Origin of the sequence: Acidovorax sp. 56 (assembly GCF_002749705.1) — a bacterium.
Classification (GTDB): domain Bacteria; phylum Pseudomonadota; class Gammaproteobacteria; order Burkholderiales; family Burkholderiaceae_C; genus Acidovorax.
The window spans coordinates 857,254-912,371 of sequence record NZ_PEEV01000001.1 but is presented as its reverse complement, the minus strand read 5'-3'; the positions used below and the strand labels follow the sequence as shown (position 1 = coordinate 912,371).

General features: G+C 61.6%; 52 protein-coding genes and 3 pseudogenes (2 of these 55 only partly in view). 26 read left to right on the top strand and 29 right to left on the bottom strand.

The window, feature by feature from the left end; genetic code table 11:
* The 5 genes and pseudogenes from CLU88_RS03925 to CLU88_RS03910 form a co-directional block, all read right to left on the bottom strand.
* Positions 1-1,221: pseudogene (locus tag CLU88_RS03925) on the bottom strand (TolC family protein) (it extends 104 nt beyond the left edge of the window).
* Positions 1,222-1,296: 75 nt separating this feature from the next.
* Complete coding sequence (locus tag CLU88_RS03920) at positions 1,297-1,710, bottom strand: hypothetical protein (RefSeq protein WP_233194854.1); 414 nt, start codon at positions 1,708-1,710, stop codon at positions 1,297-1,299.
* A gap of 211 nt (positions 1,711-1,921) precedes the next feature.
* Complete coding sequence (locus tag CLU88_RS22675; RefSeq protein WP_143225942.1) at positions 1,922-2,263, bottom strand: DUF4148 domain-containing protein; 342 nt, start codon at positions 2,261-2,263, stop codon at positions 1,922-1,924.
* 331 nt (positions 2,264-2,594) lie between these two features.
* On the bottom strand, positions 2,595-4,982 hold the full coding sequence (locus CLU88_RS03915) for a heavy metal translocating P-type ATPase (RefSeq protein WP_199173414.1): 2,388 nt from the start codon (positions 4,980-4,982) through the stop codon (positions 2,595-2,597).
* 38 nt (positions 4,983-5,020) lie between these two features.
* A complete protein-coding gene (locus CLU88_RS03910) occupies positions 5,021-5,260 on the bottom strand; it encodes a DUF2933 domain-containing protein (protein WP_233194853.1) in 240 nt (79 codons plus the stop codon).
* Between the two features lie 1,007 nt (positions 5,261-6,267).
* Between CLU88_RS03910 and CLU88_RS03905 the strand changes: the two genes are divergently transcribed.
* Complete coding sequence (locus tag CLU88_RS03905) at positions 6,268-6,792, top strand: DUF4148 domain-containing protein (RefSeq protein ID WP_099658632.1); 525 nt, start codon at positions 6,268-6,270, stop codon at positions 6,790-6,792.
* A gap of 142 nt (positions 6,793-6,934) precedes the next feature.
* Here the strand turns inward: CLU88_RS03905 and fliE are convergent, their stop codons facing one another.
* The 4 genes from fliE to CLU88_RS03885 all read right to left on the bottom strand — a co-directional run bounded on the left by fliE (position 6,935) and on the right by CLU88_RS03885 (position 10,816).
* Positions 6,935-7,243, bottom strand: a complete 309-nt coding sequence (fliE, locus tag CLU88_RS03900; RefSeq protein ID WP_099655475.1) for a flagellar hook-basal body complex protein FliE — start codon at positions 7,241-7,243, stop codon at positions 6,935-6,937.
* A 228-nt stretch (positions 7,244-7,471) separates the two neighbouring features.
* Positions 7,472-8,734 carry a type II restriction endonuclease gene (locus CLU88_RS03895; protein ID WP_099655474.1) on the bottom strand — a complete coding sequence of 421 codons (1,263 nt, stop codon included), beginning with the start codon at positions 8,732-8,734 and terminating at the stop codon, positions 7,472-7,474.
* Complete coding sequence (locus CLU88_RS03890) at positions 8,727-10,133, bottom strand: heavy metal sensor histidine kinase (RefSeq protein WP_099655473.1); 1,407 nt, start codon at positions 10,131-10,133, stop codon at positions 8,727-8,729. The genes CLU88_RS03895 and CLU88_RS03890 overlap by 8 nt, the downstream gene beginning before the upstream one ends.
* Positions 10,130-10,816: a heavy metal response regulator transcription factor gene (locus CLU88_RS03885; RefSeq protein ID WP_099655472.1), complete on the bottom strand. Its 687-nt coding sequence runs from the start codon at positions 10,814-10,816 to the stop codon at positions 10,130-10,132. Before CLU88_RS03885 ends, CLU88_RS03890 begins: the two co-directional genes overlap by 4 nt.
* 254 nt (positions 10,817-11,070) lie before the next feature.
* Between CLU88_RS03885 and CLU88_RS03880 the strand changes: the two genes are divergently transcribed.
* Genes CLU88_RS03880 through CLU88_RS03860 form a run of 5 tightly spaced genes read left to right on the top strand, consistent with a single transcriptional unit; the run spans position 11,071 to position 15,041 of the window.
* Complete coding sequence (locus CLU88_RS03880) at positions 11,071-11,280, top strand: hypothetical protein (RefSeq protein WP_233194850.1); 210 nt, start codon at positions 11,071-11,073, stop codon at positions 11,278-11,280.
* Positions 11,277-12,710, top strand: a complete 1,434-nt coding sequence (locus CLU88_RS03875; RefSeq protein WP_099655470.1) for a TolC family protein — start codon at positions 11,277-11,279, stop codon at positions 12,708-12,710. Before CLU88_RS03880 ends, CLU88_RS03875 begins: the two co-directional genes overlap by 4 nt.
* Before the next feature lie 17 nt (positions 12,711-12,727).
* A complete protein-coding gene (locus tag CLU88_RS03870) occupies positions 12,728-14,140 on the top strand; it encodes a multicopper oxidase family protein (RefSeq protein ID WP_099655469.1) in 1,413 nt (470 codons plus the stop codon).
* Positions 14,141-14,175: 35 nt separating this feature from the next.
* The gene (locus CLU88_RS03865; protein WP_099655468.1) at positions 14,176-14,661 is read left to right on the top strand and encodes a plastocyanin/azurin family copper-binding protein; all 486 of its coding nucleotides are present in this window, start codon (positions 14,176-14,178) and stop codon (positions 14,659-14,661) included.
* A gap of 38 nt (positions 14,662-14,699) precedes the next feature.
* On the top strand, positions 14,700-15,041 hold the full coding sequence (locus CLU88_RS03860) for a copper-binding protein (protein ID WP_099655467.1): 342 nt from the start codon (positions 14,700-14,702) through the stop codon (positions 15,039-15,041).
* A 264-nt stretch (positions 15,042-15,305) separates the two neighbouring features.
* Here the strand turns inward: CLU88_RS03860 and CLU88_RS03855 are convergent, their stop codons facing one another.
* Both CLU88_RS03855 and CLU88_RS03850 read right to left on the bottom strand, forming a co-directional pair.
* Positions 15,306-16,640, bottom strand: a complete 1,335-nt coding sequence (locus CLU88_RS03855; RefSeq protein WP_099655466.1) for a heavy metal sensor histidine kinase — start codon at positions 16,638-16,640, stop codon at positions 15,306-15,308.
* Positions 16,637-16,783, bottom strand: a pseudogene (locus tag CLU88_RS03850) (winged helix-turn-helix domain-containing protein); the annotation flags it as partial. The pseudogene CLU88_RS03850 and the gene CLU88_RS03855, both read right to left, overlap by 4 nt.
* On the opposite strand from CLU88_RS03850, the pseudogene CLU88_RS03845 reads away from it, so the two are divergent.
* Positions 16,771-17,139 (top strand): annotated as a pseudogene (locus tag CLU88_RS03845) (efflux RND transporter permease subunit); the annotation flags it as partial. The pseudogenes CLU88_RS03850 and CLU88_RS03845 overlap by 13 nt on opposite strands.
* Before the next feature lie 589 nt (positions 17,140-17,728).
* Here CLU88_RS03845 and CLU88_RS03840 read toward each other — a convergent pair.
* Positions 17,729-18,781 (bottom strand): DMT family transporter, encoded by a 1,053-nt coding sequence (locus tag CLU88_RS03840; RefSeq protein WP_099655465.1) that lies wholly within the window; start codon positions 18,779-18,781, stop codon positions 17,729-17,731.
* 55 nt (positions 18,782-18,836) lie between these two features.
* Between CLU88_RS03840 and CLU88_RS03835 the strand changes: the two genes are divergently transcribed.
* On the top strand, positions 18,837-20,270 hold the full coding sequence (locus CLU88_RS03835; RefSeq protein ID WP_158235576.1) for a Shedu immune nuclease family protein: 1,434 nt from the start codon (positions 18,837-18,839) through the stop codon (positions 20,268-20,270).
* 41 nt (positions 20,271-20,311) lie between these two features.
* Here CLU88_RS03835 and CLU88_RS03830 read toward each other — a convergent pair whose 3' ends face one another.
* Positions 20,312-21,508: a tyrosine-type recombinase/integrase gene (locus CLU88_RS03830; RefSeq protein ID WP_099655463.1), complete on the bottom strand. Its 1,197-nt coding sequence runs from the start codon at positions 21,506-21,508 to the stop codon at positions 20,312-20,314.
* A gap of 90 nt (positions 21,509-21,598) precedes the next feature.
* On the opposite strand from CLU88_RS03830, the gene CLU88_RS03825 reads away from it, so the two are divergent.
* From CLU88_RS03825 to CLU88_RS03815, 3 genes are all read left to right on the top strand, one after another.
* Positions 21,599-22,597 (top strand): DNA-binding protein, encoded by a 999-nt coding sequence (locus CLU88_RS03825; protein ID WP_099655462.1) that lies wholly within the window; start codon positions 21,599-21,601, stop codon positions 22,595-22,597.
* Positions 22,598-22,669: 72 nt separating this feature from the next.
* Positions 22,670-24,217, top strand: a complete 1,548-nt coding sequence (locus tag CLU88_RS03820; protein ID WP_143225940.1) for a hypothetical protein — start codon at positions 22,670-22,672, stop codon at positions 24,215-24,217.
* Between the two features lie 66 nt (positions 24,218-24,283).
* Complete coding sequence (locus CLU88_RS03815) at positions 24,284-24,676, top strand: H-NS family nucleoid-associated regulatory protein (protein ID WP_143225939.1); 393 nt, start codon at positions 24,284-24,286, stop codon at positions 24,674-24,676.
* A gap of 169 nt (positions 24,677-24,845) precedes the next feature.
* Here CLU88_RS03815 and CLU88_RS03810 read toward each other — a convergent pair whose 3' ends face one another.
* Positions 24,846-25,922 (bottom strand): tyrosine-type recombinase/integrase, encoded by a 1,077-nt coding sequence (locus tag CLU88_RS03810; protein WP_099655459.1) that lies wholly within the window; start codon positions 25,920-25,922, stop codon positions 24,846-24,848.
* A gap of 123 nt (positions 25,923-26,045) precedes the next feature.
* Here CLU88_RS03810 and CLU88_RS03805 point away from each other — a divergent pair, with 123 nt between their 5' ends.
* The 5 genes from CLU88_RS03805 (at position 26,046) to CLU88_RS03790 (ending at position 29,731) form a co-directional block, all read left to right on the top strand.
* Positions 26,046-27,038: a DNA-binding protein gene (locus CLU88_RS03805; protein WP_099655458.1), complete on the top strand. Its 993-nt coding sequence runs from the start codon at positions 26,046-26,048 to the stop codon at positions 27,036-27,038.
* A gap of 359 nt (positions 27,039-27,397) precedes the next feature.
* Positions 27,398-27,916: a VC1465 family Xer recombination activation factor gene (locus CLU88_RS03800; protein ID WP_099655457.1), complete on the top strand. Its 519-nt coding sequence runs from the start codon at positions 27,398-27,400 to the stop codon at positions 27,914-27,916.
* 307 nt (positions 27,917-28,223) lie between these two features.
* Complete coding sequence (locus CLU88_RS03795; protein WP_099655456.1) at positions 28,224-28,445, top strand: hypothetical protein; 222 nt, start codon at positions 28,224-28,226, stop codon at positions 28,443-28,445.
* Between the two features lie 65 nt (positions 28,446-28,510).
* On the top strand, positions 28,511-28,774 hold the full coding sequence (locus tag CLU88_RS22670; RefSeq protein WP_143225938.1) for a hypothetical protein: 264 nt from the start codon (positions 28,511-28,513) through the stop codon (positions 28,772-28,774).
* Between the two features lie 144 nt (positions 28,775-28,918).
* Entirely contained in the window at positions 28,919-29,731 is an 813-nt protein-coding gene (locus tag CLU88_RS03790; protein ID WP_099655455.1) for an SDR family NAD(P)-dependent oxidoreductase, read from the top strand.
* A 90-nt stretch (positions 29,732-29,821) separates the two neighbouring features.
* Here the strand turns inward: CLU88_RS03790 and CLU88_RS03785 are convergent, their stop codons facing one another.
* Genes CLU88_RS03785 through CLU88_RS03770 form a run of 4 tightly spaced genes read right to left on the bottom strand, consistent with a single transcriptional unit; the run spans position 29,822 to position 33,544 of the window.
* The gene (locus CLU88_RS03785) at positions 29,822-31,228 is read right to left on the bottom strand and encodes an MATE family efflux transporter (protein ID WP_099655454.1); all 1,407 of its coding nucleotides are present in this window, start codon (positions 31,226-31,228) and stop codon (positions 29,822-29,824) included.
* Positions 31,225-31,734, bottom strand: a complete 510-nt coding sequence (locus tag CLU88_RS03780; RefSeq protein ID WP_099655453.1) for a MaoC family dehydratase — start codon at positions 31,732-31,734, stop codon at positions 31,225-31,227. Before CLU88_RS03780 ends, CLU88_RS03785 begins: the two co-directional genes overlap by 4 nt.
* A 42-nt stretch (positions 31,735-31,776) precedes the next feature.
* Positions 31,777-33,054: an MFS transporter gene (locus CLU88_RS03775; RefSeq protein ID WP_233205364.1), complete on the bottom strand. Its 1,278-nt coding sequence runs from the start codon at positions 33,052-33,054 to the stop codon at positions 31,777-31,779.
* Positions 33,044-33,544, bottom strand: a complete 501-nt coding sequence (locus CLU88_RS03770; protein ID WP_099655452.1) for a MarR family winged helix-turn-helix transcriptional regulator — start codon at positions 33,542-33,544, stop codon at positions 33,044-33,046. The genes CLU88_RS03775 and CLU88_RS03770 overlap by 11 nt, the downstream gene beginning before the upstream one ends.
* A gap of 73 nt (positions 33,545-33,617) precedes the next feature.
* Here CLU88_RS03770 and CLU88_RS03765 point away from each other — a divergent pair, with 73 nt between their 5' ends.
* Entirely contained in the window at positions 33,618-34,169 is a 552-nt protein-coding gene (locus CLU88_RS03765) for a PaaI family thioesterase (RefSeq protein ID WP_099655451.1), read from the top strand.
* Complete coding sequence (gloA, locus tag CLU88_RS03760; RefSeq protein WP_099655450.1) at positions 34,166-34,579, top strand: lactoylglutathione lyase; 414 nt, start codon at positions 34,166-34,168, stop codon at positions 34,577-34,579. Before CLU88_RS03765 ends, gloA begins: the two co-directional genes overlap by 4 nt.
* Before the next feature lie 124 nt (positions 34,580-34,703).
* Here the strand turns inward: gloA and CLU88_RS03755 are convergent, their stop codons facing one another.
* On the bottom strand, positions 34,704-35,309 hold the full coding sequence (locus tag CLU88_RS03755; protein ID WP_099655449.1) for an isochorismatase family protein: 606 nt from the start codon (positions 35,307-35,309) through the stop codon (positions 34,704-34,706).
* A gap of 274 nt (positions 35,310-35,583) precedes the next feature.
* Between CLU88_RS03755 and CLU88_RS03750 the strand changes: the two genes are divergently transcribed.
* Positions 35,584-36,171, top strand: a complete 588-nt coding sequence (locus CLU88_RS03750) for a C40 family peptidase (protein WP_099655448.1) — start codon at positions 35,584-35,586, stop codon at positions 36,169-36,171.
* Positions 36,172-36,814: 643 nt separating this feature from the next.
* The gene (locus CLU88_RS03740; RefSeq protein WP_099658630.1) at positions 36,815-37,066 is read left to right on the top strand and encodes a GlsB/YeaQ/YmgE family stress response membrane protein; all 252 of its coding nucleotides are present in this window, start codon (positions 36,815-36,817) and stop codon (positions 37,064-37,066) included.
* 113 nt (positions 37,067-37,179) lie between these two features.
* Here the strand turns inward: CLU88_RS03740 and CLU88_RS03735 are convergent, their stop codons facing one another.
* The 3 genes from CLU88_RS03735 to CLU88_RS03725 all read right to left on the bottom strand — a co-directional run bounded on the left by CLU88_RS03735 (position 37,180) and on the right by CLU88_RS03725 (position 40,549).
* Positions 37,180-38,904 carry a tannase/feruloyl esterase family alpha/beta hydrolase gene (locus CLU88_RS03735; RefSeq protein WP_199173413.1) on the bottom strand — a complete coding sequence of 575 codons (1,725 nt, stop codon included), beginning with the start codon at positions 38,902-38,904 and terminating at the stop codon, positions 37,180-37,182.
* A 46-nt stretch (positions 38,905-38,950) separates the two neighbouring features.
* Entirely contained in the window at positions 38,951-39,973 is a 1,023-nt protein-coding gene (locus CLU88_RS03730) for a tripartite tricarboxylate transporter substrate binding protein (RefSeq protein ID WP_099655446.1), read from the bottom strand.
* 99 nt (positions 39,974-40,072) lie between these two features.
* On the bottom strand, positions 40,073-40,549 hold the full coding sequence (locus tag CLU88_RS03725) for a DUF3237 domain-containing protein (protein WP_099655445.1): 477 nt from the start codon (positions 40,547-40,549) through the stop codon (positions 40,073-40,075).
* 122 nt (positions 40,550-40,671) lie between these two features.
* On the opposite strand from CLU88_RS03725, the gene CLU88_RS03720 reads away from it, so the two are divergent.
* The 3 genes from CLU88_RS03720 (at position 40,672) to CLU88_RS03710 (ending at position 45,408) form a co-directional block, all read left to right on the top strand.
* Positions 40,672-41,508, top strand: a complete 837-nt coding sequence (locus CLU88_RS03720) for a LuxR C-terminal-related transcriptional regulator (RefSeq protein WP_199173412.1) — start codon at positions 40,672-40,674, stop codon at positions 41,506-41,508.
* Between the two features lie 198 nt (positions 41,509-41,706).
* Complete coding sequence (locus CLU88_RS03715; protein ID WP_233205363.1) at positions 41,707-42,429, top strand: hypothetical protein; 723 nt, start codon at positions 41,707-41,709, stop codon at positions 42,427-42,429.
* Positions 42,430-42,486: 57 nt separating this feature from the next.
* Positions 42,487-45,408 (top strand): DEAD/DEAH box helicase, encoded by a 2,922-nt coding sequence (locus CLU88_RS03710; protein WP_099655444.1) that lies wholly within the window; start codon positions 42,487-42,489, stop codon positions 45,406-45,408.
* 134 nt (positions 45,409-45,542) lie between these two features.
* Here the strand turns inward: CLU88_RS03710 and CLU88_RS03705 are convergent, their stop codons facing one another.
* Positions 45,543-47,795 (bottom strand): cation-translocating P-type ATPase, encoded by a 2,253-nt coding sequence (locus CLU88_RS03705; RefSeq protein WP_099655443.1) that lies wholly within the window; start codon positions 47,793-47,795, stop codon positions 45,543-45,545.
* A gap of 324 nt (positions 47,796-48,119) precedes the next feature.
* Between CLU88_RS03705 and CLU88_RS03700 the strand changes: the two genes are divergently transcribed.
* Entirely contained in the window at positions 48,120-49,301 is a 1,182-nt protein-coding gene (locus CLU88_RS03700; protein WP_099655442.1) for an HPP family protein, read from the top strand.
* Between the two features lie 57 nt (positions 49,302-49,358).
* Here the strand turns inward: CLU88_RS03700 and CLU88_RS03695 are convergent, their stop codons facing one another.
* The 3 genes from CLU88_RS03695 to CLU88_RS03685 are packed head-to-tail and all read right to left on the bottom strand — an operon-like array spanning position 49,359 to position 51,832.
* The gene (locus tag CLU88_RS03695; protein WP_099655441.1) at positions 49,359-49,913 is read right to left on the bottom strand and encodes a DUF3592 domain-containing protein; all 555 of its coding nucleotides are present in this window, start codon (positions 49,911-49,913) and stop codon (positions 49,359-49,361) included.
* Complete coding sequence (locus CLU88_RS03690) at positions 49,913-50,560, bottom strand: DUF3592 domain-containing protein (protein ID WP_099655440.1); 648 nt, start codon at positions 50,558-50,560, stop codon at positions 49,913-49,915. The genes CLU88_RS03695 and CLU88_RS03690 overlap by 1 nt, the downstream gene beginning before the upstream one ends.
* A 27-nt stretch (positions 50,561-50,587) precedes the next feature.
* Entirely contained in the window at positions 50,588-51,832 is a 1,245-nt protein-coding gene (locus tag CLU88_RS03685; RefSeq protein WP_099655439.1) for a hypothetical protein, read from the bottom strand.
* Between the two features lie 326 nt (positions 51,833-52,158).
* Between CLU88_RS03685 and CLU88_RS03680 the strand changes: the two genes are divergently transcribed.
* Positions 52,159-52,647 carry an EVE domain-containing protein gene (locus tag CLU88_RS03680; protein ID WP_099655438.1) on the top strand — a complete coding sequence of 163 codons (489 nt, stop codon included), beginning with the start codon at positions 52,159-52,161 and terminating at the stop codon, positions 52,645-52,647.
* Between the two features lie 56 nt (positions 52,648-52,703).
* On the opposite strand, the gene CLU88_RS03675 is transcribed toward CLU88_RS03680, so the two are convergent.
* From CLU88_RS03675 to CLU88_RS03665, 3 genes are all read right to left on the bottom strand, one after another.
* Positions 52,704-53,657 carry a class I SAM-dependent methyltransferase gene (locus CLU88_RS03675; protein WP_099655437.1) on the bottom strand — a complete coding sequence of 318 codons (954 nt, stop codon included), beginning with the start codon at positions 53,655-53,657 and terminating at the stop codon, positions 52,704-52,706.
* 169 nt (positions 53,658-53,826) lie between these two features.
* The gene (locus CLU88_RS03670; protein WP_099655436.1) at positions 53,827-54,447 is read right to left on the bottom strand and encodes an NUDIX domain-containing protein; all 621 of its coding nucleotides are present in this window, start codon (positions 54,445-54,447) and stop codon (positions 53,827-53,829) included.
* Positions 54,444-54,854, bottom strand: a complete 411-nt coding sequence (locus CLU88_RS03665) for a DUF4406 domain-containing protein (RefSeq protein ID WP_099655435.1) — start codon at positions 54,852-54,854, stop codon at positions 54,444-54,446. The genes CLU88_RS03670 and CLU88_RS03665 overlap by 4 nt, the downstream gene beginning before the upstream one ends.
* A 96-nt stretch (positions 54,855-54,950) precedes the next feature.
* Between CLU88_RS03665 and CLU88_RS03660 the strand changes: the two genes are divergently transcribed.
* Positions 54,951-55,118, top strand: partial view of a DeoR/GlpR family DNA-binding transcription regulator gene (locus tag CLU88_RS03660; protein WP_099655434.1) — the beginning only. Its footprint extends 594 nt past the window's final position; 168 of the gene's 762 nt are visible here — the first part of the coding sequence; it begins with the start codon at positions 54,951-54,953; the stop codon falls past the right edge of the window.

The window sequence follows — 55,118 nt, the reverse complement described above, 5'->3', positions numbered from 1 at the left end:
GCACGGCGCTCAAGTCGCCTTTGGCAGACTGGTAATTGGCTAACGCGAGTTCGGCACGCCCCTGTGCCAAGCCCATGCCAGTCGATTGCAGCCGCTCGATCTGACTGTTCAGTGCCGCCAGCTCTGAGGCGCTGTCCTCCAGTTCCTGCAGGTGCCTGCGGGTCACGTCTTCCTGCTCGGCTTCCAGGCGCTGCAGTTCCAGCTGCTTGGCCTTGATCTGGGGTCCCTGACGCCGCTCCTGTTGCCAGGGAAGATCAAAAGTCACCTGGAAGGACACCATGTCGCCCCAGCGGCGGTCACGGCGGCTGTATGCGACTTCCCAGGACCAATCACCCTTGGTTTCTGCCTGGGCTTCGCGCGTCTCCGCCAAGGCCATGCCCTGCATGGCGGGATACTGCGCCAGTTCGGCATGGCGGTGTACCTCCGAACGCAGCTGGTCCAGAGGGCGGCTCAAGGGCCCTGGAGTGCCCTGCAGTACCTCGTCGGAACGGGCGCCAACCCAGCGCCGCAACATCGCCCTGGCCTTGGACCGATCCCGCTGCAGATCGTCCCTGCGGTCCGACAACGCAAGCGCCTCCTGCCTGGCCATCAGGAGGTCTCCCGCCTGGGCCGTCCCCCCGCAATGCGGGCAGGCAGGCTGTCTTGGAGGCGCTGGTTCTCACTCATTAAATCGGCAAGTACCTGGTCGCGCTGTTCAATGGCCTGGGCCATGATCCACGCTTGGCTCAGCTCCTGGCGAATCTGCAGGCGCTGGACCGCCAGGGTGGCGCGTTCACGCTCCACCTTGGCCTGTGCACTGGCAATCTGGGCATCTCGTTTGGCGCGGTTGGGCACCTCCTGCATCAGCGCCAAGCGCTGCATGGTCATGGACTCGCGCGTGAGACTGAAGCGGTCCATGCCGCTGATAGGGAAGTTCTCTACACCAACCGACAGCTTGGGGTCCGGCAGCGTTCCTGCCGACTTCTGGGAACTGCTGGCCGCGTCAATCTGCAGCCGCTGGGCAGTGATGCGGGGACTGTGCTGCTCCGCCAGGTCTAGGGCATCGGTAAAGCTGAGGGCATGTACCTGGCCGCCAGCCAAACCGATGCCAGCCAGCAGGAACCCCAGAGCGCTCCGGCGCAGATGGAAGATATTGCGCGCCTGGCTGTCGTGTGAGATGGGAAGAATGCGCAGCTGCGCAGACAGACGCTCGCCGGGAGCGTCGAAAGAAATGATGGGCATGGTGGTCCTCGAAATTGATGGGCACGAAGTCAGACCTGCGCGCACGCTGCAAGGCAGCGCACGCGCCGTGCACGATCAATTCAGAAAGACCTGATGGGTCAGATAGATGGGGGGGGAGCCCGCTCGACTGTCCAACTCTGCGTAGACAGCCCGTGGGTCAGTATCGCGCTCTGATTCGAGCACAACCGGGAGCACATAGGCAACCCAAATTGCGTGCGCCGCGATCAACTGCAATTCAAGGCCCTGTTGCGAGGGGGACGACAGGCTGTCGCCATTGCAATGGGCTCGGCACAGCTGTGGATCTTGTTCATCCATAGTACCTGCCATCGCGTGGCAATCGGGCATGGAGGGCATGCCAACGGCATTCTCAATGTCAATCCCAGCTTTTTGCATCGATGCCATGTGGGCGGTCGAATCCAGCTTGGGGCAGGCGTACACAGCCAACGCGAACTGCATCAGAAGCAACGCTGTGGCAAGAACACTGGTCATCCAGCGCCCTTGTCGCGATACGGTACTCCTGAAGAAAATCATAATCAGATATTAGGCAGTTGGTGGCGATACTCATTTGACCAAGGTCAAATTAGCGCAACGCTGAGAATCGCTGACCATGCTCACCCCCTTGCTGGCTCATGAGGTGTACGTGTGGTCGAATTAATGTGTCGCTCACAGTTCTTTCCACATGTTGACATGTCAACGCAGTTTAGTACCCTCGATTGCTGTTGATGCGACGCATTGATCCGTCTTCCTGAGCGCGACGCAACTCTTGAAGAACCGCTTCTCGTGTGAGTCCACCTTGGGTAGTTTTTTCAAATTCGGGGGCATAGCCAGCCTCGCTAGATATTTTTGCAAGCGAGCCGCCTGCGCGCGCGGCTTGCAACTCCGACTCAACTTGGGCTCGTGTTTGGGTCACTGGCATCGCGTGGGATGCACCGCCGACTTCAGTTGCTGCAGGGGTAAAACCACTGCTGGCAAATGCTGTTAGAGAGGTCGCAGAAATCATCGATACAAAGGCGACCGACAGCAAAGTGTTAATGCGAGACATAGAAAAAAACTCCTTCATAAGATTGAAAATCGACTCCGGATCTGGAATTTCCGTGTCGTGATGTCAACTGTATGAAGGTCGTATCGACTCAACGGTGACCGCCACGTTACAAGTTGGAAAGCTCTGGTTTTTTGAAAGATTGCGTGATTTGAGAACGGCCGAAACAAAGAGAATTTCAGCGAGCGAAGCTCGCATCCGTCTTGTCTCTGAATGAGACAGATGGACATAAAGGTCTTGAATTTTCCGAAGAAGTCTCGATCAAGTAGTGCCACCTGCAGATTAGGCCCAAAAGCCTCCCGTCAAAGCGGATCGCCGATGCAGAGTTCCACTTTCACCTACGCGGCTGAACTATCAACGGAGTCTGGAGACGCAAAGCGTTGAAAACGACCGAAGCTGAGCTAAGACTCATTGCCAAGGCTGCGATCATTGGCGACAACAGCCAGCCAGTGAAGGGATAGAGCAGCCCTGCGGCAATCGGTATGCCCAGCGCGTTGTAGAGGAAGGCAAACATCAGGTTTTGCTTCATGTTTCCTACCGTAGCCTCCGACAGTTCCCGCGCCGTGGAAATCCCCCGCAGATCGCCCTTGACCAGGGTGACCTGCGCGCTGTTCATGGCCACATCAGTGCCAGTGCCCATCGCGATCCCCACGTCTGCCTTGGCAAGGGCTGGCGCATCGTTAATGCCGTCTCCAGCCATGGCAACGACACGGCCCTCGGCTTGTAGTCGGGACACCAGAGCCAGCTTGTCCGCAGGCTTGACCTCGCCGTGGACCTCATCAATCCCCAGCTTTGCACCTACCGCCTTGGCGGTGGTCATGCCGTCGCCCGTGGCCATGACGATGCGCAGTCCTGCCGCATGCAACGTTGCCAAGGCTTCCGGCGTGCTTGCCTTGATGGCGTCCGAGACCGCCAGCAGGCCTTGAAGCTGGCCGTCGGCCGCCAGGTACATCACACTGGCGCCTGTGGCGCGCAAGGCCTCTGCCTGCGCAAGCAACGGATTCGCAGAAACGCCCACCTGCTCCATGAGGACCGTGTTGCCCAGGGCGAGCTGGCGTCCAGCGACCTGTCCGCGTACACCGATACCCGACCCGGACTCAAAGTCCTCGGGTTTGTCCAGAGGTAGGCCCTTGGCTCGGGCCGCTTGGACAATGGCATCGGCCAGCGGATGCTCGCTGCCTTGGTCCAGACTGGCTGCCAGGCGCAGCACTTCGTCCTCGGACAGGCCAGGCATAGCCACCACACGTTCAAAGGAGGGCTTGCCCTCGGTGAGGGTGCCAGTCTTGTCCACGATCAGCGTGTCCACCTTGCGCAGGTTCTCGATGGCTGCCGCGTCCCTGAACAGCACGCCGCTGGTCGCCCCCCGGCCTGTGGCCACCATGATGGACATGGGCGTTGCCAAGCCCAACGCACAAGGGCACGCGATGATCAGCACCGCAACTGCATTGACCAGGCCGTAGACCCAGCGTGGCTCCGGACCAAACAGGCCCCACGCGAACAGCGTGAGCAACGCGATACCCACCACGGCCATGACAAAGTACCCCGCCACCTGGTCGGCCATGCGCTGCATGGGGGCCCGTGAGCGCTGTGCCTGCGCAACCATCTGAACGATCTGCGACAGCATGGTAGCGGAGCCCACCCGCTCGGACCGGATCACCAGTGCCCCGTTGGTATTGAGTGTGGCACCGATGACGGCATCACCAGGCCCTTTGACGATGGGCACCGGCTCGCCAGTGAGCATGGCTTCGTCCACCGCGCTGCTCCCCTCGACCACCACGCCATCCACCGGCACCTTCTCACCAGGGCGCACGCGCAAGAGATCTCCCACATGGACATGGGACAAGGGAACATCACTCTCCTGACCGTTGGCGTCAATACGCCGCGCGGTCTTGGGGGCCAGGCCCAGCAGCGACTTGATGGCGGCCGAAGTCTGCGAGCGCGCCTTGAGCTCCAGCATCTGACCCAGCAGCGTGAGAGAGATGATGACGGCTGCAGCTTCGAAGTACACCGCCACGCGGCCCATAGCCTGGAATGAGGCTGGAAACACCCCAGGCGCCACGGTGGCGACCACGCTGTAGACGAAAGCGGCCCCCGTGCCCAGGCCGATCAGCGTCCACATGTTGGGACTGCGGTTCACGATGGACTGAGCGCCGCGCACAAAGAAGGGCCAGCCAGCCCACAGCACGATGGGAACCGTCAGCACCAGCTCAATCCAGCTCTGGGTGGCCATTTCGAACCACTGCAGCCTGTGCCCCACCATGGCCAGGACGGTGACCACCACGGTCAGTGGCAACGTCCACCAGAAGCGATGCCGGAAATCCACGAGTTCGGCGTTTTCTCCCTCATCCAGCGTGGGCAACATGGGCTCCAGCGTCATGCCGCATTTGGGGCAGTTTCCTGGATGGTCTTGCTGCACCGCCGGGTGCATTGGGCAGGTGTAGATAGTGCCGGGCTGAGTTGCTGCAGGCTCACGCACAACCTTCTCGGTACCAGGAGGCGTGACAGCGTACCTGCCTGGTTCCTCAGCAAACTTCGTCCGGCACTTGGAGCTACAGAAGTAGTAATGCTGTCCTTCGTGGTCCGCTGTGTGATGCGATTGTTCCGTCACGTCCATACCGCAGACTGGATCTCTAAGTCCCGTCGTAAGCGGCGGTGCCTCCCTGTGGGGCCCCTCATAATGATGGCCATGGTGGGTGTGATCGTGCGGTTCCGCGTTGGACATGAATGGCCTCCCTGCAAATGTTTTGTGTGCCTGCGAGATTACTTTTTGCTCGAATCGCTTTCGTGAGAGCCGTGCCCCCCATGCCCATGGAAGAGGTGCATTAACGGGCAAACCAGCAAGAGCAGATATGGCCAGTAGCCCGCAATGTGCGACCAATGCTCTCTGAGCACGAAGAATGCCCCGATGAGCGCAATCATGATTACGGCGCCTATCAATTTACGACTGCCTCGACTGGCGTTGGCACCTTCTGAATGCCCTGTGGTGTGGTCGTGGTTCATAGCGATCTCCAAGAAGTGACCATCGAGACAATGATGGTCACGGTGAAAACGATAGGGCTTAACACCGTGGCAATGTCAAGCCTGAAAATAGAAATGCTCTAGCTGGCGACACCCGCAAGCGTCCTGGTTTCACGCTGTGCAGTTCATTGCCAAAAAGGGCCTTTTAGAGTTCGTCAAGGAAGACGGGAAACAGACCTACAACAGGAATGAGCGGCCAAGCACGGGGCGTACTTCTGGATCGCACCCGCGAACGCACAAACGTCGTTCCCACCAGCGCAAATAGCTGCTACTGGCCTTCTGTCGTGTCAATTGCCCTCCGAACGCCTGCACAGTCCAGGTGTCGAACGAATGCCTTATTGCCTCAGTCAAGCTCTTCAAGGTGTGCGGGTCGATGGTTGTCCAGAAGGAACGGCGGGGCGCCCAACGTCAGCCGTGGTCAAGCGAGGCGTGAGCATGTGGCCCGCAGCGTCAACCTTGACCATGCCCAGTCTGGGATGGTTCCAGTAGCGCGTCTTGCCTTCTCCAACCTGCTCTTTGACTGGCGGCGCTTGATCGTGCACTTCCACATCTGTGGGCGCCGCGAAAGAGGCTGCGGAAGCCAGGGACAGAGCCGCGGCAAAGACAGAAGCAAATAGATTGTTGGACATGATTTTGGCCCTCGCATAGGTCATTGAAACGTCAGCCTGGCTGACGACCTCACGTCACGCAGCCTGAAGAAATCCGTGCGCGTCGTGTTGAGGGGCAGTTTCGATCTTGGTCAATCACCGGAAGATGATGGATGGATGACATTTTTGTAATGCAAAGAACCGCCGCTGTGAGAGCACTCTGATTTGCTCCGAGAATGATGCTGCCTTTCGCTCGGATGCGCATGCATTGCCAGTTGTTTTCAAAAGCGTAATCAAAGGGTCACCTCGCCGTGGGGACGCGATTTCTAGACTTCTCTCCGTGGCGCAGAAAACGCCACCTGGATGAACCATACCGTGCATCCAGCGCAGCAGGAGACCATCATGAAACTCAAGTCCGCCCTCATCATCCTTTCTCTCATCGCCGCTCCCGCTTTCGCATCAGACCAAGCGGTCAGCAAGACACGTGAACAAGTGCAGGCCGAGTTGGCCCAGGCCATGCAAAGCGGTGACATGCTTGCTTTCGGCGAATCCGGTCTGACGCTCAAACAACTCAACCCCGGTGCGTACCCGGCGACTGCGTCTGCACAGGCCACAAAATCGCGAGACCAAGTGCGCGCAGAACTGGAACAAGCAATCCGCACGGGCGACATCCTGGTGGGCGGCGAATCGGGGGCCAAGCTCAATGAGATCGTGCCTAGCCGTTACCCCGTAGTGGCCAACGCGCCGTCCAAAACCCGCGATCAGGTCAAGAGTGAGCTGGCTCGCGCCATACGCGAAGGTGAAATCGTCTCCGTGGGAGAAGACGGTCGTAAACTCAACGAAATCTATCCCGACCGCTACCGCGCTGCTCACCATGCTGCTGTGGCCGCCACCTCTGACGAATCCGTCAAGGCTCCTCGGTTCTAAACAGGTTCTCCGGGCGGTCGGTTGCTGATCTGGAGAGGGCTTTCGAAACAGGCCCATCTCCAGTTGGCTCGCCATGCATGTCTGCGGCGCCAGCAGCAAGTGCGTGCGACATCAGCTTTTACATTGCTCTGACCTCCGAGCATCAGACCTGCATATTCATCACATCGGTGTAGGCCTGAACAATGCGGTTGCGGCTCTGAAGCGTGGCCTGAAACGCGATGTTCGACTTGACGCCAGCGAGCATCGTTTCTTCCAGACTGACCGTGGGATTGCCGAATGTGACCTCGCGGCTCAGGCGGCCAGACTCACTTTGCAACTGGCTTGTGGTTGAAAGCGCCTGCTTCATCGCGTCCAGAAAACCACCTCCCTGGAGGCTCGGTGCTTTGGACACAGAGTTTCCCAGCGAACTGACAGGCAATAGTGCATCCAATGGCTTTGTCGTAACGTTCATGCCGAGGCTTTCTGGGGGTGAAGAGTTTGCGAAGTTCTGCCTCGAAATCTGAACCGAGGCGATGCCCAATCGTAGAGATTGGAGTTCGATCTGTAGTTTTCGCAACGCAAGGCGCTACCCGTCAATCCCGCCGTTCGGGATTACAGAAACTTCATCTTGCCGACATCACCGTGGGTTGCCGCATCCCTGGGGTCCAAAAGGCCGCGCGCCGCACGAAGTAGCCGTGGCTCACAGCCGCTGCGAAATCTCCAGCAGCGGCTTGATGCTGGACCCAAAGCGGCTCATGGAGGCATGGTTCTGCTCCAGCTGGCTGTAGGGCAAATACCGGATTCCCAGCTCTGACACCCTGGAGAAGGCGGGCCTTTGAAGTTGCTCAGCGACCTTGTCTCTGCGATTGTCTGGCGCCACCAGAAACAGCGCGCAGTTGCCTGCAACCGGCGTACCCAGGGCGAGATCGAGCATGCGCACAATCCCCGAGTAGATGGACGTGGTGTGTTCGACTTCGAATGCCGCAGCGAATTGCGAGGTCTGGGGATCAACCCATACGACATCGATCAGTCGCACAGACTCCAAACCCCGGTCCAGGCTGGCGGGCAGCTGCGCGAGGCATCCATCTCCCAGCAGCCCCCCTCCATAGGCGCGGCCCCGGTCGTTGGACGCGATCCAGACCTCAAACCCGAGGGCCTTTCCCAGGTCGCGCAGCGAAGCCTGGACACCCGTGTGGGTCGCATCGCTCTCGGTCGCCTGGGACAGTTCCCGTTGCAATGCGGTGGATTCCTGCCGCACACGTTCAAGGTCTTCTTGCCAGAGAGCTGTCGCCGCCGCATCCATGGCTGGTGGCGGCGCTGCATATCGGCCACTGCCAATGTCAAACATGAGTCCCGCGATTGCACCCAAATCATTCGACAGCTTTAGCCGGTACTGCGCGTTCAAGCGCAGCAAGCCCTCCCGCATGGAGAGATAGTGGCCCCAGCGCCCGAGCTTCACGCGCCCCCCGGTCACCGCGTTGAAACCATTGACGATGGCCGTGTTAAAGGGAGAGACCAGCGTTGGGTGGATGAAGTACAGCAAGTTGGCGACCGCTGGGCCCAAGCCTTTGATGCCAATTGCATCAATGCGCTGTATGGCGGCCACCACGTCTTCCGCGCAGTCGCAGTGATCACAAGTGTGAAGAAGGTCTGCGAAGGCGAGCTGATTATCCGTGTTCTCGTAGATGTCCGGAATCCGCAGCTTGGGCTTCCAGAGGAATGCGTGGTCCGCTCCTTTGAAAATCTGGCGCTGCTCTGCCACGGAACCAACGATCGTCTCCAGAGAGGAGCCTCGGTAGGCGTTGCCAAATGTTCCGCCTCGGATGTCCTGCACCACCTGCGCAATGCCTCGGCGAATGGAGCGGAAGTTCTTGATCCGCTGATCCCACAGGAACCAGGTGTTGTAGGTGCTGCTCGGATCTGCCTTCCAGCAGTCTATGAGGGTTGCCAGGGGGTCATGCATTTGTCGTGAGGTGCTTGCCAATGCTCTGTGCACTGGGGAAATACATCGAAAAACAAGTTCTGCCACCGGCCGAACTCGCGGAAATCCGCCCCCGGTGCGCGTGAACAATCGCCTGGGTGATGGACAAGCCCAAGCCCGCGCCATCGGAATCCAGCTGCTTGCGCGACTTGTCTGCCCGAAAGAAGCGGTCAAACAGGCGAGGGATCATTTGTTCATCAATGGAAGGCCCGGTGTTGACAACATCCACGGTGGTTCCGTGCAGGTCCCCTTGGATGTCTACGGCCACCTGCTCGCCTGGCGGGGTGTAGCGAATGGCGTTGGACAGGAGATTGCTCAGCGCCCGGCGCAGCATCAACCGGTCGCCAATGATCTCCGCCGCCCCGGTCAACTGCAGACGAACCTGCTTTTCTTCGGCCAGTGCCTCGTAGAAATCAAACAGGGCCTGTGCTTCATCGTGAACAGCGATCTTCTCCGTACTAGGAAGAATGAGCCCGTGGTCTGCCTTGGCCAGAAACAGCATGTCAGCAACCATGCGGGCCAAGCGCTGGTATTCCTCGGCGTTGGAGGCCAATATGTCCTGGTACTCCTCGGAGGAACGAGCCTGGCTGAGCGTGACTTGCGTCTGCGTCATCAGATTGTTGATCGGTGTACGCAGCTCGTGAGCCAGGTCCGAAGAAAACTCGGACAGGCGGTCGAACTCCTCCTTCAGGCGCCGCAGCATCTCGTTGAGGGTAGTCGCCAAGTCGGCCATTTCCACCGGAAACTCCTGGGTTGGCATTCGCTCGTCCAGTCGCTGTGCCGTGATGGCCATGGCCCGAGACCGCATGGCCCGAAGCGGTGCCAGACCATTCTTTGCGGCCCACCAACCCAGGACCCCTGCCACCAGCGTGGCCAATGCTACGTAGCCCCCGAGCACCCAAATCAATTCGTACATGAAGTGCTTGTGGTGGGCAATGTCCACGGCCACCCAGACCTGCAGCGGCAGTTCTGCGGAACCTGGCAGCGTCACGGCTTCGGACATTCCCCGGTACTCACGGTCCTTGATTCGCCACGAGGCAACCCCCAAGCGGGAATGCAGGGTCCGCACGCTCAAGTCCGCAGGAAACTCAAAATCCTCTGTCGAGTACAGCGATTGCCCATTGCGAAGCACGGTGACGAAGAGGCCCTCATGGCTGTGCAAAACGTCATCCAGCCGCGTCTTCAGATCCTGCGGCGACTTCGATTTACCGATGACTTCACGCGTCAGGTGAACCTTGTCACGCAGCGCATCGCGGTCAAGCTCCACAAAATGCCGGTCGATGGAAATCGCCACGAGAGTCCCCAGGCCGATCAGCACCAGGGCGGACGCCAAAGTAAAAAAGACCGTCAGCCGTGTCGTGAGCGAGTACCGGGCTTTCACGCACGCTCCTGCGGCGCTTCAAGCACATACCCCATCCCCCGCACCGTCTGGATTAGCTTGGCGTCATAGGCATCGTCAATCTTGGCCCGAAGCCTGCGCATCGCCACCTCAATCACGTTGGAATCGCTATCGAAATTCATATCCCACACCTGCGACGCGATCAGCGAGCGCGGCAGAACTTCCCCTTGGCGGCGCATCAGCAGCTCCAGGAGTCCGAACTCCTTGGCCGTGAGGTCGATGCGTTTGCCAGATCTGCTGACTCGCCGCCGCAAGAGGTCCAGTTCTAGATCGGCCACCTGGAGGACCGTCACCTCGGTGCCATTGCGACCACGCCTGAGGATGGTGCGCGCTCGCGCCAGTAGCTCGGCAAAGGAAAACGGTTTGACCAAGTAGTCGTCCGCCCCCAGTTCCAATCCTTTGATCCGGTCTTGCACCTGATCCTTGGCCGTGAGAAACAGTACGGGCATCTCCAGGCCCCGGCGACGCAGACTGGTGAGAACCTGCCAGCCGTCCATCCCTGGAAGCATCACATCCAGAATCACTAGGTCGTAGTCACCTTCCTGGGCCAGATGCAGGCCATCGACTCCGTTGTGAACCAGATCGGCGTTGAACCCCGCCTCACGCAACCCCTGGCGCAGGTATTCGCCTGTTTTGATTTCATCCTCGACGATCAATATCTTCACGGGATCTCCCCAGCACTGCGAATGGCCGCAAGTGTGCCTCTAGAACACAGGCTTTCTTGAACATGACAAAGATGTAATGAAGCTGTTATGTCGTCGGAAGCTGTTGGCTCACACAATGCGTTGCATCAAGAACGCATGGTGAACCTATGAGAAATTCCTGGCTTTCACGACCTACCTCAACCCCCTGGCTTGCCGCCGCGCTAATAGCGCCCTCGCTGGCATTGGCACAGATGCCAGAGGGCGAATCCGCGAAGGTGGACTACAAACTTTCGTACAGCTCCTCCCTCTCGGGTTACGACACCTACAAAGAGCAAGCCGTTCAGCCCTGGAAGGCGGCCAATGACAAGGTGGGGGAAATCGGAGGATGGCGCACCTATGCCAAGGAAATGCGCCAGACAGCACCCGCAGCCGGCCAGGACCAACCCACCCAAGGCCATGACGCACACCACGGAGGCAAACAATGAGCCGCCCCTTGCACATGCCCCGCGCCAAACTCGTGATCGCCGTGGCTGCAGTGGTGGTCTTGTCTGGCTGCGCAAGCGTGAATTTGGAGCAGAACATCTCCAGCGCCAATGACGCCGCAAGCGGTTTTACGGATGGCCAGCTTACCTTGGCTCGGGACCAGACCGAGCGTGACGCGTTGCACCAGCGCGCTTCGGATTTGCTGGCCAAACCGCTCAGCCAAAAGGATGCCGTGCAACTCGCACTGGTCAATAGCCCATCCCTACAGGCCCTCGTGGCCCAAAACTGGGCGGACGCTTCTACGGCAGCCCAGTCCGGACGCATCGCCAATCCCATTCTGAGCCTGGAGCGCGTGCGCTTGGGCAGCGAGACGGAAATCGGTCGCATCCTGTCCTTCGGCCTGCTGGATCTGCTGACATTGCCGACGCGCAAGGGCATTGCCGAGCGACGCATCAAGCAGACCCAGTTGCGCCTGAGTAGCGATGTGGTGGATCAAGTCACACAGGTACGACAGTCTTGGGTCCGCGCCGTTGCTGCGCAACAGACCCTGGCCTACACCCAACAGGTCGTCGCTAGCGCGCAGGCCAGTGCCGAACTAGCCAAGCGCATGCAGGCAGTGGGGAATTTCAACAAACTTGACCGTGCACGCCAGCAAGCGTTCTATGCCGATACGGCGACCCAACTGGCCAGCGCCCAGCACCAGGTCACGGCGACCCATGAGGAGCTGGTGCGGCTTTTAGGCCTGGACGATAGCCAAGCCCAGCAGCTCAAGTTGCCTGAGCGCCTGCCCGCGCTGCCCAAGGAGCCGCTTTCCCCATTGGACGCTGGCCGTCAGGCATCCAAGGGGCGCCTGGATCTGCAGATCGCGAAAGCCGACTACGACGCAGCCGTACGCGCGCAAGGCTGGAACACGATTACAACCTTCACAGACATCGAGTTGGGCGTGCGGCGAGACTCAGTCTTTGATGCCGCCGAAAACACTCACTCCACGCGGCGCGGCTTCGAGATCAGTCTGCAGCTGCCGATCTTCGACTGGGGTGGTGTGCGACGCGATGCGATGAACGCACAAACTTTGGCTGCAGCCAACCGACTCGAAGCAAGCGCACGCGCAGCGGGCTCGAACCTTCGGGAGAGCTACTCCGCGTACCGCACGGCATATGACATCGCGCGTCACCACCGCGACGAGGTGATCCCCCTGCGCAAAACCATATCCGAAGAAAACCAGCTTCGCTACAACGGAATGCTGATCAGCGTTTTTGAGTTGCTCGCCGACTCCCGTGACCAGGTGAACTCTGTGATGGCGGCACTGAACGCCGAACAGCAGTTCTGGCTGGCGGATGCCGCCCTTCAGGCATCTCTCATTGGCAAGCCCACCAGCGCTGGCGTCTCTGGCAGCGGCGCAGCAGCTGCCGAAGCTGGTGCAGGTCACTGATCCCCAAGGAAACCAACATGAATTCAAGAAGAGATTTTTTCCGGTTTGCGGGCATTGCCGGAGGGGCGGTGGCCGCAGCGAGTGTGAGTCGTGTGGCAATGGCCGCGCTGCCAGAGCCCGTGTACCAGACAAGCCCTGAGACCATGGCGCCGCTGGTTCCCAACTCCGGGCGCCCCTATAACCCGGTGGTCACGCTCAACGGCTGGACGCTGCCCTGGCGCATGAACCAGGGGGTCAAGGAGTTCCACTTAGTGGCAGAGCCGGTGGTGCGCGAGATGGCCCCAGGTTTCAAAGCGCACCTGTGGGGATACAACGGCCAAAGCCCTGGCCCCACCATCGAAGTGGTGGAGGGTGATCGCATTCGTATTTTCGTGACAAACAAACTGCCTGAACACACCAGCATCCACTGGCATGGTCAGCGCTTGCCCAATGGCATGGATGGCGTGGCGGGCCTGAACCAACCCGCCATTCTGCCTGGCAAGACCTTTGTCTACGAATTCGTGGCACGCCGTCCTGGCACCTTCATGTACCACCCGCATGCCGATGAAATGACCCAGATGGCCATGGGCATGATGGGCTTGTGGATCACACACCCCAAGGCCAAGCATCCGCTGATCGATGAAGTGCACCGCGATTTCTGTTTCCTGCTCAGTGCCTATGACATTGAGCCCGGGGCGGCGACGCCCAAGGTTGCAGAGATGACGAACTTCAATCTGTGGACATGGAACAGCCGCATCTTTCCTGGCATCGACTCCTTGAACGTCCGGCTCAACGACAAGGTACGCATCCGCGTGGGCAACCTCACCATGACCAACCACCCGATGCACCTGCATGGACACGAGTTTTTGGTGACAGGCACGGACGGTGGTCCTACGCCGAAGAGCACCCGTCTCTATGAGGTGACCACCGATGTGGCCGTGGGCCAGATGCGCCAGATCGAGTTTCTAGCGGACGAAGAAGGTGACTGGGCATTTCACTGCCACAAGAGCCACCACACCATGAACGCGATGGGTCACGACATTCCCACCATGATTGGCGTGGACCACCGGGGTGTGGCCAAGAAGATCAACAACCTGATCCCCGACTACATGGTCATGGGCGAGCGGGGCATGGCAGACATGACCGAGATGGAGATGCCCATTCCGGACAACACCATCCCCATGATGACGGGGGAAGGCCCCTTCGGATCGGTCGAGATGGGCGGCATGTTCAGCGTCCTGAAGGTGCGCCGCGACCAAAAACCGGGCGACTACACGAACCCGGGTTGGTACAAGAACCCTGAGGGCACGGTGGCCTATGAGTACACCGGCCCGATTGCTGAGCCTTCCCGTTTTAAGGCCGAAGGTGGCCAATCCATGCCTCTTAAAGAAAAGCGCAGCTCCGACACTGTTGTTCAGGTCAGAAAACCGTCTTCACACAGCGGCCACTGATCCCATCCATTTCACGCTCACAACCTAAGGTAACTATGAAACGCACTCTTTCCCTGATCGCCACCTCCACCCTGATGGCCTTGTCTTTCAACAGCTTTGCAGGCGGCACCCACAGCGGCGGCCACGGCCACGGAAGCGATGATTCAGCCATCGGAGAACCAGGCAAAGCTGCAAAAGTCAGTCGCACAATCAATGTTGACATGGCAGACACCATGCGATTCACACCTGCGGCTATATCCGTCAAACAGGGTGAGACCATCAAGTTCGTGATCAAGAACAGTGGGCAGGTCAAACACGAGTTCAGCTTGGGAACCGACGCCGAGCTGAAGGAGCACTACGAAACCATGAAGAAATTCCCGGATATGGAGCATGACGAACCCAGCAAGCTGTCGCTCGCCCCCGGCAAGCAGGGCGAAATCATCTGGCAGTTCACAAAGGCTGGTGAAGTCAAGTTTGCCTGCCTCTATCCGGGCCACTACGACGCAGGCATGAAGGGCCAGGTCACCGTGGTTAAGAAGTAATCGGGGAATCCTCGCACGCGATTGAGCAAGGAATTGATATGAAAAACGCAAACACTCTGCTGATTGGCGCCATCTTGTCTCTCGGCGCCCTTATGCCTGTCTCGGCTATGGCGCAGGCTACTGGAGACGCTAGCAAGCCCGCCGCCATGGCCGAAGCATCTATGACCGATGGAGAAGTGCGAAAGATCGATAAGGAAGCCGGAAAGATCACCATCAAGCATGGCGACATCAAGCACCTGGAAATGCCAGGGATGACAATGGTTTTTGCAGCCAAGGACAAGGCTTTGCTCGACAAGGTGCAAGTTGGCGACAGGATCCGCTTCATGGTGATCAGCGAGGGCGGAAAAATGGTCGTTACGGCCATCGAGCCTGCCAAGTAAGCAAAAGAGTGCCTCCCGCCTATTCAAGATGGGAGGCACTCTTCGGATATGTGCAAATCAACCAAGAAAAAACGGCCCAAGTTCGCCAGTCAGGCTATCCGCATATCAGGGTGATAGGGGTAGTCTCGGTTTTTGTGCAGGATCAGGAGCCCTGAGCGAAAAACTCATCAGCGACAACAGCTTGGCCGCGTTTTAGAGTGTCATCTGCATTAGGGAGGACACTGATGTCGAGCTACCGATATAGATTCAGGTGGGTCCCCGGTATCAATGGGAGCGGATTTCGATTCCCACAGTTGTCACCCCACTCTTTGACCATGCGACTGGCTTGCCCTGGTGCATGCGGGCGATTGCACCAACGATGGCCAGACCCAGACCATGGTTGCTTTGCCCTTGGCTGCGAGCAGGATCGGCGCGTAAGAATCGATCAAAAAAGTGCGGAAGTATCTCTGGGTCAATGGTGTTGCCGCAGTTTGTAACGGTGATGAGAACGCGCTCCTCGTCGATGGTCTTGAAACCCACCTGAACAATCGAACCATGCTTTGCGTACCGCGTGGCATTGCCCAGTAGGTTGGACAACGCCCGACGCAGCAGAGGGGCGTCGAAGGCGCCTTGCGCGTCGCCCACCACCTCGGCCGTGAGTCCCGCCTCGGCCATAGACGCCTCGTGATAGTCAAAAACGTCCGCAGCCAAAGACGCAAGGCTTGACACCGGCGCGCGGCGCGCACCCACGCCGCGATCTGCTTGGGACAGAAACAACATGTCGTTGACGATGCCGGTCAGGCGATGTAGTTCTTCCAGATTGGATTCTATGACCTCCTGCATGTCCGCCTGGTCGGGGTGCCTGAGTGCCAATTCATTGTTGGCAATCAGCGTGGCCAGTGGCGTGCACAATTCGTGCGCTGCATCCGCATTGAAACCCTCCATCTGTGAATAGGCCTTCTCGATGCGTGCCAACAATGCATTGAACTGGTCGATCAATGGTACGAGTTCGAGGGGTTGCTCACCGCCATCGAGCCGCTGATGCAGGCTGTCCGCAGACAGTGCGCGTGTTTGACCGGCCAGCCTTCGCACAGGCGCTAGCCCGAGGTTGACTAGGGAAAATCCCCCCAGCGAGACCACAATCGCGCCCCCGATCGCAGCCACAAGCAAAGTGACGGCGAGCCGGTGCAGCAACTGGTTGTCGGTTTGTATGTCCAGCGATAGCTGCACGCGCAATACCCTTGGCGCCAAGCCATCACCTTGCGCCACATCGAATTGCCATTGGCGCAGCACTGTACGCGCGTTCTGGTTCTTGGTGTGCGTGTAAAGCACGCCTGCGTCAGACTGAAGAACCTCGAGCGAAAGATCTCCGTGACCCACCAAAAAGTCGTCGAGCTTGTGAGTGAGGTCCTCGGAATCTCGGTGCTCCTTACCATCCGCTAGAAGGTGCCGGATGACACTCTCCTTTTGCGCCAGCGTTTCCTCCTGGCGGTCACGAAAGTTGTGCTCCGTCACCAGGTAGACGGCCAGACAGACCAACCCGAGTCCGGCAAAACTCTGCAGTGCCAGCCACCAGGACAGCCGCTGGCGCAACGAACGATGGCGGACCAGTACATTCATGCGTTGCGCTCTTCCATGACGTAGCCCATGCCCCGGATGGTATGAAGCAGCGGCCTCTCAAAAGGAACGTCCAACTTGCTGCGCAGGCGTCGGATCGCGACCTCCACCACGTTCGTATCGCTATCGAAGTTCATGTCCCATAGGCTTCATTGCCTTGTCCGGTGTCGCTGTGCTCAACGGTCTGGTGATGATTTCCTACGTCCGAAGCCTGCGAGAGGACGGAATGACGCTGGATACGGCCATCCGCGAGGGGTCGCTGACGCGACTGCGGCCTGTGCTCATGACCGCATTGGTCGCTTCCCTGGGCTTTGTTCCCATGGCTATTGCCGTAGGTACCGGGGCCGAAGTGCAGCGGCCGCTGGCCACGGTGGTGATCGGGGGCATCCTGTCTTCCACCACATTGACGCTATTGGTGCTTCCGATGCTCTACGGCATGGCGCATCGCCGACGCGAGAAGGCCGATCAAAAAGCGCACCCAGGTCACCTGGCCGAGGCTTGATCCATTGAAGGGCCCAGGCGAATGTCTGGGCCCTGATCCTTTCCAAGCTCGCTGCCGCCTGCGCTGCAGTGACGCCCCTACCGAGGTACAAATGCCATGATTTTCAGATCAAATCGGCTCGCAATGTTGTTGGTCGCAGTGGCTTTAACCGGGTGCTCAACCCCTGTGTATGAAAACCGCCTCGCCTGGAAAGACGGCTGGCGAAAGGGGGTCGTTGTGCAGGTCGGCTCTGACGAACTGCTTAAAACCAGGTACGAGGGGCAATGTCCTACTACCGCAAAGCGCCCATCCACCGAATCATTGGCTGTCGTCCGCTGGAAGGACAGTAGAAGGGTCCGCTCGCGCGTTGCTCCATTACCCAGTCAGACCTCCGTCCTGGTGGACTCGGCAGTCTATGTAAACGCGTACAGCTGCGAGGGTATTCAGGAAATACGCACAGAGCCTTAGGGCTGCGAATACGCGCGCGGATTGCAGAACTTACGGCATTGAAGGTGCAGCTTCAGACTATTTGGGAGGCGTGTGCTGAAGGCGAGTGCATCGGGCAATACGACGGACAAGTCTTTTGCCAGTCCAGGATGCCCAGGGTAGGTCAGTGCCTGTGTTGATGGTGTACATTCGGCGCATGCGCGTGGGCATGGGTCATCCCCTCGTGAGCGTGACGATGGCTATGGCTGCCAACAGGCATCACCGCGTGGGAGTGTAGATGGTGTCCATCGTCGTGCCGGTGCGCATGCTCATGCTCCAGCACTTCGTGCGTGTGCTCGTGTCCATGGCTTTCCGCCAAGTGCAGTACCACTCCCGCCAGCATCAATACGCCGCCGAGCAGCATCAACCATCCCGCCGAGCGGTCCCCGAAGCCGAAGGCTACGGCAGCGCCAATGAAGGGAGCAAAGGCGAACACCGAGCCCGTCCGTGCCGCGCCAAACGCCCTCTGGGCCAGAAGGTAAAAGCGCAAGCTCAGGCCGTAGCCCGTGGCGCCAACGGCGAGAAGCCCGAGTGCCGCATACAACGACGGCAAAGGCTCACCCGTCAAAACAGCCAATGCTGCCGTCGCTGCGGCGCCCAAGGTAGCCTTGGCCATCACCACCTGGCTGGGGTCACGTTCAGCCAACCCACGGGACAAGGTGTTGTCCACCCCCCAGGCGACGGTGGCCAGAAGCACGGCAAGCAACCCCAGCAGTTGCACGCCCCCTTGCAGGCCCTGGTCCAGAACGAGCGCCATTCCTCCTGCGAGCAGCAAAAGCATGGCTGCCCACACCCGGCGGTCCATGGTTTCGCTGTACAGCCACCATGCCAGCGTGGCGGTGAACAGAGCTTCCAAGGTCAGCATGAGCGATGCGCTGGCCCCGCTCGTGTGCTGTAGGCCCCAGGCCAGGGCTACCGGCCCCAGCGCTGCGCCAAAGCCGGCCATCGCCAAAAGGCGCGGAATGTCGGACCGTTGCACTCGCGCTTCATGTGCAGCAGTTCGCAGCGACAGGGCCCCGACCAGGGCCGCTCCTGCGTACAGCAGCGCCGCCATGGTGAAGGCCCCCAATCCGGCGCCCAACTTTTGGACCAAAGGCGTACTGATGCCGAACAGGGCTGCCGCCAGCAGAGCGAGCAGGCCGCCGCGCAGGGCAGGAAGGTGCAAAGAGTCAATCATGGTGCGAGTGATTTCAGGCCTACCATTGGGTAGCGATTTATGGAGGGGCACAGCTATGGAAACCGAGGTGGGAGCGATAGTCGAGGGGCAGCAGATTCTCAGTGGCGATGACGTGATGGAGGCGCAGTTCAAGTTGCAAGAAGCGACCGAGAACGGCGAGCCCGCGCAGAAGCTGTATTTGAAGACATTCCAACACTTCGACCGGGACATGCAGCTGTGGCAAGCAAGATCCGAATCTGAGTGGCCGTTGCTGGCGACCATCATGGCAAACCGGATCATCATGTATCCAATACATGCGAATCCACACACAAAGCGCTACCTGACGCCAAAGCATGGACGTTTCACGACCGTTATCTACGAAGACGGCGCCAGTAGCGATTTGCCAAGCGACCCGCAGGACGCGGCAGCTCACATCGCATTAAGACTGTCATCGAGCATCTTTGATCTGCCTGGTGACGGGCTTGGCCTTATCAAAGATCTAGACACTGTTTGGCGAGCCCTGTCGCTAGTACAGCAGGCAGACATTCTTGCCATTGGGAAAAAAACAGAAATGCGCCTGGATGGGCGCACGGTGTTTATCGACAAACGTGAACTGGACAGTCTGCGTCGCGCTTTCAACCGGACCAAGACCCAAGGGCGAAGCCTGATCCAAAGGATCCAGCATGGCCTCGTTCATGACGACGTGCTCACGAGAATCAATCCCGAGAAATTCCAACGGATCGAGCGGGCTGCTGCGCCTTTGGTCCGGGTAAGGCGCGAAAGCGCCGCGCAGACCTCCAGTCGCGAGCGCGCGGAGCGTCGAGCCAATGTTCAGACAGTGCGAAAACAGGTCGATGAGTTGGCTGCCGAGGCACCTTCTGAGCTGATGAAACTGCACGCGGAGATCGAGCGAGCCACGCTTACAGCGATGATCGGAAAGTACCGCGACATGCTGGAGAAGAAGCTCGGAGAAAGCCACTGGCAACGTTTCTTTGAGCAGCACAAGTTCGTTCTGAGTTTGGCTTTTGCTCGGCCTGTCGAGTTGTCTCACACGCAGTTTCATGCACAAGGGTCAGGCCTGACGGGGTCAGGCGCGCACATTGGGGACTTCCTGTTCAAGGAGCAAGGGCAAGCACTTGCCATTGTGGAAATCAAAACCCCGGATGCACCCTTGATGCATGCCACGCCGTACAGAACACCGCATGTTTTCGGCCCACATTCGCAACTGAGTGGCGCTATCACCCAGGTGCTGCATCAACAAAGCGAGTTGCGTACGCGGTGGCAGACGCATGTTTTCGATAACCCGTCCCTGCGCCCCTCCCGGGCGGACGTAGTCAAATGCGTTGTGCTTGCTGGGCGTCGGCCTATTGAAGAGCATGAAATGCGTTGTTTTGAGGTTTTCCGCAACGCCTGCAAGGACGTGGAGGTGATTACCTTTGACGAACTGTTGGCCAAACTCGAATACCTTCAGCAGCACCTGCAACCAGTTCCCGAAGAGGTGCCTTTTTAAAGAATCTCACGCAATTGATGGACGGGATAGACGTACCGCGATCAAACTGACCAGCCGAGCTTGTGAGCTTTTGTGGTCTGGTCATGGCGCGCATCGTCTTCTGTATGCACGTAGATGCTGGTGGTGGAAATATTTGCGTGTCCCAGGTTGTCGCGCACAACCTTGAGATCCATGTTGTCGCTCTGATGAGTGCCCGCTGTATGCCTCATCCAGTGTGCGGAGGCCTGCTCCACATGAGAGGCTGCAGCTTCGTGGTCAGGACCCAGGGCACGCAGGCGGGCTGCGGTTTCACGAAAGATATGCTTGACCAGTTCGTGCACAGCGCTGCGTCCCATAGACTTAGACCCACCAATCAACGGCAGGAGCAATGGGGCGGAATCGCCCTCACGAGGTAAAGGTCCCAGATCATTCGACCTTCGGTAGCGCATCAGCTCCGAGACCAACTCGTCCGTCGCGGGGATCACTCTGGTTTTGTCGCCCTTGCCACGAATCTCCAGCCACCAGCGCTCCAGTCCGTCGGCCCCCCGTCGCCAGTAAAAATCGCCCATCGAGTTGTTGCAGACCTCTGAAATCCGCAGGCCCCCGATATAGAGAAGGGAGAAGAGCCATCGGTGTCGGGCTGCTTGAAGGGCAAGACGAGGCGTACTGGCGGGAAGGGACTCAATCGTTGCACGCACTTGTGCCCAGTGCTCATGGGGCAGGAACCTATTGGTCTTGGCGGGTCGCGCCACGGATTTGCGGCGGCGCAGAGCTAGAGGGTTGCCTGCCAGATACCCGGCTTGAACCAGCCAATTGAAGAGGCTGTTGAGGATCGACAGTGCCTGGCGCTGGCTCTGTCGGTCCAGCGGCTTGGCGAACGGACGCCAGTGGGGCGAGGACCTCGGCGCCTTCTGAGCGACCTGCATGACCCATCGATCAGCCGGTTGAGGATCTTCCAGAAAGGACTCATAGGCCAGGAAGTCCTCGTGGGTCATATCAGACAGGGCCTTGCCATGCTGATGCACACACCAAAGCAGCAGCCTTTCCGCCTCCTTGCGATAGCTGGCCAACGTGGCCGGTGAATCTTTGTAGCGCGCCAGCCAGGCCAAAACCGCAGAGCGGTCGTCATTGGCCGCGACTTGGGGCAGGCCCTGGGCCCGATTGCGGCCGCGCTCTCCGGACAGATGAAGGGGTAGCACCAAGCCCTCCAAAGGCTCAAGATGCGAGAAAACGGCCGGTGCGACGATCAAACTGCTCATCGAGCTAATTCTATGGACATTAGAATAATTATGTCCAGAGATTGGAAAATAAATCATTGATTTGTACGTTATACGTTGTATTATTTTTGAATGAGCGAAGAATCCGAAATCCAAGCCGAAGTTGAAGCCCTGCGGGAGCGTTTCAGCGATACGAAAGCGCTGTACCGCGAGGTGTGCGCGTTGCTGTTTTTCCGGTACGGCATCACGCCCACCGCGAGCAAGCTGTATCAGCACGTGCGAAAAGGCTCCATGAGCGCTCCGGCCGAAGCACTGGCCAAGTTCTGGGAAGAACTGCGCGGCAAAGCGAGAGTGGAAATAGACCACCCGGACCTTCCCGATGCGCTGAAGCAGGCCGCTGGCCAGGCGGTCAGCGTGTTGTGGACGCAAGCGACCGATTTGGCGCGCGAGGAACTGGCGGCACTGCGGGTTGAGGCCCGCACGGAAGCCCAGAGCGCACAGGCGCAGCTGCAGGAAACTCTGCAACGCAGCAGCTCCCTGGAGGAACAACTACAGACCGCGCAAAGCAAGTGTGCTGAGCTGGAAAGCAACCTCCAGAACCTAGCTGCGGAATTGGAGCAAGAGCGGCGCGCGCATGCCGGCAGCGCGGCACGTGGCGAGGCACTATCCCGACAGACGGATGAGCTGAAGCTGGAACAATCCAAGAGTCGGCAGCATTTCAGTGCTGAACTTGACAAGGGGCGTGCGGCCATCGACGAGGCCACCTCTCGTGCAGCCCAGGCTGAGCGCCGCGCACTGCAGGAAATCGACAGGGAGCGCACCGCTCGCGCGCAGGCAGACAAGCAGTTGGAGCAGCTACGGGGCAAGCTCACAGAAGTGGAGCGCGATCACCATGCCAAGGTCCTGGAGGCAAACGCAGCCCAGACACGATTGGCCGCAGACCTGGAGAGTGCACGGGCTTCGCTGGCCGAGAGCGCCCGCGTGACCCAACTGCAAGGCGTTGAGTTACTGCAGGCACTGCAGGCAGTGACGCAGCACAAAGCGGAGGCGGACACCCTGCGCGCATTGGTGGCCCAGTTTCAACCGCCGCCCAGGCCCGCTCGCAAGAAAAAACCGATAGGCGACCATTGATTGCTTGCATGCCGGCCGCCAGTCGGCGAAAAAGCTCCACACAGAATCTGCATACAAGCTAGCGACGATCCAATGGCACGCGACGACTTCACGAAACCGACCAAGAATCAGGCTTACCAGCGGGTGGCGGGCCGTTGCTCCAATCCCGATTGCCGTGCCACCACCTCCGCGCCAGTGGGCGAAGTTGATTTCTCCAATGTGGGGGTCGGCGCGCATATTCATGCGGCATCGCCTGGGGGGCCGCGTTATCTCGCTGCAATGACCGCAGAAGACCGGTGCGGCTTTGGCAACATCATCTGGCTATGCCAGACCTGCTCGACGATCATCGACCGGGACCCGGACTCGTACCCTGCAGAAACGCTCAAAGCATGGAAAACATCGGCTGAGGCAAGGGCTCTGATGGAGCAAGGCAAACGGCTTCCCGATGAAAAGGATATCTATCGCATGGCGGCCATGGCCATGGGCACCCGAACGCCTGGGTTTTATCCAGAAGCCATAGGCAACGTGCACAAAGCCTTGGTCGATCAATTGGAAGCGGTGGATCCGAGGTTCACTGTTTCAACAACGTACTCGGGTGGCAACACAACGATTACCGTGGGCGCGAAAGAGACGGTGTCTTTCTCTATCAAGATTGCACAGGAATCGGCTGATGTCTGGCGCAAGGGCCTTCAGGCGTCCATTGACGAGGGCCGTGAAGCGACGCTGCCACTCGATGGGGTCGTGTTTGAAGGCTCAAAACTCTTCGATGTGCTGCACAAAGATGCCGACCTGGCATCGATAACGATCATGCCGACGGCACGTCCAGCCGTGTTGAAGATACTTGCGCCCCAGACCGAACCGGCAATTTTTGAAACCATTAATGGTCAACTAACAGCTGGGCGCAAGCAAATCCGATTTGCAGGCGCTGGATGCGGCGGTCTTCTGGACGTGGAAATAGTTTTCACCCCAACGAATGGTGATGATGTTCACTCGGTATCGACTCTGACTACCAATTTAAAAGCGTGGCAAGGAAAAGAGGCTGCAAACCCTCCCTACTTGGACGTCTTTATCAACCTGCTTGAAGCAATTCTTGATCCATCCGCTTCTATTTCGTTCGTCTTGGGAGTCGATGGAAATCAAGCTGCAGCGGGGAAGTTTCATACACCAAAGCATATGGAGGCGATGAACGAAACCCTCGCATTCGCTCACTACGCAAGGCGAGCCAGAAATGTGCTTAGGTACCTAAGGAAAAGTGCGCCTATCGATATTTTCGAGAGCATTTCCACTGACGATCATCGGGCCCTGGCGCGAGTCAGCGATATCGTTGAGGGCAAGCTCTCCTACCAGCGCTCTCAGATCACCGGTTCACCGACGATGACGGTTGCGTGTTCTGACGGGGGAATATCACTGATGGAGGTAGTACGCAAAGGAGAGTTTTCAGTTCTGCAGCAGAAAGAACCCGCATCCATGGTCACCATCTATGGGAAGCAGTACGAAGTCCCTCCGACCACAAGCTACTACTCGCCTGTGAAACTACATATCCTGAGCAGGAAGAAGAAAAAGGAGATCATTGACTTCCGCTTGCGAATCGAAATGGCGGACAACTTCACAAGCCAAACGTTTTTCGATGTGCAGCATTGATTGGCGGCCGATCCTGAGGTTTGGAGGCGGCTAGATCCTGATCAGCCAGCAACGAGGCCCCTCTGCATGTTAGGCCTCTATGATGCTGTTCAATCGCTCCAAGAGAGGTATTCGGTGCCCAAGACGTTGAGTCAAATGAGGAAACGCCTGGAAGAGGCAATGAGCCAAGCCAACGACGCGGAGGAGATCATTCCTCTGGTTAAGAAGGTTATTGCTCAATACGAGTTGATGCCCGGCGATCTGTTTGATCAACCCCATCAAACGCCAAAGTTAGCACCTCAAAAACACGCGAAGACGCCAAGTACAGAGTCACAAGTACGCGCGGTCTACCAAGACGGCAACGGCAACACCTGGGCGGGGCGCGGGCGGCGACCAACGTGGCTAAACGAAGCGCTTGAGCGAGGGCGCACCCTAGAGGACTTCAAGGTTCCGAGTAAAGGTCTGCGTCGAGCTAAGTGATTGATATCGCTGAGCTTTTTTCGAGAGGTTTCAGGTTCTGCTTGGAAACCGAGATTACCCCCGGCAAGGCACTTGTGCAACTTCAAAAAGACTTTGAACAGGTTCTTAGGTTCTGGGTTTTGCACATACGCTCCTGGAACTCATCATTCACGAGCATGGGCCTATAGCTTTAATGGTTGGTCTTTTTACAGTCGAGCAAATTTGCAGCTTGGCTAGACCCAGACGACCGAAAATATCCCATCACAGTCGCCACGTTTCGGTGCCCAGTCATGGCCATGGTGTCGGCCAATGGTACGTTCTGCGACGCAGCCTCGGTGACAAAGCCAGACCGCAGCGAGTGCGCTGAATAATCATCAGACAAGCCCGCAAGGCTGGCGCGCTCCTTGACGATATCGCGCACCGAGGCTGGGGAGAGAGCTCCTGCCAACTTCCCACCTTTCATCACGCGCCTGAAAATCGCTCCATCGGTGATACAAGCTGCTGTCAGCCAAGCATGCAAGGCATCGCCGGCCAGTCCCTCAATCGGCTTGTAGTTCTCTGGTCTGTCCTTGGCGTCCTGATTCGTCTTGGAGTGGGCCAGAATAAACGTGAATGACGATGGACCATTGCGCCTGAGATTTTTCATGTCAGCCCCAGCAACCTCTGAGCGGCGCCGTCCTCCACTGGCAAAGGCAAAGAGGAGGAGGGCGCGGTCCCTCAGGCCTTTGAGGGTCGAGGTATCGCAGGTCTCAATCATTGCCATCAGTGGATCTTTCGTCAAAGCATCCTTCTTTTTGGGCAAGTCGCCGCGCTTGCCGTAGGCACGCCGGGTTTTCATCAGAAGCTCACGGACTTTGGGATCCTGGCAGGGATTCTTGGCGGCTTTGAGCTGGTGGGTTTTTGAGAGAACTGCCACGCGGTGCACCAGTGTGTTGAGAGCCATCGGGCCTCGCTTGCCCTTGAAACCAGCCTCAACAAGCACCTCGTCGATCGCTGGCGGCAGTTCATGGGCCAGCCCGTCAGCCGTGGTGCGTTGGGCGTGATCAACGATGAACTGAATCACAGCGCTGGGCGGCAACGGAAGCGAAATCGGTTGTCCATACCTCACATTGAACCAGGCTGCCCAGTAGCGCAGGGCGGAGCGGTAGCTCGCCAAGGTGTTGGCGGACTCGCCCTCGCGCATCAGGTCCTCCACAGCACGCGCGGTGGCATCTGACAGCATTTCTGGGCGCAACGCCGATACGTTTTTTAGAGCTGGCAGGCGCATTTAATCTCCTAACGCATCAAAATTGAAATTAACATACATACAATGTATTGTTTGCAATGAATTTTATTTATTAATCATGATAATTATCTATTATCGTTGGTAAAAAATGTTTGGAGTAGGGTGATGCAGCCAAAAATTGTGCGAGGTCCGCGCGGAGTCCAGCTGGAGGATGTATGGGCAGCCGCCGATGCCGTTCTCGGCTTGGGTGAGCGGCCGACGATTGAGCGTGTGCGGCAGCAGTTAGGACGCGGCTCCCCAAACACGGTGGGCCCGATGCTCGACGGCTGGTATGGATCTTTGGCAAAGCGGCTTCTAGCACCTGGGGAGGCTATTGATGGCGCACAAGAGCCAGGTGAGCAGTTGCCAGGGCCCGTGCTGAGAGCTGCAAAGACGCTGTGGGGGCGGGCGGTCCAATATGCGCAGGAAGCCGCCACAGCGCAACTCGCAGAGACTCAAGTGGAATTGGATGAGCGCGCAGAAGCATTGAGGCAGGCGCAGCAGGCCCTTCAACTGGAACAGCAGCGTATCCAAGACCGTAGCGAGGCTCTTGCAGTCGCTATGCAAGCCAAGGATGCGCAGATATCTGAGGTGTCGGGGCAGGCAAAGGAGTTGCAAGTGCAGCTTCAGGCATGCCAAAAGCTGCTGGATGACGCTCGTGCCGAGGGCGTGCAACTGCGGCAGGCGGCAGATGTACAGCGGCGGCAACAAGAAATCAAAGATGCCGAGCGTCAAGCAGAGCGTTTGCGGCAAGAAGAACGAGTGCTGGCGCAGGAGCGCAGGCTCAACGGTGAAGTTGATCGGGCGCGCCAAGAGTCCAAGCGGTTGGCCAGTCAACTGGAGGCTGACAACAGAAAGTCTGCTGGCACCCTGGCTGAAGTCACCGAGAGGATGGGCGCCCTGGATGCTCGGTTGGGCTCCCTGCAGGCTGAAAAGGCAGGTCTATTGAAGGATCTGCAATTGGCCCGCGAGGAGGTGGACACTTGGAGGGCAAAGTTCGATGAGCGCAGCAATGACATGTTTGCCGTACTCAATGAACTTCGGGATCGCTTGCCTGCGAGCCTCGTCGAAAGCACGGCTAAGCCTGCAGTGCCTCGAAAGATCAAAAACAAGCGTTAGATGCGCCGAGTTGGTCTATGGGCAGTTTCATCGGCCCTACGTTCCTGCTGAAAGGCTTCCATCATTAGGCCCAGAACGTACCGCGACACGAGAGCGGTACAAACCTTTGGTCCGCAGCGACAAGACCCGCGTCCAACCCCGAAAAATGGATGTTGACCTTCATTCAGTCGCGCAAATGGAGTTTTTTTGTACCTAATTTCTGTCGCCCGTTTAGCAAGATGGCGCAAATTCTGATGTTTACCGGTGTTCTGTTCAAATTTTATTTAACATAATATACATCGTATCTACTCAAGTCCAAGGGCAAGCATCGTCGCTTTGACCCGGACACCCGTGCTCAGCTTGCCTATAACTTCCGGACTATGTACCGCAACCTTGGCATGGATACCGCTGCCTGCGCTCAGTTTCTTCATGTCACCGAGCGGACTTTGCATAACTGGGAGTCTGGCAAACATGACATCCCTTTTGCGGCCTACAAGCTGCTGCGGCTGCTCAACCGCATGGAGTTGCCCGGCAAGGCCTGGGAAGGCTGGTGCTTTCACCATGGCACCTTGTATTCGCCTGAGGGCCATCCTTTTGTGGGCAGCGACTCCTCGTGGTGGTCTTTGTTGATCAGACGCGCCAACATGTTTGGCGAGATGTCGCGCAAGCTCAAGGAGGCAACAGCCACAGTCGAGGTAGGACGTGCCGCGCTGGCGCAAGCGCAGCGCGCCGGTGCGGCACGGCCTGCAGCGGCTGGGCCTGACGTGCCAACGTCAGGCCGGCGCGAAGCGCCGGGCCTAAATTTATCCCTAAGACACATTGGCACATCTAATTTAAGTTTTGCTGCCAATGCTGGCTCTTACGCTATGAAACCTATAGCACTCAAGGTGGCCTCATGAGTCGGCGTGTTCGGTTTGTGACTGGTGGTCTGGCGGGCTCTATGGGGCCTAAGGTGGGGAAGTCTCCTGGCGAGACTTTGCCCACCACTGAGACGGCCACTGATGCAGAGGGGACCTACACACGCCAGCGCAAGACCTTGACCCTGATTGAGCGGCTCTTAGTGCGGGGTGGGGCCATGCCTGCCCTACCTCCAGTTCCGGCGCCAAAGAAGCGCGGAAGGCCTCGCAAAGAGGCGAAATAGGACGGGGATGCGGGTGGTGCAACACCCGGCCCCCTGACCAAAACCAACTGAGTAGGAGTTGAAAAATGGCTGATGCCGATTCTAGTTACATGCAGCTGGCGGAACTCAACCGCCTATCCAATGGGCTCTTTGATCTGAGCTGTGAGATCGATTCCTTGGCCCACATCAGCACTCATGATGAGTCCTCCCCCTTCTATCACCTCGGCTCCTTGCTGCTGCGTGTCTCTCAGCGGCTTGCGGCCCATGTTGCCGATCTCCAGGCGCTGGGCAATGGGGTGTCGTCATGAGTCGCCCTCCAGACGCTGTGTATCGCTACTGGCTGGCTCAGCATGGGGGTATGGGGCATCGCCCCATGGTGGACCGTCGCTCTGAGCCTGTGCCCGCTGAAAAGGGGCTTGTCGTCGGCATGGTGGAACTCCCCTGCCCTCAATACCCGCCTGTAATGGTCGATCGTGCCAGCGAAGCGGCTGATGTTTGCCCGGGAAGATATTCGCGTGGCGGGCTCGCTGCAACTGATGGTGCTTATTCGCGCCCTGATGAAAAAAAAGAGGGTGAGATAACCAGTTCTCTTTTTTTAAGTACGAATGAAGATTATTATCCAGGGGGTGGAAGATAATGCCTTATACATCGTATCTTGTCAATGGTTTCTATGCCTAGAGGCTCAAATCGAAGCTTGCGATTGCATGCAGTCTGCCTCCTTCGCTCCTGTGCCGCATTCCAGACTCCTGCACGCGCTGTTCAGCCGCTACCATCCACGCCCATGAACCTTACCAGCCCAGCACCTTCCGTCGCGTCTTCCGTCCACTTCGGCCATCAAGGCCGTGTTTGTATCGTCACGGGCGGTGCGCAAGGGATTGGCGAAGCCTGTGTGCGCCGCTTTGCCGCAGAAGGCGCCAAACCCGTCATCGTGGATGTGGACGATGCCCGTGGCCACGCTTTGGCGCAGGCGCTGGGCGTGCTGTATATGCGCTGCGATGTGGGTGACAAGGCGCAGGTGGACGCTTTGGTGGCGCAGGTGCTTGCTGCCTACGGACGCATCGATGTGCTGGTGAACAACGCGGGCATCTTCCGCGCGGCAGATTTTTTGGAGGTGACCGAAGAAGACTTCGATGCGGTGCTTCGGGTCAACCTCAAGGGGTCATTCCTGGTGGGCCAGGCGGTGGCGCGGGCCATGGCGGCACACAATGGCGGCCGCGGTGGCGGCGCCATCGTCAACATGAGTTCGGTCAACGGCGTGCTGACCATTCCCAGTATCTCCAGCTACAACGTGAGCAAAGGGGGTGTGAACCAGCTCACACGTGTGATGGCGTTGGCGCTAGCGGACAATAACATCCGTGTGAACGCCGTGGCCCCAGGCACCATCGCCACGGAGCTGGCCGTCAAGGCGGTGCTGACCAGTGATGAGGCCAAAAGCAAGATCATGAGCCGCACCCCCATGAAGCGGCTGGGCGAGCCTTCGGAGATTGCCGATGTGGTGGCCTGGCTGGCCAGCGATGCCGCAAGCTACGTCACCGGCGAAATCGTGACGGTGGACGGCGGCCGCATGACGCTGAACTACACCGTGCCCGTGTGAAACGGTGGGCGTCGTAGGTCGGTAGTTACTATGGTATTGATAGCTGCTAGCGCTTATTGATAAAGCGCTAGCGCCCAATTTCTTTCAATATCATGCTTGCGCCACACGCCGCAGCAGCCCTGACATGCCGCGTGGCCACCCCACCCGGCCAAACCAGGCGCCACCCGCAATCGCCCAGGCGTTGACCAGCCCGTAGAGCACCAACGCCACGCCCTGCGCAGCGAAAACGGCCTGCAAGCCACCGCCCCAGCGCAAGGCCAGCCCACCACCGGCCACGGCCACGACTAGGCGCGCGATGTTGCCAATCACTGGCCACATCAGGCGCCCTGCCCCTTGCGAGGCAAAGTACAGCACTAGGCCCAGCCCGAAAAAGCCATACACCGGGCCCACCGTGCGCAGATAGAGCGCGCCGGATTCGAGCATGGCCGGGTCGTTGTTGAACAGCCGCAGCCAGGTGGCTGGATACGCGGCTGCCCACAATCCGATGGCCTCGGCCATGGCAAAGGCCATTGCAGCACCGATCCAGGTGGCGCGCAGGGCGCGCTCGCGCTGGCCGGCTCCGATGCACGTGCCCACCATGGCCACCAGCGGGGCGCCCAGGCCAAACACCAGGGGCACCAGCAGGTATTCCAGCCGCGACGCCGTGCCATAGCCTGCGATGGCCGCCGTGCCAAAACCGCCCACCAGTGCCGTTGTCACGCCAATCGCCAGGTTGGTCGCCACGGTAGAAACAGTGCCCACCAGACCCACGCGCAGGATGTCCTTGAACAGCGCCCAGCGAAAGCGGATGCGGGCCAGTGATGGCCGAAGCAGGCTGCGCGGCGACCAGAGGTAGGCCGCCAGCACCACACTGCCCACCGCGTAGTACGCCATCAGTGCCAGCGCACCGCCCGCAATGCCCATGCCCGGCAGCGGCCCCCAGCCAAAGATGAGCAAGGGCGACAGCGGCACCAGGACAAAGGCGCCCAGCACCGTCACATACGCAGGCACGGCCATGTTGCCCGTGCCGCGGATCACGGCCGATAGGGTGTTGAACAGCCAGACCAGCACCGCGCCCGCGAACACCCAGTTGGAATACACCAGTGCGGCCTCCAGCGCCCCACCTGTGCCGCCCATGCGGGTGTAAAGCCAGCGCCCTCCTCCGACCACGCCTACGGTGAAAACGAGCGCAAACACCGCCGCTATCACCAGTGCGTGCAGCACCAGCGCATCGGCATCCTGGCGCCTGCGGGCGCCCAGCGCGCGGGCAATCGCCGATGCGATGCCGCCGCCCATGGCGCCTGCGGACGTCATCTGCATCAGCATGACCACCGGAAACACCAGCGCCATGCCCGCCAAGGCGTCCGTGCCCAGCTGGCCCACGAAGTAGGTTTCTATGAGCCCAACGCCAGCTTGCGCCAGCATCACCAGCACATTGGGAGCCGCCAGCCGCAGCAGCGTGGGCGCGATGGGCGCCTCCAGCAGCATGCGGGTGCGTGGGTTCAGGGCCTCGGTCATGGGGCCCCCGCGCCGTCGGCTGCGGGCTTGCGCGGCACCACGATGCGCACGGTGGACAGCTGCAGCACATCGCCATGCTGGTTGCGGGTTTCGCTGCGCACGGTGACCATGCCGCGGTCGGGTTTGGATTTGGAGGGTTGGATTTGCACAACCTCGCTCACCACATGCAGCACATCTGTAGCGCGCGTGGGGCGGGGCCAGCTCAGCTCGCCCCCTGCTCCGATGATGCCGCCCGCAATGGGCAGGCCGCTCGTCACTTGCAGGCGCATGGTCACGGCGGCGGTGTGCCAGCCGCTCGCGGCCAGCCCACCGAACAGCGTGGCGCGGCCCGCCGCTTCGTCGAGGTGAAAGGGTTGCGGATCAAACTGCGCGGCGAACGCCTTGATCTGGCCCTCGTCCATGGCGTGCTCGCCGCTGGTGAACTGGCTGCCAACGGCAAGATCGTCCAGGTACAGCGGTTGTGACATTTCAGGCGATGCGGCGGCTGCCGCCAGATGGGAAGTCATGGCAGGTTGCTTTCGGCGGTGGGGAAAGTGAAGTGTGTCGAGTCAGGCGGCGGCAGGCGCCGTGCTGCGCGCCAGCGGTGCTTCGCGGATGGGCAGGTTCACCAGCGCAGCCCCGGCAGCCAGCGCGATGTCGATGTACCAGACCCAGTCATAGCTGCCCGTGGCCTGGAACACACTGCCGCCCAGGTAGGCACCCAGAAAACCACCGATCTGGTGCGACAGCATCACGATGCCAAACAGCATGGCCATATTGGCCGTGCCAAACATCTTGGCCACCAGCCCCACCGTGGGCGGGACTGTAGAGAGAAAGGTCACTCCCATCACGGCGGCAAAAATCATCACCACCGCCGGTGTTTTGGGCGCAAAAAGGAAGACCAGCACCGCCACGCCACGCGTCGCATACAGCAGCGAGAGCAGCGACTTCATGCGCCAGCGCCCTACCGCCCAGCCCATGCCCAGGCTGCCAACGATGTTGAACAGACCAATCACTGCCAAGGCCCAGCCGCCCACTTCAGGGGGCAGCCCGCAGGCGGCAATCACGCCGGGCAAGTGGGTGGCCAGGAAGGCCACATGAAAACCACACACCAAGAAACCCACCGCCAGATAGCGGTAACTGGGGGTGGCCAGCGCCTGGGCCACGGCCTCGCGGGCCGTCAGTGCTTTTTGGCCGGACGCCGCTGCAGCCTGCGCTGCGAGCGCATTGGAATTGCCCTTGAGCGCCCACACAGCGGGCAATGCCAGCAGCACCATCACGCCCAGCCACTGCATGGCGCTGGCCCAGCCCACGGCCGCCGTCAGGCTGATGGCGATGGGTGCCATGACGAACTGGCCAAACGAGCCACCCGCGTTGACGATGCCGCTGGCCAGGCCCCGTTGGTGCACGGGCACCAGCCGCGCCGTGGCCGCCATCAGCACGGAGGGGCCGGCCATCCCTGCCCCACCCGCTGCGAGCACGCCGATCGCAAAAATCAGGCCCCAGGTGCTGGTCATGTAGGGGGTGATGAACGTGCCCAGCGCCACCAGCGCCACGCCCAGCAGAATGACCCGGCCGGTGCCAATGCGGTCGGCCACCGCACCCGCAAAAGGCTGCGTCAGGCCCCACCAGAGCTGGCCGAATGCAAACGCCAGGCTGATGCTGCCAATGCCCAGTGCGGTGGAGGTGTTCAGCGCCGAAAGGAACAGCCCCATGGTCTGCCGCGTGCCCATGGTCAGTGCGAAGGTGCCTGCCGCAGCCAGCAGCACAAGCCACAGTGCCAGCGGCGCGGTGGCGCTGGCTTGGGGGCCGGCCTGGGCGGCAGCGTTGTGCGTTTTACTCGTCATGACCAGCCTCCTGGGCAGGCAGCGCCGCCAGCAATGCGAGTGAATCATCGACCAGCGCATGCAGCGCCATCACGCGCTCCGCACCCAGGGCGCTGTTCAACGCCAGTTGCGCGGCTTTCCAATGGCGCTGTGCTTGCGCACGTTTGTCGCGGCCGGCGTCTGTGATGTGTACCAGGCGGCTGCGGGCATCGGCACCGGCCTCCAGCGTCACCCACCCCGCGTCCACCAGGGGGCGCAGGTTGCGCGTCAGCGTGGAGGCATCCATCTTCATGGCCACAGCCAGATCGCTGGGGCGAATGGGGCCCAGCTTGAGCACATGCGACAGCAGCGAATACTGCGTGGTCTTGAGATCGCACTTCGCCATTTCGATGTCGTAATGGTTGGCGACGCGGCGCATCAGTTGGCGCAGCTTGAAGTTGGTACACCCCTGCGGCCCCCCCGCCAAAGCGGGGGAAGCAACAGGTTCGCGGAGGGTGGTGTCGGCTTGCATGGATTTAATTGTATCTGCAATAATTGCATATGCAATACTTTGATTTCCACCACACCACCCACCAGGAAACCCCATGACCCAGCACAACCACCTTGAACACTGGCTTGCACAAGAACGCGACATCCTCGCCACGCTGGACGCAGGCCCCGGCCCCGGGGTGGCCCGGCGCGACCAGATCGCCCACCTGAACGGCCTGGAGCAAATGCAGGCCATGCTGCGTGGCGAGTTGCCTTATGCCGCCATCGCCAAGACGCTGGACTTTTTGATTGTGGAAGCGGGTGAAGGCACGGCCATTTTTCAGGGCACACCGCGCCTGGAGCACCTCAACCCCATGGGCACGGTGCACGGCGGCTGGTTTGCCACCCTGCTCGACTCTGCTCTCGGCTGTGCCATCCACACCCGCATGGAGCCAGGGCGCGGTTACACCACGGCCGAGCTGGGCATCAACTTGGTCAAAGCCATCACGCCCAAGGTGCAGCGCGTGCGTGCCGAAGGCCGCGTGATCCACTGCGGGCGCCAACTGGCCACGGCCGAGGCGCGCCTGGTGGGGCCAGATGGCACGCTCTACGCCCACGCCACCACCACCTGCTTGGTTTTTGACTTGCCTGCACAATCGAAAGGATGAAATTCCTCCACACGATGCTGCGCGTTGGCAACCTTCAACGCTCGATTGACTTCTACACCCAGGTGCTGGGCATGCAACTGCTGCGCCAGTCCGAAAACCCCGAGTACAAATACTCGCTGGCCTTTTTGGGCTTTGAGGGCGGCAACCCCGCACAGGCCGAGATCGAGCTGACCTACAACTGGGGCGTGGAAAGCTACGAGATGGGCACAGCTTATGGCCACATCGCACTGGGTGTGCCAGACGCGTATGCCGCGTGTGAAAAGATCCGGGCCTCTGGTGGAAACGTGACGCGCGAAGCGGGCCCGGTCAAAGGTGGTACCACCGTGATCGCCTTTGTGACGGACCCTGATGGCTACAAAATTGAGTTGATCCAGCGCGCCGAGGGTGCTGCAGGCGCTGGCTTGCGCTGAAACAAAAAGGGCGCCCGGGATAGGCGCCCTTTTTGCTCTGTTTTTAGTAGCATCTAGCGCTTATAGGACGGGCGCTACATGCCAATTTGGCTCAAAACCACTGGTGCAGTGGCTTGGGTTTTGCTCACTTCACCAAGCCCAGCACATCCTTGAAGTCCGGGTGCTCGCAGGTGCGCAGCCACTCAAATGCCACCATTTCGGTGGTCACCAGCTCTGCCCCGGCGCCCGCCAGGCGGTCGAATGCGGCATCGCGGTTGCGTTCGGTGCGCGAGCCGCAGGCATCGGTCACCACCCACACCTCGAATTCGTCTTCAATCAGGTCCAAAGCCGTTTGCAGCAGGCAGACATGGGCTTCGCAGCCCGCGATCACGATGGTGCCGCGCTCTGGTGCTTGTTGGGCAGGCTTTTGCAGGTGTTTGGGCAGGCTGCGGGCATTGCCGCCTTGCTGCGGCTTGGCGGGGGGGCGCAGCCATTCGCCCAGGCCTTCTTCTGCCGCGCTGAAATGCATTTTAGCCAAGGTGCGGGCGCACAGGGCCCGCAACTGCGCATCGTTGGGGCCCAGGCGCGAGGGGTTTTGCTCGGTGCCCCACACCGGCACCTCCATGATTTGCGCCACTTGGGCCAGCAGGCGGGCATTGGCCAACACTGAGGGGCCTTCAAAGATGGCGGGCATCAGGCGTTCCTGGTAGTCCACCAGCACCAATTGGGATTCTTCAGCGTCGAGCAGCATGGTTGTATCGCCCCGGTGGCGTTGATTCATTGAAACAGGCGGCATTGTCGCAGCAGCTGAGCCGTGCCGGGTGCTTTGGCTGCTGGCAGCGGTGGTTTTGGCCAAGGCGTCTTTGGGGGGGGCGACCTGCTGGATATCAATGCGATGCGGGCGCCAGATTGCAAAAAAATGTCACCTGGGCGACAGCTGCCCCAGGGGGTAACGCCTGACTCAGGTCATGAATCACGGTTTTTACGGGCGGTTTTTTCACCTAACCGTGTTACCCTCCGCCCCCATGTCCAAATGGCTTTGCTCACTTCTCATCGTTTTTGCCTCTGCGGCCCATGCGGCCCCGGTTGACGCAAACTCCGACGAAATCGACCGCCTTTTGACCGATAAAGGCTTTTTCACCCAACTGGAACATGTGCGCCTGAGCATGGCAGACAAAGCACACACCGTGGCAGACCGTGCCTCGGACTTGGTGGTGAACGCCATGGGTTTCCTGGGCGTACCCTACAAACGGGGTGGCAACAGTGCCGAAACCGGGTTTGACTGCAGCGGTTTTGTGCGGGCCATGTACCAGCAAACCGTGGGCCTGATCTTGCCGCGCCGTGCAGACCAGCAGGCGGCTTCCACCGAAGTCATCGACAAGAAAGAGCTGCAGCCGGGTGATCTGGTGTTCTTCAACACCATGCGCCGCACCTTCAGCCACGTAGGCATCTACGTGGGTGACGGCAAGTTCATCCATTCACCCCGCAGTGGCTCGGAAGTGCGCGTGGAAGACATGCGCCAGACCTACTGGCAGCGCCGCTTCGATGGCGCCCGCCGCGTCACGCCATCGGCCGCCAACCAGTTTGCTGCGCAGGCTGACGACGGCAAGTAAGTCAGCGCGCAGGCGGCTTGCCGCCTTCGCAACCCCATTTAGCGTGTTCGCTCTCAGGGCTTGACGTCCACGCTCGTGATGGTGGAACGGATGGGCCCTCCGGTCACATTCACGGGGCGTGCTTCGGGGTTTTTCAATAGCGCTTTGGCTGCGGCCATGTCTTCCGTGTAACGGGCGCGGGCCTGTGCATTGCAAGCCGCGCGCTCTGTCGCCGCTGCTGCCTTGCACTCCTCCAAGCTGATTTTGAGCCCGCCACCCGCTTCCCGTATGGCAGTTTGGTAGCGCTGTTGTGGTGTGCTGTCTTCCTGAGCGCCCCGTGCCAGAGAAGCGTCCTCTGCTGTCTGTGCATGCAAGGTGCCCATCGGTAGACACAGGGCCAAGGAGGCTGCCGCGCAAGCGAGGCCAGAGCGGCCCAGGGAAAAATCTCGGTGCTTCATTCCAACTCCTTTTCATCAGACGCGTGCGGCCTGCACGCCATGGCTGCCATCATCCGGCGTGGTGCAGCCTGGGCCTGCCAGCGTGTGGCTTTAGCGCGTGCCAGACAAGGCCTACCCGGCCCATGGCATGGATAGCGCAGTTGTCTGACAACCCGGGCCCTTTCCGGGCCTTACATTCCAGACTTTATTTTTTGAAAGAAATCTCCATGCTGTCTTTGTTGGGAACCCTGCTTGTGGGTCTGGTGGTGGGTCTGATTGCGCGGGCCGTCAAACCGGGCGATGACAAGCTCGGCTGGATCATGACGGCGCTGCTGGGGGTGGCGGGATCGTTTTTGGCCACCTATGTGGGCGTGGCCATGGGGTGGTATGCACAAGGCGCTGCCGCGGGCTGGTTCGCCTCGGTGATCGGCGCGGTGGTGCTGTTGGTGATTTACAGCCTGGTCAAAAGCAAAGGCTAAGCCAGCCCCGCTGCAAGGCCAGTGTGGCCGTGCAAGAGGCAGACAGAGGGGCAGACAGAGGGGCAGACAGGGCGCCCTGCCCTGGTCCGCCCCATGCCTTTCGCCTTTACGCGCTAGGGTGCTGTGCAGACAAAGTTGCTGGCAACCTCTACGCTGCCTGTGCCCTTGTATTTAGCAAACTGTGGGTAGGGGCACAAGGGCCGCGTGCGGTTCGGAAAATCAGCGCTGCTGGCCAGGGCCTTGGCGGTGATGCTCTGCGGTGCAATGCCTTTTTCCACCCAATCCACCATGGTCTGGATGGAGTCGAAATTGTCAGTGGCTGGACCGCCAGAGCAGTGGTTCATGCCGGGTACCAAAAAGGTCCTTGCAAAGTTCTGGGTGGCGGCCATGCCGCCGTTGTTGGCTGCCAGGCGCTCGTAGTAGTCGATGGTGTCAAACGCCGAAAAGATCGGGTCTGACATGCCGTGGATGAACAGCATCTTGCCCCCGCGCTGCTGGAACGCTGCCAGTTTGTCATCACGGTACGTGTCATAGATGGCTGAGTAAGCCTCCATGCGGGTGGGGTCCGTGTCAAAGTTGAACTTGAGCGGGTCGAACGCCACATCGGGGGGCGTGAAGAATTCGTTGGTCAGTGCGTCCACCATGAGGGTGATGTAGCGGGCGTCGGGCGTGGCTGTGGTGGAGTTGCCCAGCGTCCAGCTGCGCCAGCCAGAGGCGGCCAAGCCTGCGTCCCAAGGCTGGCCTGTGTAAAGCGCCTTGCCTGCTGAATTGCGTGGACCGGCAAACACATTTTTGAGTGCGCCCACTTGCGCTGATGACAGGCAGCTGTCCGTCTTGCTGCCGCTGCATTGCAGCACGGCGGGGTCGAACGCCTTGCAGGCCTGGAAGTTTTGCGCCAGGCCATCGACCACCCCGTCGGCAGCGTCGCACGTGGCATTGACGGCATTGGCTACCAGCTTGAGATCGCCATTGCTGAAGGCCTGCGACAGGATGCGCTTGCCGCTGGCGTCTTGCGGCGCGATGGCGTTGAACTGGATGGTGTTCCACATGGCGGCCACCGTGGCGCCGCTGGACACGCGCATGGCGGGCGCCCCTGCGGTGATGCCGTCAAAGTAGTCTGGAAACCGCTGCGAGAACATCATGCCCTGGCGTCCACCGCCCGAGCAGCCCGAGAAGTACGAGCGGTCTGGCTTGCGGCCATAACGGGTGCTGATGAGCGACTTGGAGGCCACCGCCGTTTTGTCGTACGAGTTGTAGGCGTGGTCAATGCGCGCCTGCGGGTCGGCACCAAAGCTGGCGCTGGTGCCGCTGTGCCCCGCATCGGTGGACACCACGGCAAACCCTTGCCCCAGGGGGGATGCGGTGCCGCCCGAGATGCTGGAGCTGAGCGACGTGTCGCGCAAGATGCCATCGTTGCCCCCACCACCGATGAACAGAAACCGCCCATTCCATTGGTCCGGCAGGCTCAGCTGAAAGCCGATGGCGTAGTTTTTGCCATCCACGCCCACGCGGGGGTTGATGCTGCCGGTGACCACGCAGTGCCCAGGCAGAAAGCTGCCCGACGTGGCGCCGCCAGGGCGGCGGGTGTCCGCAGCTACGTAACTGGTGGCCAGCGTGGTGCCGCTGAGCTGGGCCTTGGTGACCAGGTCGGCGCAGGCGGCCGCTGGATTGGCGGTTTCGGTAACCAGCACGGCGCTGCCGCCGCCGCAGGCACTCAAGGCCAGCGTCAGCGGTGCCAGCAGTGCTGTGGGCCAGCGGCTGGTGCGCAGTGCGGGGCCCGTTTTGCCGGGCGGGGTTTGAAGGGCCCGGCCGTGGTGTGTTGGGCGTGTTTGGGGCATGGCATGTCTCCTTGTGTTTTTGTGTGCTCTGAAACGCGGCGCAGGATCAGTCGGCCTTGAATCCGGTCGCGGCCACGGCCTTGCCCCAGGTCACGGCGTCGGCCGCAATCACGCGGGCAAACTCCTCGCGGGTGGTGCCGGTCGCGCGAAAGCCAGCGTCTTCCAGCTTGGCCTTGCCATCGGCCGATTGCACGGCCTTGATCACGTCGGCCTGCAGACGCGCCAGGATGTCGGGCGGCGTCTTGCTGGGCGCCACGATGCCAAACCACGAATTGAATTCCAGACCGCTGTACCCCTGCTCTTTCATGGTGGGCACATCGGGCAGCGCGTTGGACCGGGTGCCCCCCGTGGTGCCCAGGGCAATCAGCTTGCCCGCCTTCACGTTGGGGGCCGCCAGGCCCACGCTGGCAAAGACGCCCTGGACATCGCCACCAAACAAGCCCCCCAAAGCATCGGCCGTGCTTTTGTAGTGCACGGGCTCGGGCTTGAGCTTGACGGCCTCGCCAAACATGAAGGCGCCAAAGTGGCCCGGGGTGCCTGCGCCAAATGTGGCCAGGAACAGCCCCTTTTGCTGCTGTGTCCAGGCCACAAAATCTTTGACGTTGCGCGCGGGCACCTTTTGCGGGTTGACCAGCAAGGCAAAGTCTGCGGTGACAACCTGGCTGACTGCGGCAAAGTCCTTTTGCGGGTCGTAGGGCAGCTTGTTGTAGCTGCTGGGGGCAATGCTGAGCTGGCCCGTTTCGCCCAGCATCAGCGTGTAGCCGTCGGGGGTCGCGCGTGCGGCCTCGCTCGCGGCAATCAAGCCGCCGGCGCCAGGCTTGTTGTCCACGATGACGCCCAGGTTGCCCCAGCCTTCCGAAAGCTTTTGCGCCAGCAGTCGGGCCACGATGTCTGGCCCCGTGCCTGCGGCAAAGCCCACGATGATGCGCACGGGCTTGTTGGGGTACGGCGCCGTTTGCGCCCAGGCCCCAGTGAAGGGGGCGAAGCTGGTGGCCAGCACCGCAGCCATGCTGGCAAGCTGTAGGGCGCTGCGGCGGGTGGATTGGGCGGGGTGGGGTTCGTGTGTCATGGCAAAGGTCTCCTGGTGTTTTTCGAGTGCTGGGTGTGATTGGTGTGATGGGCCCATAGCGGGCCGAGAAGCTGATCGTTCTGGCATGTGCTGACGTGCCTACATCACCTCCCAAAAGCGCATGACCACTGCATCCGGGTAACGGGCGCCGCTGCCGGTGAACAGGCGCTCGGCAATCCAGCGCAAGGTGGGGGACGCGGTTTCAAACTGGGGGCTGCAGCGAAAGTAGATGAGCGCCGGGTCCACCAGCTCGCCGCGGGCCAGCTGTGCCATCAGCTCCGGCGGGCCCGAGCGCAAGGCGCGGTTTTGCACATAAACGAGGTCACCGGCATCGGTCTCCAGCGTGTAGCGGGCGTCCAGCTCGGCCAGGGTGTCGCTCACGATGAGCTGAAAATCCGCCCCTCCTGCCAGCACCCGCGCTTGCCAGCCATCGCCCGTGGCGTGGCCACCGGTGATGGGGATCAGGCGGCGCAGGCCATGCACGGTGCGGCCCACCTCTTGGGGGGCGCCCACCTGCACACGCAGGTCGGCAAAAAAGCGCAAACGGGGTTCAGGCAATGGGACAGGTTCGGTCATAGTGGGCTTTGGGGTTTTGGCAAGGTGCAACGCAACCTAGCGTAAGCCCTGTGGCGCTTGATTCGCGTCATCCCTGAAGATGACACGATGACTTTCACCTGCCGTTGCGCTGCATACCACCCATGAGGCATTGGCTCCCAGCAAGCACCTTGGGCGATGGCATTGCGCCGCCCACTCACGGCACGGGCGCGGCCCTGGGCAGCATGGTCCAGCGGCTGGGCGATGCCGGCTTTGCCAGCGGTTTGCTGCAAGAGCTGGCCCCTGTGCTGCCCGCAGCGTCGTGGTCGGTGTACCGCACAGGGCGCCATTGCCAACCCACGCTGTTCATGTCTGCTAGCCACGGCATTCCAGACACCACGCGAGATTGCTGGTGGGCCTACCTCTCAGGCCCTTACCGCAGCGACCGCACTTGGGGGGAATCGGTCGCAGCCGCTCCCAGCACCCGCTTGTGCCACCTCACCGCCAGCGAAGTGGGCGGCGAACACCAAGCGCGCGTGTATGAGGCCCACGGCATGGCCGAGCGGGTCTCCATCGTCGAGCATGAAAACGATGGCGCCGTGTTTGCCGTCAACTTTTACCGCCACCAGCACCAACGGCCGTTTCTGGACCGGCAGATCAGCGACTTTGAAACCATGGCCCCCGTACTGCTGGCCCTGGCGCGCAAGCACATTGCCCTGGCCCAGCACCAGCCTGTGGCCTTGCCAAATACCCCCAACCCACTCCAGGGCTTGCCCCAGCAATTGCCTGCGCTGCGCGAGCGCCTGCTGCGTGCCCATGCGGGCCTGACCGAGCGCGAGCTCGACGTGTGCACCCGCCTGCTGCAGGGGATGACGCAAGAGGGTATTGCCTGCGACTTGGGCCTGAGCCTGCCCACCGTCAAAACCTACCGAAACCGCGCTTTTGGCCGCCTGGGCATCCATTTTCGCAACGAGTTGTTTGCGCTGGCGCTGGGCCACTGACTGCTGGCAAGTAGCACGCCACGCCCCTGTATACCGCTTTCCAGCCTAGTTGTCCGCGCACATGGCGGGCATACTTCCCTACCTGACTGTGCCCAAGGCTTTTGTATTGAGCTTTGCTGGCCAGATCCGGTGCGCGGCCCTTTGGCCCCGCAAGGCCAAAGAGCCACCCCATAAAAATGACCCCGAGAGAGACCCCCGATGAGAACCCAACTTCAAACCCCTCACCCCGTAGGCACGGTGCGCCTGTGCGCAGCGCTCTTGGGCCTGGCAAGCGCCCTGGCCGCACATGCCGAGGCACCGATGCACACCGACGATGCCGGCACCCTGGGCCAAGGCGCGATGAAGCTGGAGACTGTCATCGGCCGCGAGGGCAAAACCCGGGGGGGCGAGCTGCTGTGGGGCGCAGGGGTTTTGCCCAACCTGGAGATGGAAGTCTCGCTGGCACGGGCCACAGACCGCAGCGCCGCACCATCGACCACGCTGCAAGGGCGTGGGCTGGGGCTGAAATGGGTGCCGTGGCAAAACGAAACAGGCTGGTCCCTGGGTGCGCGGCTGGATGTGGGGCACACCCGTGTGCGCGATCCAGCCACCCCCGTGCGTTTGACCCACCGCGAATACGCGCTCACCGGTTTGGCGACCTACCGCTTTGCGAACGAGCAGGTGCTGCACCTCAACGCGGGGCGCAAATCCACCAAGATGGATGGCGTGCGCAACAATGCGGCCACCTGGGCTGTGGGGTACGAGCTGCCGTTGGCGCAGCGGCTGCAGCTCACCTCTGAGGTGTTTGGCGAGCGGCACAGCCGCCCCGACAAAGCCGTGGGCCTGCGCTATGAAGTGGCCGATGGGCTCAAGGTCTCTGCTGCAGTGGGCCGGGGTAATGGCCGCACCTTCAGCCAGTTGGGCATGGCCTGGGAGTTTTGAGCCTGCTTCTGGGCGCCGGTGCTGGGCCTCTTGCCAGCACGGCACAATCAGCAGCCTATGTCTGCCCCCGGCGCCTACCCTGCAGAGCCCATTCCACCCCGGTCTGACCGCGCTGCCCTTGTGCAGGCGTGGGTACAGGCCCTGCGCAACCAGGCCAGCAGCGCCCAGCTGCAAGCCCTGGCGCCGCTGAGCGACGCCGAGGCCGCCCGCGTGATGGCCCTGCTGCGTGGCGATTCCCACGCGGCGCAGCCCGGGCCATGGCCCAGCGCCCCAGCTGCGGCCAAGCCCAAAGACGCCGACACGGGCATTGCCCCGGGCCATTTCACCCCCCGCATCACCCTGATGACGCTGGGCCGGGGCGATGGCCTGCTGGGCCTGCAACCGCAGGGCAAGCTGGGCCCGCGCGGCGACAGCGTGACACTGGTACAGATCGACTGGACCTACCGCACCGATGGCGGTGCCACCTGGCAGGCGCCTGCGCCTACCTCGATCCTGAACGCCCGCCCTGCCCCCGTGCAGGACCTGTTTGACACCAGCGGCCCTGTGGTGCGAATGCAGCGCAACCTGGCGGCTGAATCCGACGCCATGGACCGCGTGTGGGACCTGGGCCTGACCCCCGTGGATGCCCACAAACTGCAGTGGCGCCACCGTGCAGCCGCCAGCACCCTGGGCCCCGTGTGGACGCTGCCGCAAGAAGCGCACTTTGGCGACTTCTGGGCCGAGCAGATTCCCCAGCTGCGCGCTGAGGGCTGGAGCGTGGTGGTGCGGCCCGGCTTTGCGCACGAAAGCGTGCCCGTGCTGCGCTGGAAGCTGCACATCGCCCCCGACACGGGCGAGCTGCTGGGCAAGGAAGTGGACGGCCAGTTGGGTTCGCGCGAACGCCCCGTGCAAAAGCTCATGCTGCCCCAGCGCGAAGGCGCCTGGCTGCTTACGCTGGGCATTGAGATTGACGGCCAAACCCTGGACCTTGCCCCGCTTCTGGCCGACCTGCTGCGCCGCGATGCGCGCTGGCTCAACGCCCAGCAAATGGCCGCCATTGACGACCTGGCCATCATCAAACTGCGCGCCCCGGGCGGCAAACGCATTGAGGCACCGGCCGGGCCACTCAAGGCCATCGTGGGCGCGATGGTGGACCTGTTGACCGATCTCACCCGCAACCAGCGCAAGGACGGTGACCCGCTGCACCTGGGCGCCTGGGAGGCCCGCCGCATCGAGGCCCTGCGTGCCGGGCTGGTGCAGGCCCACCGCGTAGGCACCGTGAACGGCTGGAGCAACGACTGGCAACTGCAGGGCGATGCAGGCCTGGCCCACCTGGCCCAGCGCCTGCGCCGCATCGGCACGCCCCGGCCTGTGGCCGCACCGCAGGGGCTGCAAGTGCAACTGCGCCCGTACCAATTGGAGGGCCTGGCCTGGCTGCAATACCTGCGCGAACAAGGCCTGGGCGGCATCCTGGCCGACGACATGGGCCTGGGCAAAACCGCGCAGGCCCTGGCCCATGTGCTGGCTGAAAAGGAAGCCGCTCGCCTGGCCCGACCCGCGCTGGTGGTGTTGCCGACCTCGCTGCTGTTCAACTGGCAGGCCGAAGCCGCCCGCATGGCCCCCGGCCTGCGCGTGCTGGTGCTGCACGGGGCCCGCCGGGGCGAGCGCTACCTGCAGGTGGGCGAGCATGACCTTGTGCTGACCACCTACCCCCTGCTGTGGCGCGATGTGGAGGCACTGGCTGCGCAGCCATTTCACCTGCTGATCCTGGACGAAGCGCAGATGGTGAAAAACGCAGGCAGCCGCAGCGCCCGCGCCTTGCGCAAGCTGCAGGCCCCGCACCTGCTGTGCCTGACGGGCACGCCGCTCGAAAACCACCTGGGCGAGCTGTGGGCGCAGTTTGACTTTTTGATGCCCGGCTTTCTGGGCGATGTGCGTAGCTTCAACGCCCGCTGGCGCAAGCCCATTGAGGAAAACGGCGAAACCCTGCGCGCCCAGCTGCTGTCACAGCGCGTGCGCCCGTTCATCCTGCGCCGCCGCAAACAGGACGTAGCCACCGAACTGCCGCCGCGCACCGAGACGATCCTGCGCGTGCAGTTGCAAGGTAAGCAGCGCGAGCTGTACGAGGCCGTGCGCACCACCGCCGACAAGCAGGTGCGCCGCGCACTGGAGCGCCAGGGCTTTGAAGGCTCGCAAATCGCCATCCTGGACGCGTTGCTCAAGCTGCGCCAAGTCTGCTGCGACCCACGATTGGTCAAAGGCATAAAGCAAGGCCCCCACGCTCCGCCGCTGCGCGGGTCGCTGCCCCCCGAGGGGGACGCTTTTTTGCCTTGGGGCGGCCCGGCGGCAAAAAGGACCGCGCAGACGATGGAGCGCGCCAAGCTCGAACTGCTGGCTGACCTGCTACCCGCCCTGGTCGATGAAGGCCGCCGCGTGCTCGTGTTCTCGCAGTTCACCGAAATGCTCGGCCTGGCAGCCGAGCAACTCGACACCCAGGCCCTGCCCTACCTCACCCTCACAGGCCAGACACCGCCGGGCCAGCGCGGTGCAGTGGTCAAGAGTTTTCAGGCGCAGGACGAGAGCAGCGCCCCCATCCTGCTGGTCAGCCTCAAGGCCGGGGGCGTGGGCCTGAACCTCACCGCCGCCGACACCGTGATCCACCTCGACCCGTGGTGGAACCCTGCTGTGGAAGAACAGGCCACCGCCCGCGCCCACCGCATCGGGCAAGACCAGCCGGTGTTCGTCTACAAGCTGGTGGTGGAAGGCAGCATCGAAGAACGCATGCTGGAGCTGCAGGCCCGCAAGGCCGCGCTGGCCCAAGGCGTGCTGGGCCACGACGCAGAGGGCGCGGTGAAGTTCAGCGAGGCCGACCTGCGCGCCCTGCTGGCCCCTTTGACCGAGCCAGCCAACAACCCGCTGGCCATTCCTGGCGAAGATGCCTTGCGCTGGGGTGGCACCGGCAAGCGGCGGCCCCGGCCGCTGCAGCCGCCTGAAGTTTGAGTGTTTTTTGCCTCTGGCGCTCTCTGAATAAGCGCTGGCAGCTATGCTTTTGGTAGCGCTTGCAGTGCAGGAAAGGTGCAAGCGACAAGGCCAATAACCCCCTGGGCGACCCATGAGGCGATGCAGGCCAGCTCTCAGCCCCTTTCTTCGCGTTCAGTGCGCTCAGCGGCCACACCGCGCAACAAGCGCAGGCCATTGGCCACCACCAGCAGGCTGGCCCCCATGTCGGCAAACACCGCCATCCACATCGAGGCATTGCCAAACACCGCCATGGCCAAAAAGGCCCCCTTGATGCCGAGCGCAAACACGATGTTTTGCCACAGCACATTGCGCGTGCGGCGCGAGAGGCGGATGACCTCGGGGATGCGGCGCAGGTCGTCGTTCATGATGACGATGTCGGCCGCCTCCATGGCGGTGTCGGTGCCTGCGGCGCCCATGGCGATGCCAATGTGTGCACGCGCCAGGGCGGGTGCATCGTTGATGCCGTCGCCTGTCATGGCGGTGGGGCCCAGGTCGGCTTGCATGCGTTCGATGGCGGTGAGTTTGTCCTCGGGCAGCAAATTGCCTTGGGCGTTGTCGATGCCCGCTTGCCGGGCGATGGCCTGGGCGGTGGACAGGTTGTCGCCCGTCAGCATGACCGAGGCCACGCCCAGCGCGTGCAACTGCGCTATGGCCTCACGGGAGCTGTCCTTGATCGTGTCGGCCACGGCAAACAGCGCCAGCACCTCGTGTGCATTGGCCAGCAGCGTGACGGTGCGGCCCTGGGCCTCGTGCACGGCCAACAGCTCTTCCAGGGCCGCAGAGCACAGCCCCCGCTCCTCCACCAAACGGTGGTTGCCAAGCCACAGCGTCTGGCCTTGCGACTGGGCCAACTGTGCCTCCACCCCTCGGCCCGGCAGGGCCTTGAAGTGGCTCACGCCGCCGGGCCCAGCGGGCAGGCCCTGGGCGATGGCTTTGGAAACGGGGTGGTCGGAATGCCCGGCCAAGTCTGCGGCCCACGCCAGCACGGCGGCTGCGGGCTGCTGGGTGCTCAGCACCTCTTGGGCGACGAGCTTTGGCTTGCCTTCGGTGATGGTGCCGGTCTTGTCCAGCGCAATGGCCTTGAGTTTGTAGGCGTCTTCCAGGTACACACCGCCCTTGATGAGGATGCCCCGGCGTGCGGCGGCAGCCAGGCCGCTGACCACGGTGACGGGTGTGGCAATCACCAGCGCGCAGGGGCACGCAATGACCAGCAGCACCAGCGCCTTGTACAGCGCCTGCGTCCAGGTGAAGTCCAGCAGCACCGGGGTGAGCACGGCCACCAGCAAGGCCATGGCAAACACGGCGGGGGTGTACACCGCCGCGAACCGGTCCACAAACTGCTGCGTCGGGGCCCGTGAGCCTTGGGCCTGCTCCACCGACTGGATGATGCGTGCCAGCGTGGTGTTGCTGGCAGCCGCCGTCACGGTGATTTCGAGGGTGCCGGTTTCATTGATGGTGCCCGCAAACACCAGGTCGCCCTGGGCCTTGTCCACCGGAATGCTCTCCCCCGTGACGGGGGCTTGGTTGACGGCGCTGGTGCCGCTGGCCACCGCCCCATCGAGCGGAATGCGTGCGCCAGGCTTGACGCGCACGGTGGCCGCCACCGGCACGTCGGCGGCGGGCTGCAAAGCCCAGCTGCCGTCGCTTTGGCGCACTTCGGCGGTGTCTGGGGTCAGGGCCAGCAGGCTCTTGATGGCGTTGCGGGCGCGGTCCACCGCTCGGCCCTCGATCAATTCAGCGATGGCATACAAGGCCATCACCATGGCAGCCTCGGGCCACTGGCCAATGAGGAAGGCGCCGGTGACGGCTACGGTCATCAGGGCGTTGATGTTCAGGCGCGCCTGCATCAACGCGGCCAGGCCCTTGCGGTAGGTGGAGAAACCTGCCAGCCCGATGGCGCCAGCCGCCAGTGCCATGCCCAGGCCTTTGAACACGGTGGTGTCGGGGGAGAAGAATGACAGGGCCTCTGCCGCAATCGCCAAGCCCAGCGCCAGCACCATGCGCCACAGGCCTTCGTTGGCGCCATGGGCCTGCGCCCCTGCATCGTCTGTGCCAATGGGCTGCGGGTCAAAGCCCGCCTTGCGGATGGCTGCCACCGCGACAGGGATGGCATCGGCCGCTGCGTCAATCGTCAAAGTGCGCGCACCCAGCTGAAACCCCAAGCCGCGTATGCCGGGGATGGAGGCCAGCGCGCGCCGGATTTCGCTTTCTTCGGCAGCGCAGTCCATGGCGGCGATGCGAAACACCGTGCCTTGGGTGGCTTGCGCAGCCGGTGGTGCGTTGCCTGACTGGGTGGGGGTGCAGTGGTGGTCGCCGCAGCAGCTGTGTGCAGTGGCGTGGGTGTGGAGGGCTTCGGTGGACTTCATGGTGTGACGGCGTTGTATGCAGTCTATTGGAAACCTTGAAGTGACTTCAATGTCAAGCAGGGGCGAGGTTTCTTCTTTCCGTTTGGCGTGCCAGCCCCCTGAAAACAGGGTGATTTATGGGTGTTTTGAGGCTGTAGCGCTTATGAATAAAGCGCTAGCAGCTATTGATTTGATAGTGATTTGGACGCAACCTGGGTAACCCCAAAGCCATGATGCCGTGGCCTGATCGCTAGGATGTGCGGCTGCACAGTTTTGGTGCAAATCTGCCCGCCCTAGACGGGCCAAACACGGGCCATAGACGGCCCATGCCACGGAACCTTTCACGTGCCCAAAAGAATCAGCGCCTGGTTTCACTCCAGGGTGCTCAGCAACACCCTGTCACTATCGCGCAGCGAACGCTGGAAAGCCAGCCTGGGGGCACTGCTGTGCCTGGCCGCCTGTGGGCTGCTGCTGCGCAGCCTGCCGCTGGATGCCCATTGGCTGCTGGCCCCCGTGGGGGCCAGTGTGGTGATCTTGTTTGTGCAGTTTCACAGCCCGGTGGCGCAGCCCTGGCCTTTGCTGGGCAGCTACCTGGTGGCCACGCTGGTGGGGCTGGCCTGCTCACACTGGGTGGCGCAGCCCGCGTGGGCCGCGGCCCTGGCGGTGGCGCTGTGCATCTGGCTCATGGCCCGGCTCAATTGCGTGCACCCGCCGGGGGGCGCGCTGGCCTTGTTGTTGGTGCTCAACGGGCCTTACACCCCCGCGCAAATGCTGGCTGTGGGCGAGCTGATTGGCATCAATGCTGTGGCCTTGCTGGTGACCACCTTGCTGATCAACCGCTGGGTTTTGCGCCGCCGCTACCCGCACAGCAGCACACCGCCTGGCCCGGGCCACCGCACGCAAGACCGGGCGCCCATAGAGCGCATGGGGCTGACCCATACCGACCTGGAGAGCGCCGTCAAGACGCTCAACACCTTTGTGGACGTGCAGGAAGATGAGCTGGTCGAGATTTACAACCTGGCCGTTGACCATGCGTTTGGGCGCCATGTGGGGCTGACCTGCGCGGACATCATGTCGCGCGATGTCATCACCGCCCACTTTGACACCGACCTGGCCGTGGCCTGGCAGTTGCTGCGAAAGCACAAGATCAAGTCGTTGCCCGTGATCGACCGGTTTGACCGCCTGATCGGCATCGTGACGGTGGCAGACTTTCTGCGCCAGATCGATGCCCAGGCCACGCCCAAAGACCTGGCAACGCTGGTGCAGGCGCTGCTCAAGCGCACCCCGGGGCCTTATGCCGACAAGCCCGAGGTGGTGGGCCAGATCATGAGCCCGGAGGTTTTTACCGCCACACCACAAACACCGCTGTCTGAGCTGATCCGCCAGATCTCGCAGCGCGCCCTGCCCCATGTGCCGGTGATTGACGCGCGGCGCAAGGTGGTGGGCATGGTCACGCAGTCTGACCTGCTGGTGGCGCTGTACAAGAGCATTGCACTGGACCAGGCCAGCCAGTCGGCCAAGGCTTGAGCGCCTGGGGGCTGCGGTGCGGCCCCGCCCACACCGCCCACACCACATTGCAGCGCTTCATGCGTGGGCGGATTGCTGCCGCCTGCGCAGCAGCGTGCGCGCCGCCCAAAACACCACGCTGCCCCCAAAGGCGCCAAACACCAGGGCCAGCCCCAACTGCAAGGCCAGCAGCCCGGGGCGCAGGCTGCGGTCCACGACCGACTCGGCGGGCTGTGCAGGGTTGACCCACACGGGCACCGGCTCGCCCGTGCGTTCAGCGCTCTGCAATCTGTGCCCCAGTCGCTCTTGAAAGCTGCCAATGTTGTCTGCGCGCGTGGTGATGGAGGCGCGGTCGCCGGTGTATTCCACCCCTGCCACCTGGTAGCGGTAGTGGGTAGATACGCGGTAGGTGGTGCCACCTTTGCTGGGCTTGTGGCTTTGGAGCGTGGCCGAATCCACCTGGGCCGGCACGCTGTTCCACGTTTGCATGCGCGCCCAGTCATACACCATGGGCGCGGTCATGAAGAGCAGGATGCCCAGGCCTGCGGCGGCAAACGGCACAGCCAGCACGGCCAGCATGACCAGCCCAAGCAGCGTTTGCTTTTTGTCGGCAGCAGTGGCGCGTTTTTTCATCAAAGGGGCTTTCGGTGGCTGGCGGGGCTTTGGCGTTCTGCGCTCTGCCCAGGGTCGGCGTCTGCGGCCTTGCGCGCCAGGCGCAGGCTGCGCCAACTGAGCAGCAGCACCCACCAAAAGCCCAATCCCACGCCCGTGAAGCCGAGCCCAATCACCGCATTCAGCGCTAGCGATTCAAGGCTCAGACGGCGGTCTGCGACCGACTCGGCGGGCTGTGCAGGATTGACCCACACCTGCACCGGGGTGCCAGAGCGTTGGGCGGCCTGCAGCCCATCGCCCAGCTGTTTTTGGAACACCGTGTCCGAACCACTGTGAAACGAAGCCCGGTGCCCCAGGTATGCCTTGCCCTCTACTTCGTAGCGGTAACCCACCTCTACACGGTAGCCTCCACGGCCTTTGGGGTAAGGCTCCCATAGGGTGGCGACTGATTCCACGACTGCCGGTGTGGCCCGCCATGACTGGGCGCGGACCCAGTCCACCACGGTGGCCCCTGTGCCAAACAGCAGCATGCTCAGCCCGATCACGACAAAGGGCAGGATGAACAATGCCGCCAGGCTGAGCGTGAGCGGCGATGCCCCAGGCCCCGGGCGCCATGGGCTTGCGCGGGCGGTGGACGGAGGACCGGACGGTGTGGAGGAACGAGGCATCGAGGTGGTATGGACGCTGGGCTGCTTTCAGACCGATCGTGCGGGCAGCCCGGTGGCTTTGGCCAGCGCCTGCAGCATCTGGTCGGCCACCGCCCTGCCCCGCAGGCTGTCGGCCACGGTGATGGTCTTGCCGTTCTTCAGCGCCACCCGAATCCGAAACCACACCGTGTGCCGCGTGCCGGTTTGCGAGGTGTAGCTCTGCACCAGTTGCAGCCCCCGCAAATCGCTGCGAGGCACCTGGTGCCAGGCAAAAATGAAGCCCAGCAAGCGCCGCTCGGTGCGCAGGCCCTGGGGGCTGAACTGCACCTTCAGGCTGTTGCTCAGTGCAAAAAAAGCCCACGCGGCAAAACCCCCGCCCAGGCCGCCAAACACCAGCGGAAATATCAGCGGTGCCCCCATGCGGCCTGCAAACACGCCAAAGCTGCCAAAGCTCAAACCAAACACCAGCCACACCAGGTGTTGCTGCCAGGTTCGGCCATAGGGCAAATACAGCTCCACCCCGCCGGGCGTGTGCTGCAGGTGGGCCACCTCGTCCAGCTGCGCCTTGCGCGACTGGACCGCCGCGGGGTGCTGGGCTGCGTCCAACACCAGATGGTGCGATGCCTCGCCCGTGGCATAGACGGGCACATCAAAGTGCCGCTCAAACGCCAGCGGTGGGTCGCTGCGGCTTTCCAGGGTCAGGCACCAGGCATGGTGGTCGCCCTCCGTGGGCTCGGATTCAGGCAAGCCTTTGGGCACATCCAGCCGAAAGCTCAGCCGGATGCCATCGCCCTGCGGCTGCACTTGGGCCATGCCCTCGCTTTGCCACAGCACGCTCTCGCGGGCCTCGGTGTCGCCGCCGGTGGTGCGGCGGGTGCTGTGGTGCAGGCACGCCAGCGTGGCCACAAACTGCAGCCCTGGCCGGTAGGCAACAGGCAGCACCGTGCTGGCGCCAAAGTGGCCGCCAATGCTGCCAGGGAAAGGGTCCAGCTGCAGCGCCACATCGCCAAAGCGGCGTGCGTCCCGCGTGGTGCGCACCGCCCCCACAAGCAAGCCCACGGCCACCAGCAGCATGACCCCGATGATCCCGGCCACCAGTGTCTCGCCCTGTTCCAGAGCCCGTGGAATCTGCACATAGGCCAGGGGTGTGGCCAGCAGGCTCCAGGCCACGGCGAAGCCCCACAGGATGATGACTTCCCACCGCTTGTGCGAGCGGATGCGGTTGGTGGCCCATGCTTTGCGCTCAAGCCACGGCTGGGCGCTGCGCGCCTGGGGTTGGGTTGGGGATGTCATGGGATGGCCACGCCTGGGGCGCCTGCAGCGGCGGCTGCGGCGGCCCCTGCCGCACAAGGCAAAGCTCTGGGCACCATGCCCGCTCTCTCACATGTCCACCGTGGTGAATGCATGCCCATCCCCTCGAAAATGTTGTGGTGCACGGTGTGGGCGCCTGATTTAGAACCGGTTCCAAGACCCAAACCCCTGCACTTTTTGTGGTGTGGAATCAGTCTAACTTCCCGTCGGCAATTCAAGTCAAAATGGCACATGGCGCTTATGGAATAAGCGCCAAAAGCTATCAAATAAATAGCGCAAACACCCTGTCAATCCTGCCCGCCAGCCCCATGACCACCTCCACCCAGGCCCCTGCGCCCCGCTACTGGCTGATGAAGTCCGAGCCCGAAGAGTGCTCCATTGACGACGCCTTGGCCGCCCCTGGCGCCACCGTGCCCTGGACGGGCGTGCGCAACTACCAGGCGCGCAACTTCATGCGCGATGGCATGCAAGTGGGCGACGGCGTGCTGTTCTACCACTCCAGTTGCCCCGAGCCCGGCATTGCAGGCCTGGCCCGTGTGGCCAGCGGCACCCGGGCTGACCCCACGCAGTTCGACCCGACCTCACCGTATTTCGACCCTAAGTCTCCCGCCGACGCCCCCCGCTGGCTGCTGCTGGACGTGCAGGCCCTGCGCAAAACACGCCTCGTCAGCCTGGCCGAGCTGCGCAGCACCCCGGCGCTGGCCAGCATGCGGGTGCTGCAAAAGGGCAGCCGCTTGTCCATCACACCGGTGGAGCCTGGCGAGTGGGAGGCCGTGGCGCAACTGCTGGCCCGCTGAGCGTTGCGGCGGGGCTGCACACCCTGTTGGGGCGCTGAATGAGCACCGATTCAGCGCTACCCGGCCTGGTACACCAACACCTTCAGCGCCCTGCCCTCGTCCACATCGGCAAACACGGCAGGGTTGGCCACGCGCTCCACAAACTTCAGTTCGGGCGCCAGTTCCTGCATCTGGTTTTGCAAAAAGTCCACGCCCAGCTCGGGTGCGTTCAGGCACAGCAAGGCATGGCCGCCTGGCGCCAGCAAATCGGGCAGGCGGCGCATGAGGCGGGCATAGTCTTTGGTGGCCACGAAGCTGCCTTTTTGGTAGCTGGGCGGGTCCACGATGACCAGGCCATACGGCCCGCTACGGGTGATCTTGCCCCAGCTGCTGAAAATGTCGTGCGCCAAAAAGCTGGCCCCGGTGGTGATGCCGTTGAGCTGGTGGTTTTGCTGGCCAATGCCCATGGCGCCATGGCTCATGTCCACATTGACCACCTGCTTGGCCCCGCCCTGCAGCGCCACCACTGAAAAGGCGCAGGTGTAGGCAAACAGGTTGAGCACCTTCAGACCATAGCGGTCTTGCCTGCGGGCCTCGGCATAGTTGCGCACCCAGCGGCGGCCTTCGGCCATGTCCAGGAACAGGCCATGGTTCTGGCCGCGCAGCACATGGGTTTTGAAGCGAGCGCCCTGCTCGGTCACGGTGTGCGGGTCAGGCACCTCGCCTTGCATCAGCCGCGTTTCGGTGCGGCCCTGGGTGCGCAGGGCTTCGTTGCGGCACTGAAACACCCAGTTCAGCGGCTGGCCTGGGGCGATGGAATTCCAGCGCTCCGCCAGCGCCGCGCCGATGGCCGCCAGTTGTCCCTCGGTTTCGTTGTCTGCTGGCAAAAAGCTGGTGAGCACGAACACGGGTGGGTAGGCATCCAAAGTCCACTGCTCGCAGCCGGGGTAGCGGCCCCCACGGCCGTGAAAGATGCGTTGCGCATCGGTGGGCAGGGGCATGGAGGCGATGGCGTCGAGCAGGGCTTGCATTCGGTAGGGCTTCTGGCGGTAGGGGCGTAGGTACCCCCAAAAACTGGCTGCCGCTGCAGGACTGGCACGGCAAAGGCTGCCGGTGTGTGTCGCTGGGAGCGGAGGGATTCGAGAGCTCTGAAGCTTACTTGTTCTTTGCCTCTTTTCAGCTTCCAGCCGCGTCAGCTCATCAGTGCCCGCCCTGCAATGCCTCCAGCGCCACATGCTGCAGCAACATGATGGTTTTGCCGTCCTCAATGGTGCCTGCACGGATGCCCGCCAGCGCTTCGCTCAGCGCCATCTCGACCACCTCGATGTCTTCGCCTTCGTGCGCCAGCCCCCCGCCCTCTTGAACACGGTCTGCCGCTTCGTAGTCGGCCACAAAGAAGTGCAGCTTTTCGGTGACGGAGCCCGGGCTCATGTAGGCCTCAAACACCTTGCGGGGGGCGCGGATGCGGTAGCCGGTTTCTTCTTCGGCTTCGCGGCGGATGCAGGTCTCCGGGTCGTCGCCATCGAGCAGGCCGGCGCAGGCTTCCAGCAGATGGCCATCGGCGCAGCCGTTGAGGAACGCTGGCAGGCGGAACTGCCGCGTGAGCACCACCGTGCCGCGCCGTGGATTGAACAGCAGCAGCGTGGCGCCGTTGCCCCGGTCGTAGGCCTCACGGCTCAGGCGCTGCCACTGGCCGTCGCGGCGTTGCAACTCGAACGTGACCTTGCGCAGCACATACCAGTCGTTCGACAGCAACTGCACGTCCAGCAGGCGCACATGCTCGGCCTGGGCGTTGATAGGTGCGGGTGAGGGGCGGCTCATGCGGCAGCCCCTTCGCGGCTCGTCGCCCGCACCGGCAATTCGTCGATGTGGTGGTACACCGGCAGGCCCCGCACCTGCGCCCGGGCCACATCCATGTCCGCACCACGCGATGCGCCGGGCAAGCGCAACACTGCGTCGCAGCGCGCCAGCAGCCGCTCGGCCACCGGGTACTGGTAGGCATGGAACACCGCATCGCCGGGCTCGCGCCCACCCGCCGCATGGATGATGGGCAACGCCAGCCATTCGCTCAACAACGGGAGATGGCCGCGCTCGTAGATGGGCAGTGCCGCAGCCTCCAGCTGGGCACGGTTGGCTGCGATTTTGGCGGAATCGCCGTCGGTGCCCGACAGGTAGGGCCCGGCAATCAGGACCAGCAGTGGGCGATCGGGTGCATCGGTGTCAGGCATTGGGTTGTCAAAAGGTTGATTTGTGCAATATCATGCACTTTCAATTAAATTCGTGCAATCACATTTCCGCGCCCAATCTTTCAGACAAACCACGCCATGCTCACCACCCAGCGCAAGCAACTCATCCTCCAGCGCCTTCAGCAGGAGGGCCAGATCGTGGCCAAGGCATTCAGCGAAGAGCTGGGCATCTCAGAAGACACGGTGCGGCGCGATCTGCGCGAGCTGGCCGCCGAAGGCCAGCTACAGCGCGTGCACGGTGGTGCG

Excerpts from the sequence above, each read along its gene's own strand:
- CLU88_RS03780 (WP_099655453.1), bottom strand. The coding sequence starts at position 31,734 with ATGACTTCCCATCTGGCGGCAGCCGCCGCATCGCCTGAAATGTCACAA.
- CLU88_RS03725 (WP_099655445.1), bottom strand. The coding sequence starts at position 40,549 with ATGACCGAACCTGTCCCATTGCCTGAACCCCGTTTGCGCTTTTTTGCC.
- CLU88_RS03915 (WP_199173414.1), bottom strand. The coding sequence starts at position 4,982 with ATGTCCAACGCGGAACCGCACGATCACACCCACCATGGCCATCATTAT.
- CLU88_RS03750 (WP_099655448.1), top strand. The coding sequence starts at position 35,584 with ATGTCCAAATGGCTTTGCTCACTTCTCATCGTTTTTGCCTCTGCGGCC.
- CLU88_RS03740 (WP_099658630.1), top strand. The coding sequence starts at position 36,815 with ATGCTGTCTTTGTTGGGAACCCTGCTTGTGGGTCTGGTGGTGGGTCTG.
- CLU88_RS03835 (WP_158235576.1), top strand. The coding sequence starts at position 18,837 with ATGGAAACCGAGGTGGGAGCGATAGTCGAGGGGCAGCAGATTCTCAGT.
- CLU88_RS03785 (WP_099655454.1), bottom strand. The coding sequence starts at position 31,228 with ATGACCGAGGCCCTGAACCCACGCACCCGCATGCTGCTGGAGGCGCCC.
- CLU88_RS03920 (WP_233194854.1), bottom strand. The coding sequence starts at position 1,710 with ATGACCAGTGTTCTTGCCACAGCGTTGCTTCTGATGCAGTTCGCGTTG.
- CLU88_RS03810 (WP_099655459.1), bottom strand. The coding sequence starts at position 25,922 with ATGCGCCTGCCAGCTCTAAAAAACGTATCGGCGTTGCGCCCAGAAATG.
- CLU88_RS03675 (WP_099655437.1), bottom strand. The coding sequence starts at position 53,657 with ATGCAAGCCCTGCTCGACGCCATCGCCTCCATGCCCCTGCCCACCGAT.
- CLU88_RS03910 (WP_233194853.1), bottom strand. The coding sequence starts at position 5,260 with ATGAACCACGACCACACCACAGGGCATTCAGAAGGTGCCAACGCCAGT.
- CLU88_RS03685 (WP_099655439.1), bottom strand. The coding sequence starts at position 51,832 with ATGACATCCCCAACCCAACCCCAGGCGCGCAGCGCCCAGCCGTGGCTT.
- CLU88_RS03905 (WP_099658632.1), top strand. The coding sequence starts at position 6,268 with ATGAAACTCAAGTCCGCCCTCATCATCCTTTCTCTCATCGCCGCTCCC.
- CLU88_RS03720 (WP_199173412.1), top strand. The coding sequence starts at position 40,672 with ATGAGGCATTGGCTCCCAGCAAGCACCTTGGGCGATGGCATTGCGCCG.
- CLU88_RS22675 (WP_143225942.1), bottom strand. The coding sequence starts at position 2,263 with ATGTCTCGCATTAACACTTTGCTGTCGGTCGCCTTTGTATCGATGATT.
- CLU88_RS03800 (WP_099655457.1), top strand. The coding sequence starts at position 27,398 with ATGTACCGCAACCTTGGCATGGATACCGCTGCCTGCGCTCAGTTTCTT.
- CLU88_RS03840 (WP_099655465.1), bottom strand. The coding sequence starts at position 18,781 with ATGATTGACTCTTTGCACCTTCCTGCCCTGCGCGGCGGCCTGCTCGCT.
- CLU88_RS03855 (WP_099655466.1), bottom strand. The coding sequence starts at position 16,640 with ATGAATGTACTGGTCCGCCATCGTTCGTTGCGCCAGCGGCTGTCCTGG.
- CLU88_RS03820 (WP_143225940.1), top strand. The coding sequence starts at position 22,670 with ATGGCACGCGACGACTTCACGAAACCGACCAAGAATCAGGCTTACCAG.
- CLU88_RS03895 (WP_099655474.1), bottom strand. The coding sequence starts at position 8,734 with ATGCATGACCCCCTGGCAACCCTCATAGACTGCTGGAAGGCAGATCCG.
- CLU88_RS22670 (WP_143225938.1), top strand. The coding sequence starts at position 28,511 with ATGGTGGACCGTCGCTCTGAGCCTGTGCCCGCTGAAAAGGGGCTTGTC.
- CLU88_RS03860 (WP_099655467.1), top strand. The coding sequence starts at position 14,700 with ATGAAAAACGCAAACACTCTGCTGATTGGCGCCATCTTGTCTCTCGGC.
- CLU88_RS03805 (WP_099655458.1), top strand. The coding sequence starts at position 26,046 with ATGCAGCCAAAAATTGTGCGAGGTCCGCGCGGAGTCCAGCTGGAGGAT.
- CLU88_RS03715 (WP_233205363.1), top strand. The coding sequence starts at position 41,707 with ATGAGAACCCAACTTCAAACCCCTCACCCCGTAGGCACGGTGCGCCTG.
- CLU88_RS03790 (WP_099655455.1), top strand. The coding sequence starts at position 28,919 with ATGAACCTTACCAGCCCAGCACCTTCCGTCGCGTCTTCCGTCCACTTC.
- CLU88_RS03670 (WP_099655436.1), bottom strand. The coding sequence starts at position 54,447 with ATGAGCCGCCCCTCACCCGCACCTATCAACGCCCAGGCCGAGCATGTG.
- CLU88_RS03730 (WP_099655446.1), bottom strand. The coding sequence starts at position 39,973 with ATGACACACGAACCCCACCCCGCCCAATCCACCCGCCGCAGCGCCCTA.
- CLU88_RS03735 (WP_199173413.1), bottom strand. The coding sequence starts at position 38,904 with ATGCCCCAAACACGCCCAACACACCACGGCCGGGCCCTTCAAACCCCG.
- CLU88_RS03710 (WP_099655444.1), top strand. The coding sequence starts at position 42,487 with ATGTCTGCCCCCGGCGCCTACCCTGCAGAGCCCATTCCACCCCGGTCT.
- CLU88_RS03775 (WP_233205364.1), bottom strand. The coding sequence starts at position 33,054 with ATGACGAGTAAAACGCACAACGCTGCCGCCCAGGCCGGCCCCCAAGCC.
- CLU88_RS03755 (WP_099655449.1), bottom strand. The coding sequence starts at position 35,309 with ATGCTGCTCGACGCTGAAGAATCCCAATTGGTGCTGGTGGACTACCAG.
- CLU88_RS03825 (WP_099655462.1), top strand. The coding sequence starts at position 21,599 with ATGAGCGAAGAATCCGAAATCCAAGCCGAAGTTGAAGCCCTGCGGGAG.
- CLU88_RS03795 (WP_099655456.1), top strand. The coding sequence starts at position 28,224 with ATGGCTGATGCCGATTCTAGTTACATGCAGCTGGCGGAACTCAACCGC.
- CLU88_RS03765 (WP_099655451.1), top strand. The coding sequence starts at position 33,618 with ATGACCCAGCACAACCACCTTGAACACTGGCTTGCACAAGAACGCGAC.
- CLU88_RS03865 (WP_099655468.1), top strand. The coding sequence starts at position 14,176 with ATGAAACGCACTCTTTCCCTGATCGCCACCTCCACCCTGATGGCCTTG.
- CLU88_RS03680 (WP_099655438.1), top strand. The coding sequence starts at position 52,159 with ATGACCACCTCCACCCAGGCCCCTGCGCCCCGCTACTGGCTGATGAAG.
- fliE (WP_099655475.1), bottom strand. The coding sequence starts at position 7,243 with ATGAACGTTACGACAAAGCCATTGGATGCACTATTGCCTGTCAGTTCG.
- CLU88_RS03665 (WP_099655435.1), bottom strand. The coding sequence starts at position 54,854 with ATGCCTGACACCGATGCACCCGATCGCCCACTGCTGGTCCTGATTGCC.
- CLU88_RS03770 (WP_099655452.1), bottom strand. The coding sequence starts at position 33,544 with ATGCAAGCCGACACCACCCTCCGCGAACCTGTTGCTTCCCCCGCTTTG.
- CLU88_RS03875 (WP_099655470.1), top strand. The coding sequence starts at position 11,277 with ATGAGCCGCCCCTTGCACATGCCCCGCGCCAAACTCGTGATCGCCGTG.
- CLU88_RS03705 (WP_099655443.1), bottom strand. The coding sequence starts at position 47,795 with ATGAAGTCCACCGAAGCCCTCCACACCCACGCCACTGCACACAGCTGC.
- CLU88_RS03830 (WP_099655463.1), bottom strand. The coding sequence starts at position 21,508 with ATGAGCAGTTTGATCGTCGCACCGGCCGTTTTCTCGCATCTTGAGCCT.
- CLU88_RS03870 (WP_099655469.1), top strand. The coding sequence starts at position 12,728 with ATGAATTCAAGAAGAGATTTTTTCCGGTTTGCGGGCATTGCCGGAGGG.
- CLU88_RS03815 (WP_143225939.1), top strand. The coding sequence starts at position 24,284 with ATGTTAGGCCTCTATGATGCTGTTCAATCGCTCCAAGAGAGGTATTCG.
- gloA (WP_099655450.1), top strand. The coding sequence starts at position 34,166 with ATGAAATTCCTCCACACGATGCTGCGCGTTGGCAACCTTCAACGCTCG.
- CLU88_RS03695 (WP_099655441.1), bottom strand. The coding sequence starts at position 49,913 with ATGAAAAAACGCGCCACTGCTGCCGACAAAAAGCAAACGCTGCTTGGG.
- CLU88_RS03690 (WP_099655440.1), bottom strand. The coding sequence starts at position 50,560 with ATGCCTCGTTCCTCCACACCGTCCGGTCCTCCGTCCACCGCCCGCGCA.